The following is a 57,671-nucleotide window of genomic DNA, read 5'->3' as shown; positions in this document are numbered from 1 at the left end:
CAACTGTTGCTCGTTGAATACCCGCAATGCCTCGGCGGTGGTGCCGCCTTTAGAGGTCACTTGCTCACGCAGCGTGGCTAGCGAGATCTCCGGGTTGGCGGCGGCCAAGGCCGCAGCACCAATAGCGGCCTGCTGCACCAGATCGCGTGCGGCCTGGCCGCTGAATCCCATGCGTTCGGCTTCCTGCTGCATGGCATCCATAAACAGGAAGAAATAGGCCGGTGCGCTGCCTGCGGCGGCGATCACGCCGTTAATGCCGTTTTCGTCATCGACCCAGCAGACTTTACCCACCGAGTTCATCAGATCGCGGGTGTAATCACGATCCTGTTGGCTTACCTGGGCGGGAGCATACAGCCCGCTCATCCCTTTACCCACCAATGAAGGTGTATTGGGCATGATGCGTACGATATTCAAGCCTGCGCCGAGCATTTGATAGAAGCGGCTCACCAGAATACCGGCAGCGATCGACAGCACCAGTTTACCGGAGAAATCGACTTGTTCTTGTAAAGGTAAGCAAACCTGCGCCATCATTTGCGGTTTTACCGCCAGAACCACGACATCGGCCTGTTTTGCACAGCTGATGTTGTCTGCGCTGCTGTTGATGCCATATTCGGCGGCCAGGGCGTCACGGTTTTTGGCTGACGGCGCGCAAACGCTGATGGCGGATGCCGGATAACCACCGGCCACCAGGCCAGCAATGATGGCGCGGGCCATATTGCCGGCACCAATAAAGGTAATCTTGCGATGTTGCATCAAATCCTCGTTATACGGTTGTGTGCGAGTAGTCACGGGCGCCAAAAATTGCGGTGCCGATACGAACCATCGTGCTGCCAGCGGTGATGGCAGCCTGCATATCGTCTGTCATGCCCATCGACAGCGTATCCACCTGCGGATAACGCTGCTTGAGAGCCTGGAATGCGTCGTTCATCTGGCCAAAGGTTGCCAGTTGGCGCTGATAATCGTGTTCCGGGGCCGGGATAGCCATCAGCCCACGTAAACGTAGGTTAGGCAATGCGGCGACTGCTTCGGCCAGCGCCGGTAGCTCATCCAATACAATGCCAGATTTGCTCTGCTCGTCACTGATATTTATCTGGATCAACACGTTCAGCGGCGGCATGGCTGCGGGGCGTTGATCGTTCAGGCGTAGGGCGATGCGCAAGCGGTCGATGGTGTGGCACCAGTCAAAATGCTCTGCCACCAGCCGGCTTTTATTGGATTGCAGCGGGCCGATAAAGTGCCATTCCAACTCCGCCCCTTCGGGCTGTTGGGCGAAATGCTGGATCTTGTCTACCCCTTCCTGCACGTAATTTTCGCCGAATGCGTGCTGGCCTGCGGCGATGGCTTGTGCGATCGCCTCCACAGGTTTGGTTTTACTGACTGCAAGCAATGTCACTTCTTCTGGAATGCGTGCGCAACCTTGAGCGGCCGTGGCAATGCGGCTCCTGACACCCTGCAGATTCTGTTGGATAGTGCTCATAGTTAACCTGGGAGATTGATATGGATATCGATGAATTTGTGGCCCTTAGTGTAAAGCATAATGCCTCCGATCTGCACCTTTGTACCGGTCATCTGCCAATGTTACGTATCGATGGTGAACTCCAGGCGGTAGAAAATGGGGAAACGCTGACTGACCAGCAGATGGCTACATGGTGCCAAACGCAGTTGCCGCCGGCGCTGTGGCAGCAACTACAGCGGGTTGGGCAGCTCGATAGGGCATTAACCTTGGTGGAGGATACTCGGTTACGCGCCAATTTCTTTTTACAGCACGGCGGGGTCTCCGTGGCGCTACGTCGGATCGCCAGCCAGTGTCCAACGCTGGTCGAACTGGCCACGCCAGAAATTATCCCGGCGTTGTTACAGCGTGATGATGGCCTGATATTGGTCACCGGGGCTACCGGCAGTGGCAAATCCACCACCTTGGCGGCGATGATCGATTTTATCAATCAACATCAGCGCCGCCATATCCTCACGTTGGAAGATCCGATCGAGTTTATCCATCGTAGCCAGCGTTCCCTGATCCAGCAGCGGGAGCTAGGGCGGGATACCCACAGTTTTGATGATGCGCTGCGGGCCGCGTTGCGTGAGGATCCGGATGTGATCCTGTTAGGGGAACTGCGTGATACCACCACCGTCCGGCTGGCGTTGACTGCGGCAGAAACCGGCCATCTAGTCCTGGCTACCTTGCATACTCGCAGCGCACCTCAGGCGGTAGAACGGTTGGTCGATGTGTTCCCGGCGGAAGAGAAAGCCTATGTTCGGGCCCAGTTGGCCAACAGTCTGCAAGCGGTGATCGCACAAAAACTGCTGAGTAAGCCTGGAGGAGGGCGTGTCGCCATTTATGAGATCCTCACGGCAACGGCGGCAGTGAGCAGTATGATCCGCGAGGGTAAAACCCACCAACTGGTCAGCGTGTTGCAAACCGGAGCGCAGTCGGGCATGCAAACTTTTGCACAGGGTTTGCAGCAGCGTGTTGCGCAGGGAATATTATAATGCCACAATCCATTAACTATTTTTTCTCATCAGGCTTTAATTAAAATCCATCAAGTAGTGATTTTGGGATTGTTCTGGATGTATTTATCATTTTAGAACGGATCATGTTGCGGTAAAAGTAGGTGTCTCGGTGATTTATTACCTACTGGTTTTCTAGGATAGTTCCTTTTCAAGGATGAGGTGTTCTTATGAGTCCCTGGTTGATTGTTGACGATCATCCCGCAATTTGTTTCGCTGTGAAAGCCATTCTCTCCCCATTAGGTAATGACTCGATCCTGACCGCGACGAACGGTCTGGATGCGCTGGCGCGAATAAAGGAAAATACGCCACAACTGGTGATCCTGGACATCATACTGAACAAAATGGATGGGTTGCAGATCCTACAGCATATTCGTCAGGTGGATAGCGATATTAAAGTGGTGGTTTACACCAGTCTGCCCGCAGAAAGCTATGCAGAGAGGGCGCTGCGGGCCGGAGCCAGCGGATTCTTCAGCAAGGATCAGGATATCAGCCAGTTGGCTCCTTTGTGCCAGTTGGTACTGCAAGGTTATGCCTGCTTTCCACAAACTACCCTGCTACCTTTGCTCAACGCCCCCATCCATAATGAGAATATTCTTTCTCGCCTGTCCGATCGTGAATTGACCGTGTTGCGTTATTTGTCTGCGGGCCTGAGTAATAAGGAAATTGCTGACAGACTGATTTTAAGTAATAAAACCATCAGCACTTATAAGACATGTCTGATGGAAAAGTTGAAAGTTAGCCATGTTGAGGAGTTGGTGGATTTGTTCCTCCATCAGGATAAGCACGCTGATGATAAATAAATTTGTTATCATCATCCTGTTTTTTTGCTTTAGCGTTTGCGCCGAGGGAGCTCAGGCATACCGTGAAATTAATTTGCTTAGCCGCAGTCAGGCCCATTTACCCGAGGCTAATTTAACCAACGAGGATTGGCAATGGCTACGCCGTAAACGGGTGTTGGTTTTTGGTATCGCGGCACCGAACTATCCTCCTTTTGATATCACCAGCGGCACACGGGATTACGGCGGTATCAATGCCGATTATCTGGGGATTATCGGCTACAACCTGAACGTGCGGGTCAAAGTACGTTACTACGAGAATGGAGCGACTTTGCGCCAGGATTTGGCCAAAGGGGAAGTCGATGTGATCGGTAATGTGGTTGCCACAAGTCATGCCGATCCCGACCTGCTGCTTTCTACTCCCTACGTGCTTGCCGCTCCGGCGCTGATTATGCGTATCGACAGCCTGCTGCAATCGCATCCGCCCAAACACATTGCCATTGAGCGCCTCTATAGTGGCAACCCGCAGCTGACCGAACGCTTTGCGGCGGCAGAATATCAGATTTATGACGCTCCACGCCGGGCATTGGAGGCATTATCGTTTAACAAGCTGGAGGCTTTTATTGGTGATGCCACGGCGGCGCGTTATTTAATTAACCAGGGCAACCTGAATAACTTACGTATGCAGTTGCTGCCCCAACAAGATATCAAGGGTTTTGCCTTTGGCCTGGCACGGGATAATGTGCGTTTGCAGCGGGTGTTTAATGCGGTGTTGGCTACCATCCCGGAAAGTGCCCATACCGAGATCCAAAGCCGCTGGAATGGGGGGATCCCCATGTCACAAGGGGATGAACATCTGTCACTGACCTCGTTGGAGAGAAAGTGGGTGGAAGAGCATCCCAGAGTGCGGATGGTGGTCAATGGTGATTTCGCTCCGTTGGGGTTCTTCGATGTTCAAGGCGATTTTCGTGGTTTAACGGCCGATGTGATGGCCGCCATCTCCAGCCGTATCGGCCTGAAATTCGATATTATTCGCGCGGCATCGTTACAAGACTCGCTGAATGCCATCAAGGCCGGTAAAGCCGATATTGTCACCGGTGTCACCCTGGATGCGATCTGGCCTAATGGCCTGCTGACGACCCGCTCCTACTTATTCAATTCCTGGGTGCTGGTAGGTATCCCACATCTGGCTAGCCACGATCCACCACGTACGATTGCGTTGATAACCGGGCACCCATTGCAGGCTCAATTACAGGCGCAGTATCCCGCAAGTCAGATTGTCAGCGTCAATTCACCCCAGGCTGGTATTGCGGCATTAAAATCTGGGCAGGCGCAAGTGTTGGTTTTGCCGATGATCAGCGCCGACTACTTCCTGGCCCGGGAGCCCTCGTCAGGGCTGCGTATTCTTAGCGCGCTGGATATCGAACCGGCGCGTTTTGTCATTGGCGTTGCCGGCACTGAATACCCGTTGGCGACCATCCTCGATAAGGCCTTGCTGAACGTTCCCCCAGAGGATATTCATGCGATGACCAGCAATTGGTACAACAATACCTATCTGCTGGAAGACGCACAGACAGATGATAAGCAGCTTGCTCGTTATTTCCCTATGGCGCTGATCTTGATGGCTTTGCTATTGGTATTGCTGCTGGTGGCCTTGCTTATCGGCCGGTTGCGCAGCCAGCGTCAACAGGTTCAGCGCTGTCAGACCGTGTTTGACGTTACCGAACGCGATCGCCTGATCGAGCAGTTGCAGCAGGCGAAAGAACACGCCGATAGCGCCAACCGGGCTAAAACGACGTTTCTTGCTACCATGAGCCATGAGATCCGTACGCCGTTGAATGCCATTATCGGCATGTTGGAGTTGGTACTAAACCGCCAACGTCACGACGTGGAACAGGACCGGGAACTACTGAGTGTGGCCCATGAATCTGCTCACTCCCTGCTGGCACTGATCGGCGATATTCTCGATATTTCGCGGATTGAGTCAGACCGGTTGATTTTGCATCCGCAGCGCGCGGACATACGCCGCCTGATTGAATCCGTAGCAACGCTGTTTGACGGCGTGGCCAGGCAGAAAGGGCTGCTATTCAAGCTGGATATTGATGCCGAAGTTACCGGTGACGTGCTGATCGATCCCATGCGTTTCAAGCAGGTGCTGTCCAATCTGGTGAGTAATGCCATCAAGTTTACCGAACAAGGGCAGGTGGCGTTGAGCGTGGCTGTTGACCAGATCGGCGAGGAACGGCTAGATCTGCGCTTGCGTGTCACCGATACCGGTAAGGGCATTGATGCGCTCACCCAGCAGCGTCTGTTCCAGCCATTCACCCAAGGTCATGGTGAAACAGGGGGGGCCGGGCTTGGCCTGTATATCTGCCGTAAGCTGATGGACATGATGGGGGGCACCATCGTGTTAAGCAGCGAAGTGGGGATTGGCAGTGAAGTCACCGTGCTGCTTTCCGTAGCCCGATTGCTGAAACTCCAGTTCCCGATCCAGCAAGAGACCATTCCCCTCCCAGTGTCAGTCAATCTGCGGATATTGATCGTCGAAGATCACCCGGCAGGCAGAATGTTACTGAACCAGCAACTGTGCTTCCTCGGTCATCGGCCCACCGTGGTTGGCGATGGGGAGCGGGCATTGGCGCAACTGGAGCAGCAGCAATTCGATCTGATGATCACCGATTGCCAGATGCCCAAACTCGACGGCTACAGTCTGAGCCGCCAAATCAGGCGTAATGAGCAGGAGCGGCAGGTCACGCCGCTCATTATCTGGGGGCTGACGGCCAATGCCCAGGAAACTGCTCGTGAGGATTGCTTACAGGCCGGGATGGATGACTGCCTGTTCAAGCCGGTCAATCTGGCCATGCTGAGAAAGAAGCTGGCTACGCTACCGCCGGTTGAGCGGGAACAAAGCGAACTGCTGGCACCGTTTATCATCGCAGATTTACCGCCAGAACTGCGCCAGCCACAGGTATTGCAGGAGTTCATCACCACCTTGATAACCTGTATGGATGAAGATGGCGCGCAACTCCACCAGGAACTCCAGCAGCAGCCTATCGACCCGCTCAGCATCCAGGCGTTGGCGCATAAATTGGCCGGTGCCGCGCGGTTGGTGAAGGCAGAGCAACTAAACCAGGCCTGCCAGACATTGCATGATAATCCCAGCGAGGCAACCGCTACGGAAGTGCTGGATGAAGTGCAATTGCTAGTCAGTGAACTAAGAGAAATCCAACGTACTACAGGCGAATAGTCCTTTCCTACAGCGCGATTAAGCCTTTGGCAGATTTTAAGGTAACCGGGTTCATTTTATTCTTTATCACTAGGAAGGGGGCTCAGTGCTCCCCATTTGTCATAACGTTAAAGGATAACATGATGAAAAAGATCACTAAATTAGCAGTGCTGCCACTGGTTTTGGCTCTGGGTGTAGGCTTTTCTTCACTGGCTAATGCTGCACAAGACTGCAACGCAAAGCGTGCAGCGATCGAATATCAGATCCAGCAAGCTGAAAAATACGGTAACTACAACCGCATCGCTGGCCTGAAGAAAGCGCTGAGCGAAGTGAATGCTCATTGCACTAACGGCAGCGTATTGCAGGATGCTCAGAAGAAAGTCACCAAGCTGGAGCAAAAACTGGCTGAAAAACAGCAAGACGTGCAGGAAATCAAAGCCGATCTGCGCGAAGCCCAGGCCAAAGGTGACGCTAAAAAAGTCGCCAAGTATCAGAAAAAACTGCAGGAAAAGCAGGCTGATGCCAATGAAATCAAACAAGAGCTGAAGCAGGCTCGCGCTGAACTGGCCTCTTTGCAGAAATAAGCCGTCAAGATCTCATTAATCAAGGGGCGCAGATGCGCCTCTTTTTGTGTTGGGTAATTATCCATCCCCCCTCACCCCAACCCTCTTCCAGGTTACAAATAGGGGGTTTCATAAGGACTTGCTTGAGGGAGAGGGAGCCAGTCCAGAGTTGTTGTCAGGGGCGATGGGTAATTATCGTGGTTTGCACTCAGGGAACGAATGAAACCCATTTTTCGCATTGCCATCATGCCGTTGGCCCTGCTGGCTAAAGATGCCTGGGCAGAAGTAAGCAGCGCCTATCTCATCATTAACGACAACTTCAAGGGCGAGGTGGTGGTTAACCTGGGCCCGGATGGCCAGCCTTGTATCAATACGCCGTTGCTGCGTGAATGGGGTATCCGTGAAGCCGCCACCAAGGAGATGGCAACCACCGCCGAGGGCTGTATTTTGCCCAATGTCTTGAGTGCGCGAAGAATTGAGATGTTTTACGAACCCGTTGCGCAACTACTGACGGTGGATATCCCGGCAGCCATGCTCGGGGACAGTTTGCTGGCAGGCCGCTGGGATGACGGTATTAATGCGGCTTTTGTTAACTATCAGCTCAACTACGGCCATTACGCGGGCGAGAACTATCGCAACTCGGATCGGCATGAAAGTCTGTATGCCGATATTACCACCGGGGCCAACGTCGGCCCGTGGCGATTGCGATATCAGCCGGTCTATCAGAAAGAAACCTGGGGCAACCCTACCTGGCATACCGAAAGGGCGTTGGCCTATCGCGATATCAAAGCCTGGCGTGCCACGCTGACCCTGGGCGATAGCGTAACGCCGTCAGCGTTGTTCGAAAACGTGCGTTTCCGTGGTATCAGCCTGGTCTCGGATAGCCGGATGTTACCGGATGGCCTGCGGCAGTTTTCACCTTGGATCCGCGGCTTCGCTCGCAGTAACGCACAGGTGAGGGTGCGCCAGAACGGCGAACTGATCTATCAAACGTTTGTTTCTCCCGGCGCCTTTGTGCTGAAAGATGTCTATCCGCCAGCGCTTGAGGGAGATCTTACCGTTACGATACGGGAAAGCGACAGCACCGAAACCGAGCGTAAAATCCCTTATTCCTCCATGCCCAACCTGGTTTACGTTGGCCAGTGGCGCTATGACGCTTCGGTGGGGAAATACCGGCCCTATTATGGGATGGAAGAGGAGCAGCCGAGTTTTGCCCAAGCGTCGCTCAGCTACGGGTTGCCGGGGAAGGTCACGCTGTATGGTGGCGTTCAGGGAGCGGATATTTATCACAGCGCGGCGATCGGCATTGGCAAGAGCCTTAACCAGTGGGGCGCGATCTCGGCGGATTACACCTTTTCCTCCGCGCGCCAGCCAAGGCGTGCAACGCCAGATACCGGTGGCATGGCGCGTATTCGTTACGCGAAGGCTTTTCCGGCCTGGGAGTCTTCTCTCAGCCTGATGGCTCAATACTATCCGCGGCAGCGTTATCGCACCTTTGGCACGGCGATAGACCAGCAGAGCACCTACTGGTGGGACTGGGAAGACGGCATGTTTGTCGGTGACTTTGATGAGGAAAAAAAATATCGCCTGGAGGCGCGTTATAACCAGTATCTGTCAGATTCAGACAGTCTCTACCTGACGCTGGTGCGGGAGACAACGCGGGGTAATCAAAGAGGTGAGACCAGCGTTGAAGTGGGCTTTAGCGCCAGCATGGGTAAGGTCGACGTTGCGCTATATGCGGAATATAACCGTCCCTCTTATGGCAAAGAACAGGCGCAACTGGGGCTGTCTTTCTCGTTGCCGCTGAATGCGCTGGGGGCACCATGCATGAAGCTGAACTACGATCATTCGCTGGCCAACGATCGGACCGACAGCCGACGGATTGGCGTCAGCGGCACGTTGCTCGACGACTATAGCCTGAGCTACAACGCCAGCACCATCCAGAGCCAACGCTATGGCAGCAGCCAGGATCTGAGCGCCGATTACCAATATAACGCCGGTGAATTGCGAGTGGGGCATTCGCAAGGGAAAGGCTATCGCCAGCAGAGTCTGGAGCTTTCCGGTAGCCTGATGGCGCACCAGGAAGGGCTGACGTTTGGGCAGTCATTAGGGGATACCGTAGCTATCGTCAGCGTACCGGGTACGCCGGGGATTGGGGTTGATAACCAGTATGGTGTCACCACCGACTGGCGGGGCTATGCGCTGGTGGGGAACCTGACGCCGTACCGGATAAACAGTCTCACGCTGGATAGTTTTGAGTTACCCGAAACGCTTGAGTTACCAGAGACTGACCAGGACGTGGTGCCAACTGCCGGGGCTATCATGTTCAGCCGTTTCGCCCCGGCACGCAAAGTCAGCCCGGATGTTGCTCAAACCAACTCTCCAGAATAACCACGGCGGAAGCGGAATCGACGCTGCCTTTATCCAGGGCGCGGAATCCCCCATGGTCAAACAGATTGGCACGTGCTTCAACGGTGCTCAGGCGCTCATCGTGCAACGCAATCTGCACGCCAAAGCGGCCATGCAGCCGGTTGGCAAATTTACGCGCTCGTTCGGTCAGCGGTTGTTCGGTGCCGTCCATATTCAACGGTAAGCCAACCACCACCAGGTCTGGCTGCCACTCTTTCAGCAGGCGCTCGATCTTCTGCCAGTCTGGTACGCCATCCTGCGCTTTAAAGGCCGCCAGTGCCCGAGCGGTACCGGTAATTTCCTGGCCGATAGCCGCGCCGATGCTTTTGGTGCCGAAGTCGAAGGCGATAATAGTACGGTTGCTCATCAGGCGTGTCCTGCGTGGCTGGCAATGCTGCGAATATCGATGCCAAGGCGGTTGGCTGCCTCGCGCCAGCGGTTGGCGATCGGCGTGTGGAACAGAATATCGGTATCGGCCTCGGCGGTTAGCCAGGCGTTGTCTAACAGTTCCTGCTCCAACTGGCCCTTTTCCCAGCCCGCATAGCCAAGCGCCACCAGCACATCGGCGGGTTGATCCGGCGTGCCGAGCGTTTCCAATACGTCTTTTGAGGTGGTGATCATGGTGGCTGGTGAGATCTGAATGCTGGAGCCAAAGCCTTTGCGCGGGGTATGCAGAATAAAGCCGCGATCGTCCGCCAGCGGGCCACCGGCGAATACCGGCTTATCCAGGTCGATCGCCGGATCGCGCGGTGTAGGCTTGATGTCGAGTTTATCCAGCACCGTCTCCACAGTGAAATGTTCCACGGGTTTATTGATCACTAATCCCATGGCGCCGTCGTCATTATGCTCACAAACGTAAATCACCGAACGTTTGAAGCGCGGATCTTGCATTGCGGGCATGGCAATCAGGAAGTGGTGCTGTAAATTCATGTCGTTAATTCGATTGGGAAGTCAAATACATGCCCTCTCCCGATGAGAGAGGGCGCGTCGTCGGCCTACTTCGCGGCCAGACGTTTTTCAATGGCGTCCATCAGCATGCCGGTGACGGAAACCGGGAACGCGGCTTCGATTTCACGGGCGCAGGTTGGGCTGGTGACGTTGATCTCCGTCAGGCGATCGCCAATCACGTCCAGGCCAACAAAGATCAGCCCTTTCTCTTTTAACGTCGGGGCTACTGCACGGGCAATTTTCCAGTCGCTTTCGCTCAGGGGGCGCGCTTCGCCACGGCCACCGGCGGCCAGGTTACCACGGGTTTCGCCCTGGGCCGGGATACGTGCCAGGCAGTAAGGCACCGGTTCGCCATCCACCACCAGAATGCGTTTGTCGCCATCCTTGATGGCAGGCAGGAAGTTTTGCGCCATACAGAAACGGCTGCCGTGTTCGGTCAGGGTTTCTATAATCACCGACAGGTTAGGATCATCCTGCTTCACGCGGAAGATCGAAGCTCCGCCCATGCCGTCCAGCGGTTTGAGAATGATGTCACCGTGCTGCTGGTGGAATTTGCGAATATGGGCAGCGCTGCGGCTGACCAGCGTATCTGGCGTCAGCTCCGGGAACCAGGCGGTGAACAGCTTTTCGTTACAGTCACGCAGGCTCTGTGGCTTGTTGACCACCAGCGTACCTTTCACTTCGGCCCGTTCCAGGATGTAGGTCGCATAGATGTATTCGGTGTCGAACGGCGGATCTTTGCGCATCAGGATCACGTCCAGATCCTGCAACGCCAAATCCTGCTCGCTGCCAAAGCTGAACCAGCTCTCTTTATCTTCTTTCACGCTCAGCAGGCGAGTGCGGGCGCGGCCATCACCGGCATGCAGATAGAGATCGTTCATCTCCATGTAATGCAGTTCCCAGCCGCGGCGCTGCGCTTCGAGCAGCATGGCAAAGCTGGTGTCTTTTTTGATATTGATGGAGGTAATAGGATCCATCACGATGCCGAGCTTGATCATTTCTTCTCCTTACGAACCTGTCAGACAGGCTCTTAGCCCAGGTCGCCGAAACGGACCTGCAAAGCGGTAATTGCGGTGAGCGCGGTAGTTTCTGTACGCAAAACGCGTGGCCCCAGCAGGATATCAGTAAATCCATAGCCTGTGGTCATGGCAATTTCGTCGGCGGATAATCCGCCCTCCGGCCCAATCAGCAGGCGCACGTGATCGACTGGCAGGGGTAGGGTATTGATGCTTTGGCTGGCGCGCGGGTGCAGGTTCAGCTTAAGGCTATCGTCTTGCTCGGCGCACCAGTTTTCCAGCGACATCGCTGCGCGGATTTCCGGAATGCGATTGCGGCCGCATTGCTCGCAGGCCGCGATGGCGATTTTTTGCCACTGCTGGAGTTTTTTCTCCAGGCGTTCGCCGTCGAGTTTAACGCCACAGCGTTCGGAAAATAGCGGGGTGATCACGTTCACGCCCAACTCAATGGATTTCTGGATGGTGAATTCCATCTTTTCGCCACGGGAGATCACCTGGCCAAGATGCAGGTTGAGCGGTGATTCACGATCTTCCTGTTGCCCGGCGCTGACCTGAACCAGCACGTTCTTTTTATCCACCCGGGTGATTTCTGCCTCAAACACCTGATTGCTGCCGTCGAACAGTTGCAGCGCCTGCCCGGCGCTCATCCGCAGCACGCGACCGACATGATTGGCAGCATCCTCGCTCAATGCAATTTCTGCACTGGCGCTCAAGGGTTCTGGATGGTAAATGCGGGGTTTACGCATAATGATTGTCAGATCCTGGCTCAATGAAACGGCGCTGCCGGGGGCAACGCGAAAGCTCTATAGTAGGTCAGCCTTTTCGTTGCTGACAAGCTTGTTGAATATAAGGGTTATGAGCCCCTTGTACTATGGCGATGCGTGCTTCCCGCTGACATTCCCAGGCGCTGACCGGATACAGCCGGTCCCAGGCCTCAAACAGCTGGGTTTGCTGGCGTGAAAGCGGTAGCTGGTAACGATCGCGCATATAGAAGTAGGTTCGCGCTATCGCACCGCGAGCACGGGCTGGTGGCTCGGCCTGTTTGTTCTTGAAGTCCACCTTCATCTCGCACTGTCCGTATTGCCCTTCGCCACCCCGCCATTGGCTGTACATGAAGTTATTGCGATCTCCGTTCACTTCACCGATGGCGGGTTGCAGGTTATGCAGATCGATCTCGATCTGGCGATAAACCGGATCCTTGTTGCAGTTTTTACGCCCGCCCTGTTGCCAGCACTGTAACTGATGGCCGAACTGCCAGGCCGGAACCACATGTTCCCACTCGATACGTTCGGCGCGTTGGGCATTTTTACGTACCTGATAGCCGCAACTATTGAGGTCGGGAATGCCTTTCTTACCTTGCCAGTCGATCTTGCAGCCACAATAAAAGCTGCCGGGGGCGTCCTGGTTGATTTTAGCGGCGGCAGCCTTGGCCTGGGTAAAGTTATTAATCCCCTTTGCCAGTGCGCCGCTGGAGGCCGTCAGTACGACCAAAAGTAAAATTTTGCGATGCATATTCCAAAACAACTCAAAATTGGAAAGGCAGGCAGGGTAACGGAAGTCACCGGCAGGTGCAAATGCAGATAATGGATTGTTTTAACTTGTAAATATTTTTGTTAACGGTTTCGACTAACCGGAAAAGGTCAGCTTGTCACCGCACTGGCGGCAGCGGTATTCGCTCTCACCGCGCATCACCCGATTATGGCGGCGCAGGGTCAGTTGATGCTGCTGGCAATTGCAGCGGTAGGGGAAGGTTTTGCTCTGTACCGAGTGGGTCTCAAACTGGTGGGTGCGGCTGGCGGGCACCTGCAAGACGCTCTCCATCATCCAGCGCCATTCCCGGCCATGTGGCGGCACGCGGCCAAACTGGCGGAAGACCAGCAGATGAGCCAATTCATGGGGCACCACTTCGTCGATAAACGGCTGTTGATTTTCCATCAGCAGTACCGGATTAAGGCGGATTTCCCAGGCCTGCAGCCAAGCGGTGCCCGCGCTGGTGCCGCGTTGCTGATACAGGATCTTGGGTTCAGGGAACTCAATGGCAAAATGCTGCTGCGCCAGCAGCAACTTGTCTCTCAGGCAACGCATTACCGCCTGTTGCAGTGCAATGGGGATTCTTACTCTGTTCATGGGGCGTTAGCTTAAGCAATGACGCAGTGACTGGCAACGGGGCAGTAAGGAAAAGTATATGGGCAACCAAGGCTTGTATGTACGAGGCTTGTGTCTACAATAGCAGCGATTTTCACCCTTACCCTAACGGCGATAACCATGCTTTTATCTAATCAGATTGAATTGCTCAGCCCCGCCCGCGATGCAGGTATCGCCCGTGAGGCTATTTTGCACGGAGCCGATGCGATCTATATCGGTGGCCCAGGTTTTGGCGCCCGCCACAATGCTGGCAACAGCCTGAGCGATATCGCCGGACTGGTTGAATTTGCCCGCCGCTACCGGGCCAAAGTGTTTATCGCCCTCAACACTATTTTGCATGACAACGAGCTGGAGCCGGCACGTCGCCTGATCCATCAGCTGTATGATGCCGGTGTCGATGCGCTGATCGTGCAGGATATGGGGATCCTGGAGCTGGATATTCCGCCATTTGAGCTGCATGCCAGTACTCAGACCGACATCCGTAGCGTAGAGAAGGCGCGTTTCCTGTCCGATGCCGGTTTTTCCCAGTTGGTATTGGCGCGTGAGCTGGATCTCCGTCAGATAAAAGCTATCAGTGACAACGTTGACGCCGCCGTGGAGTTTTTCATCCATGGCGCGTTGTGCGTGGCCTTCTCCGGCCAGTGCAACATTTCCCACGCCCAGACCGGGCGCAGTGCCAACCGTGGTGACTGCTCGCAGGCGTGCCGACTTCCCTACACGCTGAAAGATGAGCAGGGGCGGGTCGTGGCGTATGAAAAGCATCTGCTGTCGATGAAAGATAACGATCAAAGCCGCAACCTGACGGCGCTGATCGATGCCGGTGTTCGCTCATTCAAGATTGAGGGGCGGTATAAGGATATGAGCTATGTGAAAAATATCACTGCTTACTATCGTCAACTCCTGGATGCCATTCTCAACGATCGTTCCGATCTGACGCCAGCATCGTCAGGCCGCACGGAACACTTTTTTATTCCGTCGCCGGATAAAACCTTCCACCGTGGCAGTACCGATTACTTCGTTAACCAACGCCAGCTGGATATTGGTGCCTTCGACTCACCCAAGTTCATTGGCCTGCCGATAGGCGAAGTGCTAAAGGTGGGTAAAGATCATCTGGACGTGGAAGTCACAGCACCGCTGACTAACGGCGATGGGCTTAACGTACTGATCAAACGTGATATCGTCGGTTTCCGCACCAATAAGGCGGATAAAATTGCCGAAGGGCGCTACCGGATTTGGCCTAACGAAATGCCGGCAGGTCTGGATAAGCTGCGTCCAAGCCATCCACTGAATCGCAACCTCGATCACAACTGGCAACAGGCGCTGCTAAAAACCTCATCGGAACGCCGCATAGCCGTCGATGTTTTGCTGACACAAACCAGCGACGGAGTGACGCTGACCCTGATCAGCGAAGAGGGCATCAGCGCCAGCCATACGCTGCAAGGCGAGTTCGGTACCGCCAACCAGCCGGAAAAAGCGCTTGCCACACTGCGTGACGGGTTGAGCAAACTGGGGCAAAGCCTTTATTACCCGCGTGACGTTCATATTGATCTGCCGACGGTGTGCTTCATGCCCAACAGCCAGGTCAACCAACTGCGCCGAGATGCGGTGGAAGCACTGGATGCCGCACGCCTGGCGGTAAACGAACGCGGCGGCCGCAAACCGGTTTCCGTCCCGCCGCCGATTTATCCGGATACGCACCTGACGTTTCTTGCCAATGTTTATAACCAGCAGGCGCGAAAATTCTACCAGCGTTATGGGGTCACGCTGATTGATGCCGCCTTCGAGGCGCACGAAGAAAAAGGGGATGTGCCGGTGATGATCACCAAGCACTGCCTGCGCTTCGCCTTCAACCTCTGCCCTAAACAGGCCAAGGGTGTGCAGGGTGTGAAGGGGAGGGCATCGCCGATGCAGTTGGTACATCAGGGTGAGACGTTGACGCTGAAGTTTGACTGCAAGCCGTGTGAGATGCATGTGATTGGCAAGATCAAAAATCATATTTTGCGGATGCCAGTGCCGGGGAGTGTGGCAGGAGGGATCTCGGTAGAGGAGCTCAAGGCGACGCTACCAGGGAAGAAAAAATAGCCGTAACGTTATTTTCCCACAATGATAAGCCGATCGACTCACATAGATTGTAATCAATGTGTTAACTGCGGGATAATAGACTGTGCATGATGAGTCTGTACCCGCAGTTCTCACCGGATGAGGTCAGAAAAACACCACCAGCGTTAACCCCTGCGTTAATAGCGGTTATTTTGCGATTTGGCGCAATAACTGACTACCTAAAAATACGTAAGGTGTGGGGAGTTTTTTTGACGCAGCGTACCCCGAGCACGCTGAGTAAGTGTGAATTTAACGCAGCTGATGTTGCAAGTGAGAGATCAATGTCGAATAAACCGTTCCATTATCAAGATCCGTTCCCGCTGAAGAAAGACGATACCGAATACTATCTGCTAAGCCGCGACCATGTTTCCGTCGCTGAATTTGCCGGCCAGGAAGTCCTCAAGGTCGATCCGCAAGCCCTGACCCTACTCGCCCAGCACGCTTTCCACGACGCCTCGTTCATGTTGCGCCCTGCACATCAACAGCAGGTGGCCGATATCCTCAACGACCCAGACGCCAGTGAGAACGACAAGTACGTTGCGCTGCAATTTTTGCGTAACTCAGAAATCGCCGCCAAGGGTATTTTGCCAACCTGCCAGGACACCGGCACGGCGATCATCATGGGTAAAAAAGGTCAGCGCGTCTGGACCGGCGGCGGAGACGAAGAAGCCCTGTCGCGCGGGGTGTACAACACCTTTATCGAAGACAACCTGCGCTATTCGCAAAACGCCGCGCTGGATATGTACCAGGAGGTCAATACCGGCAGCAACCTGCCTGCGCAGATCGATCTCTACAGCGTGGATGGTGACGAGTATAAGTTCCTGTGCATCGCCAAGGGCGGTGGCTCGGCCAACAAAACCTACCTGTATCAGGAAACCAAGGCGCTGCTGTCGCCGGGTAAGCTGAAGGACTATCTGGTCGACAAGATGCGTACTCTGGGCACCGCAGCTTGCCCTCCGTACCACGTGGCCTTTGTGATTGGTGGTACTTCGGCAGAAGCTACGCTGAAAACCGTCAAGCTGGCTTCAACCAAATATTATGATGCGCTGCCAACCGAAGGCAACGAGCACGGCCAGGCGTTCCGCGATGTAGCGCTGGAAGAAGAACTGTTGAAAGAAGCCCAGAACCTGGGCCTGGGCGCGCAGTTTGGTGGCAAATACTTTGCCCACGATGTGCGCGTGGTGCGTCTGCCGCGTCACGGCGCTTCTTGCCCGGTGGGGATGGGGGTTTCCTGCTCTGCTGACCGTAATATCAAAGGCAAGATCAACCGCGAAGGGATCTGGCTGGAGAAACTGGAGCATAACCCAGGCAAGTTTATTCCACAGGAACTGCGTCGTGCAGGGGAAGGGGAAGCGATCAAGGTCGATCTGAACCGTCCGATGGCCGAGATCCTCAAGCAACTGTCGCAATACCCGGTGTCTACCCGTCTGTCACTGAGCGGCACCATTATCGTTGGCCGTGATATTGCCCACGCCAAGCTGAAAGAACGCCTGGATCGTGGCGAAGGTTTGCCGCAGTACGTGAAAGATCATCCGATCTATTATGCTGGCCCGGCCAAAACGCCGGAAGGCTATGCTTCAGGTTCCCTGGGGCCAACCACCGCAGGGCGTATGGACTCCTATGTCGATCTGTTGCAGTCGCACGGCGGTAGCATGATCATGCTGGCCAAAGGCAACCGCAGCCAGCAGGTGACGGATGCCTGCCACAAGCACGGCGGGTTCTATCTTGGCAGCATCGGTGGCCCGGCAGCGGTACTGGCACAACAGAGCATCAAGAGTCTGGAGTGCGTGGAATATCCTGAACTGGGGATGGAAGCGATCTGGAAAATCGAAGTGGAAGATTTCCCGGCGTTTATTCTGGTGGATGACAAAGGTAATGACTTCTTCCAGAAGATCCAGGAATCACAATGTACGCGCTGTGTGAAGTAATCTGACGGATAGCCGCCCCTGGCGGGCGGCTTTTACCCTACGTAACAAGATGTGATTTTCGTAACCTATTCGTCAGTCTTTGTAAAATAGTGTCGTCGCTTTGGACGCTATAAATAAATCTGTATACCATTGCCGTGGACATTTTTAGCCAGGAACAACCATGGTGACGCAGGCAACGCATATCAAAGAATTACTGGTCTGGATAGAAAACAATCTACGCAATCCACTTTCACTGGATATTGTTAGTGAAAAATCCGGCTATTCAAAATGGTATTTGCAGCGCATGTTCCGGCGACAGACCAACCAGTCTCTTGCCACTTATATTCGCGCCCGTCGCCTCTATCTGGCTGCCTTCTCATTACGTTTTACGCAGAAAAGCATCCTGGATATTTCGTTGGAATATCAGTTTGATTCCCAGCAGACATTCTCACGCTGTTTCAAAAAACATTTTTCCCAAACGCCCAGTACCTATCGCAAGGCTCAGAACTGTGATTTCAGCAATTTGATGCTGTCGCTGTCGCTAAACCAACCCAGCGATATCTCTATTGATTATGTTGAGGTTAAACCAGACTGCTATTCACTGGTCGGTCAATATTATTCTTACCATATCGCTATTGAACAGTTGGATAAATCCCATGCCGACATTCGTAATCAAATAAAAGAACGTTTTTGCGACGAATTTAACCTGCGCCCTGATCGGTTATATGCACTGACTAAATTTATCCCGGACGGTGAGCAGGTGAGGGTCGATTACTTTGTCGCGGTAGATAAAGAGATTGCCAAAGATAAAGCGTTGCCGGAACTGCCGCAGATCAGCGGCGGTTTTTGCCGGTTTTGCTATGCAGGTAAACCGATAGTCTTTAATGAATACATCATCAGCGTTTATACCAAACTCCTGCCGCAGTTTAACCTGGTGCGCCGGGAAGGCTTCGACATTGCACAGCATAGCTACTCCTTAGACAGTGCTGGAGAGCTACATCTGGAATTGGAGTATCTGATCCCGATCGTGCCAGATAAGGCATTCGCCGCAAAAACGTCCCCTCACCTTAACCCTCTCCCAAAAGGAGAGGGGATTTAAAGCCACAATTTTACTCCCGCGTCTGACCTTAACACGGGCGCAGCATGCAGCGCCCCTACGCAGTGCCACATTAGCTGTCAACGAGTGGGAGAGGGGTGATTCTTCTGCTGCACGATATCGGCCATCACGGCCAGCGCGATCTCCGCCGGGGTTTTACTACCCAGCGGCAGGCCGATCGGAGCATGGATGCGGCCAAGTTCCTGCGGGCTGAATTCGGCGATCTGTTGCAGCCGCTCGCGGCGGCGATCGCTGTTCTGTTGAGACCCCATCGCGCCAATGTAAAATGCCGGAGTATGGATCGCCTCCATCAGAGTCAAGTCATCCATGCGCGGATCGTGGGTTAGTGCCACAATTGCGGTATTGGCGTGACAGCCGCCTTCCTCAATGAATTTTGCCGGGAACTGGCGCAGCAAAGTGATATGAGGCTTGAGTTGCGTGGCAAAGTTCTCCAACGCTTCCGGGCGGCTCTCGCAGACCAACACTTCAAAGCCGAGTGCGCTGGCAAAGTCGGCGCAATACAGCGCTACGCTGGAAAGCCCGGCAATCAGCAATCGGGGAGCGGCGGCGATGTGCAGCTGGATCTCTTGCTGGTTGCGTACCACCTGGGTGGCGCTGGCAAAGCTGGTGGTTTCCAGCGCGTGACAGGCATTAGGCAGGGTCAGGTGTTTGACCAGAGCGTGATGGCCAGCCAACGCCTCGGCGATACTGCGCAGGTAGTCAATGCTGGCAGGGCCTGCGGGCAAATGTTCAATCAGCACGTCCAGCACGCCGCCACAGGGCAGCGCTACGTTGGGGGTTAGCCCACCAGCACCGTAGCGGATCACCTGACTGGCGGCCTGATATTCCCCCTCCGCCAGACGGTGCAAAAAGTCCTCTTCCACACAGCCACCGGATAACGATCCGCAATAGTGCCCGTCGCGGGTCGCTACCATCAACGCGCCCGGAGAACGGGGTGATGAGCCATAGGTATTCAATACGGTACACAGCCACACCGGCTGCTGCTCCAGCCAGTTGATGGCCTGGCTGACTACGGTGATATCAAGGTGTTGCATTAATTCATGGACTCGTTTGCCACTAGCTGAGAAGGGAGATCGATATCTTGCACGATGGCTGGTTGAAATACAGGGATCAGATGAACCTGTCCGTGACTGCGTAGCAGTTCCCGCGCACCATTATCGCCACGCAACGCACACAGTTGTTTGCGCAAAAGGGCGGTAAATCCCACCGGGTGCCCAGGTTGCTGCTGGAAGCTGGGGCGGACGATGCTGTGCTGGCTCAGGGCCGCGGCAACTAGCACAAAGATCTGCGGTGAGACGAACGGCATATCCGCCAAATGGATCAGCCAGCCGTCCCAGCTTGCGGTTGCGGCAACGCCAGCGGCAATAGACTCACCGAGCCCACCGCTAGCCAGCAATATGCAGGGAACCTGATGTGCAGCACACACCTGTTGTACCCGCAGGTTTTCCGGACGAGTGACGACCTGCACCGGTAAACCGGAGGCCAGCGCCTGTTGCAGGGTATGTTCAAACACCGTCTTGTCCTGCAATAGGGCGTTAAGCTTGTTGCCACTGCCACCGGCCTGAATGAAACGTTCACCCCGCCCGGCGGCGGTAATCACGATACCTGTTGTCATCTTACCCGCCCGTGTTTGCGCAAATCAGCCACACCATAAAGGCAATAAATGTTTCAATGTGTGTTTAATTGTGAAAACAAAATGTTAATGCTCACATATTTTTTGTTATAAGCATATGATTATAACGTCTACGGCAAGGTTACCAGCGCTTGCGCAACAAAACCGATAAAAAAAACGACTCACCTTCAGTTCTCCGAGTGCCCGCATCTGGAGCCTGAGGGTAGATAAAAGCGTAAAGGAAATTTTATGAGCAATTTCAACCCGTCACGACGCCGCTTTATCAAGGGTGCCGTGATTGCGGGGGTCTCCGTGTACCTCGCTCCCCTCTACAGCCGTGCCTATGCCGCGCTGTTTGAACACAAGATCCTGCAATCACCCAATTGGGATGCGCAGACGAAACGCATCCGTTACCGCATCGATGGCCGTTCCAAAGTGATGGGGCAGAAAGTGTTTGCCCGCGACATTCGCGCCGTGGATATGCCGCACTGGCCGCAACAGCAGGCTCACGCCTTTATTCTGCGCGCCACCAAGGCTGACCGGTTGTTTACCGGTATCGATCTCTCCTTACTGGGTGACGATCTGCAACCGGATCGTCTAGTAACGGCAGAGGATCTTGAGCGGGATGGTTTGGCCTTCCCCGCATTTTATGGCGATGACATGCTGTTGCCGACAGGCAAAACACCGGCCTATCTCGGCCATGCGGTGGCGATCCTGATCTATCATGATTTTGCTCGTTTCCGCTTTGCCAAAGACAAGCTGAAATTCCATGATGAAGTGATCCAGTATGGTAGTGAAACCGGTCCGTTACAGCGCGATCCGTGGGGCAGTTTCCGCTACGTGCGCGTTGGCGGAGAGAAGCCATCCGATGACGACCGCTTCTCCAGTCTGAAAGACACGCCGATCTTCCCACTATCGATGCGTAGACACCTGCCGGTATGGCCAGAAGGGCGTGAAGGCGGCAAGCTGGATCAGGAAGGTATGTATTACGCCGGGATGATCGCCGATCAGCTGCAAACTCCGCCGCAGGACTGGCTGGTGTTGACGCGCAGCTATACCACGCAATCCATTGATACTTCGGCCCTGGAGCCGGACAATGCCAACGGCTGGTTTGATACCGCCAGCCAGACCCTGCATCTGGTGATCCCAACCCAGTCTCCGCAGGAAGTGGCGGACGAGATGCCACGCATGTTGGCCAAACGTCATCAGCCGGTCAAACAGCTGATCCTGCACCCTTGTTACACCGTGGGCTACGGCTCAAAAGATCACTATAACTTCCCGTATTACGGTGCAGTCGCGGCGCTGTATGGCGATGGGCTGCCGGTGCGGTTGGCCAATGATCGTTATGAGCAGTTCCAGACCTCGATCAAACGCCACGCTTTCGATATGGATTACCGCATTGCGGTAGACAAAAAAACCGGCGTGTTGCAGGCCTTCCAAGGCGCCATGACCGCTGACGGCGGCGGGCGCTGTAACTTTACGCCATCGGTGGTGATGGTTGGCGCTACCGCGGCCCAGTCGATTTACTACTTCCCGAAAAGCGATCTTTCCTCGGTAGGGTTGGCTTCTCGCGCCATCGATGCGGGTTCCGCGCGCGGTTACGGTACGCTGCAAAGCATGGCCGCGACCGAGATGATGATGGACGAATTGGCACAAGAGCTGAAACTCGATCCGATCGAGTTTCGTTTGCGCAACGTGCTTAAGTCCGGCATGAAAAACACCCAGGGGGCGATCCCGGCAGGAGCGATCCGCGCCGATGAAGTGCTGGTGAAAGCCTCTCAACATGAGATGTGGCGCAAGCGTGCCGAACGCAAAATCGCGTTTGAGAGCCAAAACCCAGGCAAACGCTATGGCGTGGGCTTTGGTTGCGTGCAGAAAGACTTTGGCACCGGGGCCGAAACCTCCTTTGCTCGCGTGGAGTTCAGCGAGGACGGGCGTATCTCGCTGTATCACAGCGGGGCCGAAATGGGCACCGGCATGTCGACTTCACAGTCGGTACTGTGTGCGCAATGGCTGGGCAAACCGGCGGATGAGGCGCATTTCTCGGTGACCGATTGGGCGCTGTTGCCGATGGAAACCAGCGGCGATCCCTACATGATGTCGCAGGAAGAGCAGGACAAACTGCAAACCAATCCGAACTGGACGCCAAGCTACTGTTCACCGTCCAGCGCCAGTAACTCTGCTTTCTATTTCTCGCACAGTACCCGTGAAGCGGCCCGGTTGGTGTTTGAACAGGGACTGTGGCCTGCCGCGTTATCTATCTGGCAGTCCGGCATTGGTGGTGGCCAGGCGGCACCGCTGGTGGTGCGTAAAGAAGATGCGCGCTGGGTCGAAGGTGGCCTGACGGCGGCCGGTATGCAGATCTTGCCGTTTGAGCTGTTAGCGAAAAAAGCCTATCAGATGGGCAACCTTACTGGCGCGGTGGTGCATGTCTTCAACCGCTGGCAGTGGGCCGAAGCCGACTTCAAGCTGAATAATCACAGCGAACGCCTGCCGGTTGACGGTTTGTCGGTGCGCATTGGCAACGGTGAGTTCAGCACCCTGGCGCGTGAGCAGGTTTTCTACCCGCCAACCCAACGCAATAACGCCGCGGTGACCTATTACAGCGCCGTTGGCACGCTGACGGAAGTGGCGGTGGATATCGCCACCGGCAAGGTTGAGCTGTTGAACCATCACTCGATTATGGAGTGCGGCAACCTGATTGTACCTGAGCTGGTTTCCGGCCAGTTGCAGGGCGGGTTGGCGATGGGGATCGGCCATGCACTGCATGAGTATTTACCGTTGTACGAAGATGGGCCGGGTAACGGGACCTGGAACTTTAACCGTTACCATTTACCGCGCGCCAGTGATGTGGCGGTCTGGAAACAGACCGGCGATATCCTGCCTGCGCTGTCGGAAACCGATCCGCCGAAGGGAATGGCGGAAGTCGTGATGATCCCGGTAGTTGCCGCATTGGTGAACGCCATCGCCCACGCTACCGGTCACCGTTTCCGTGATTTGCCTGTCCGTGCCGAAAATATTCTTGAGGTCCTACCATGAGCATTAAAACCCAACCTATAACCCTGACCGTTAACGGCAAACAATACGGCCCCGTCGAGGTACCGGAAGGGCTGATGATGATCGATTTTCTGCATGAATATCTCGATCTGACCGGCTCACGCCTCGGCTGCGGCCAGGGCATCTGTCACGCCTGCGTGGCGATCCTCGACCATCCAAGCGGTACCAGCGAAGAAATCCGTACTTGCATCACCGGTGCCCACTTCTTCAATGGTAAACAGGTGCGCACCATCGAAGGCCATGCGCAGGTGGATAACCAAGGTGAAGTGGTTGAGCTCTCGCCAATCCAGCAGTCGTTCCTCGATCATTACAGCTTCCAGTGCGGCTATTGCACGCCGGGCTTCGTCAATGCGGCCACTATTTTTGTCGAGAAGCTCAAGCGTGAGCCGATCCAGCGCGATCAGTTGGAAGGTGCGATTGAGCAGGCATTGGAGAACCATATCTGCCGCTGCACCGGCTATGTTCGTTATTACGAAGCGGTGCGTGACGTGGTGTTGAAAACCCCAGGCCTGCTGAAGGAGACGGCGTAATGAAAAAACGTCTCGCATTGTTGATTGTGCTGATTGCGGCGATCGTGATCGCCGTACTGTGGTGGCGGGAAAACCGCAGCTACGACGGCCCGATCCAGCAGGTTACCGCCAGCAGCGAACAGATTGCCCGTGGCCGCTACCTGACCCAGGCTGCCGACTGTGCCGCCTGCCATACTGCCGCTGGTGGAGCACCGCTGGCGGGAGGTTATCCGCTGGATACGCCGTTTGGCACCATTTTTGGCAGCAACTTGACGCCTTCCGCCGATCATGGGATTGGCCGCTGGAATAAAGACGACTTCTTCCTGGCGCTAACTCAGGGGGTTGCTCCGGGTGGCCGTCATCTGTATCCGGCGATGCCTTATACCTCTTACAAAGGCATCACGCGCGAGGATGCGGATGCCATCTATGCCTATCTGATGTCACGCCCGGCGGTAGACGTCGCCATTCCGGCCAACGATATGCCGTTCCCGTTCAATCAGCGGATGGAGTTGATCGGCTGGAATTTACTGTTCCGTAACAGCGATCCGATGCCTGTCAGCTCACAGGGGAACTCTGCCGAATGGCAGCGTGGCCGCTATCTGTCTGACGTACTTGGGCACTGTGGTGAATGCCATACGCCACGGGGTATGCTGGGGCAGATGGAGTTGAGCAAGCCGATGCAGGGTGGCGATCTGGGGCGGTTTATTGCGCCGGATATTACCCCGCAGGCCTTGGCCCAGCGAGGCTGGACGCCAGAGGATCTGAGCCGTTTCCTCAGCACTGGGTTAGCGCCGCAAGGCTCGGCGTTTAGCGAAATGCATATGGTGGTGGATCTCAGCACTCGCCATTTGACGCCGGAAGATCATCAGGCGCTGGTCACCTACCTGATGGGCGACAAACCACCGCAGCCGGTGGCAGCTAAAATCGGCCAGGGCAGCGATGCCGGGCGTCTCACCTATCTCGATCAGTGTTCCGCTTGCCATGAGCGTGATGGCGCTGGCAAGCCGCACGTAGCGGTGGCGATGCGTGATAACGCCACGCTGCGCCAACCGGACGGCAAGAACCTGATCGTATCGGTGTTGGATGGACTACCGGCGCAGCAGTTCCCCGGCAACGAAAGTATGCAGAGCATGCCGGGCTTTGCCGATCGTCTGGACGATGCGAAAATTGCTGAACTGGTCAATTATCTCCGCGTGACCTGGGGTGGATTGCCGGCGAATATCACCGCCGAGCAGGTGAAGGCTTTACGCAACGCCCATTAAATCAGAACTGATGTCCTCCTCACCCCAACCCTCTCCCACAGGGCGAGGGAGCTGTACAGTGTCGTGGGTAGGTATTGCGTAGGGGCGCCGCATGCTGCGCCCGTTAGCGATTATCCGCTGGGGGAACGCCAAACAGCGGCATTCCCTCGGCATCCCACTCCAGAGGTTTAATTCGCGTATGGCGATTCGGGTCGTATAACGGATCGCCTTCAATTTCGGTGTAATTACGGGCATGGTAGACCAGCACGTCATTACCTTGTTCATCCACGGTAAAACTGTTGTGGCCAGGGCCATATTGGCGATTGGCATAGCTGGTGCGAAACACTGGTTCGCTAGCCTTATGCCACTGTGCCGGGTCGAGGAGATCGGCATCGATGTCTGCCCACAGCAGGCCGATGCAATAATTTTCGTCGGTGGCGCTGGCAGAATAGCTGATGAAAACGCGCTTACCGTGTTTGATCACCGCCGGACCTTCGTTTACCCAAAAACCCACAGTTTCCCAAGCCAGTTCCGGTTTACTTAGCATCACCGGCGTCCCCTTCAACGTCCAGGGGTTGGCCATTTCTGCCAGATACAGGTTGGAGTTCCCCCGGATCTGCGGGTCTTGCTGTGCCCACAGATAATAGTGCTTACCTTGGTGCTCAAAATGTGTGGCATCGAGCGAGAAGCTGTCGATTGGCGTCTCAATGCGCCCCTTCTCTAGCCATTCTCCTTCCAGCGGATTGGCAGCGCTGCATTCCAGCGCGAACATGCGATGCTGGAACAGACCGTCGGCAATCTCTGGGCTATGGGCCGCCGCAAAGTAGACATACCATTTACCGTCGATAACGTGCAGTTCCGGTGCCCAGATCAGGTTACTCATTGGCCCAGACGCGGGTTTGCGCCAGATGACCTTGGCTGGAGCCTGCGCCAGCTCCGTCAGACGGCGGGCACGGCGCAGTTCCAGGCGATCGTACTCCGGCACCGAGGCGATAAAATAGTAATAGCCATCGCTATGGCGATAAATAAAGGGATCGGCACGCTGTTCAATCAGTGGGTTAGGATAAATAGACATCAGTTCCTCTCAAGAGTGTTTGGCTTCAAGCTGCTGTTTGCGGTATTCCGCCAGTTCCTGATAATTGACGCGGCGTTTTTCCAGATCGCTCTGGATCTGTGACATCAGGTTACGGTCTACTTTCAACAAACGGACCACGCCAGCGGTGATCAGGTAACCTACGCCCGGGATCACGGTAAACAACAAGACAATACTTTGCAGTGCCCCAGCGCTTTGGCTACCCGCATCGGCCTGATAGCCGGAGTAAGACATCACGAAACCTACCATCGCCCCGGCGACCGCCAGCCCAACCTTCAGGAAGAACAGGTTACCGGAGAAGCTGATGCCGGTGATGCGCTTGCCGGTTTTCCATTCGCCGTAGTCGTCCACATCGGCCATCAACGACCAGTGCAGCGGTGAAGGGATCTGATGCAGGATATTCAACAGGAAGTAGGCCACTACAATCAGCGAGGTGAACTGCGGATTGAGGAAGTAGAAACCGCTGGAGAAGATGGCCAGCACGATATTGGTCCAGAAGAACACTTTCAGCTTGCAGAAGCGGTCGGTCAGGGGCTTGGCCAGGGCGCTGCCGATCATCATGCCGACCACGCCCAGGCCGATAAACAGGCTGGCGAATGAGGTGGACTGCTGCATGACGTAGGTGACGTAATACATGGTGGCAGCCATGCGGATAAAGCCGGGGCAAACGTTGCAGAAGGTCAGCAGCAGAATGCGCACCCACTGATCGTTTTTCCACACGTCTTTCAGATCGGCCTTCAGCGCATCGTGTGTAGGGACCGCCGGGCGAATACGCTCTTTCACCGTCGCAAAGCAGAACAGGAACATAGCCAACGCAATCAACGCCATCACGCCCATCGACATCTGGTAGCCCTTGGCCTTGTCGGCTCCGCCAAACCATTCCGCCATCGGTAACAAGGTCAGCGACAGGATTAGCGTTGCGATGCCGACCATGATGAAACGGTACGACTGGCAGGAAACTCGCTCTTGCGGATCGGCGGTGATCACGCCTCCCAGTGAACAGTAAGGAATATTGATAGCGGTGTAGGTCAGCGACATCAGGAAGTAAGTGACAAAGGCGTAAATCACTTTGCTGTTATAGCTCCACTCCGGGGTGGTAAACATCATCACGCTAAACAGCACGTAAGGCAGGGAAATCCATAACAGCCACGGACGGAAACGGCCGAAGCGGCTCTGGGTTCGGTCGGCAATCGCGCCCATGATGGGATCGGTCACGGCGTCGAGTACGCGCACGGACAGCAGCAAAATGCCGACCAGTGCCGGTGTAAGGCCAAAGATATCGGTATAGAAGTAGTTGAGGAACAGCATGATTGCGCCGCCGATCATGTTGCAACCGGCATCTCCCATGCCGTAGCCGATCTTTTCTTTTATCGATAGGGCATTGCTCTTCATGGACATTTTCTCCGCGATGACAGGATCGGACAGTTGGATAACGATTATTGCCCTGTGTGGCGGCGAACTATCAGAAGTTAATGGTTGTAGAGATGGACAAATCAGTCACTGCGGAAGAAGTGTGAGCCAGTTGGCAAAAATGCTCAGAGTAAAAAAAGGCCCGCAGTGGCGGGCCTGAGAAAAAATTTAAAAATTAACGGCTTGCGGCACTAGCCGGTTGCTGGCCGCGCTGCTTGATAAAGTAGCCGATGCCAAGAATGGCGATCCACACTGGGATTAACAGCACGGAAATCTGGATCCCCGGCGTCAGATACATAATCACCAGAATGGCGGCCATAAAGGCCAGGCACAGATAGTTGCTGAACGGATACCAGAACGCCTTGAACTTCGGCTCAACGCCTTCACGGTTTTTAGCCTTGCGGAATTTCAGGTGCGCCAGGCTGATCATCGCCCAGTTGATCACCAGAGCAGACACCACCAGCGCCATCAATAGCTCAAAGGCACGGCCAGGGATCAGGTAGTTAATCAGTACGCACAGTGCGGTTGCCAACGCAGAGAAACCGATGGCAATCACCGGCACGCCACGGCTATCCACTTTCAGCAGAGCTTTCGGGCCATTACCCTGTTTTGCCAAGCCGTACAGCATACGGCTGTTGCAATAGACGCAGCTGTTGTAGACCGACAGCGCAGCCGTCAGGACCACGATATTCAACACCGTTGCCACCATATTGCTGTTCAGCGCATGGAAAATCAGCACGAACGGGCTGCCGCCTTCGACCACTTTGCCCCACGGATAGAGTGACAGCAGGATCGTCAGTGAGCCGATATAGAACAGCAGGATGCGATAGATCACCTGGTTAGTGGCTTTCGGGATGCTTTTTTCCGGGTTATCGGCTTCGGCGGCGGTAATGCCCACCAGTTCCAGGCCGCCGAAGGAGAACATGATCACCGCCATTGCCATCAGCAGCCCCATGGTGCCATTCGGGAAGAATCCGCCCTGGGCCCACAGGTTGGTGACGCTGGCTTCCGGGCCGCCCAGGCCGCTGAACAGCAGGTAGGCACCAAAGCCGATCATGCCAATGATGGCGACCACTTTGATGATGGCGAACCAGAACTCCATTTCACCATAGACCTTCACACTCGACAGGTTGATGGCGTTGATGGCCAGGAAGAACACGGCGGCGGAGATCCAGGTTGGAATTTCCGGCCACCAGTACTGCACGTAAATGCCCACCGCGGTCAGTTCCGCCATGGCTACCAGCACATACAGCACCCAGTAGTTCCAGCCGGAGGCGAAACCGGCAAAATTTCCCCAGTATTTATAGGCGAAGTGGCTGAAGGAACCTGCGACCGGCTCTTCGACCACCATTTCACCCAGTTGACGCATGATCAGGAAGGCAATAAAACCGCCAATTGCATAACCCAGGATGACCGACGGGCCGGCCATTTTGATTGTCTGGGCGATACCGAGAAACAGGCCGGTACCTATTGCGCCACCTAAGGCGATTAGCTGGATATGGCGGTTTTTAAGGCCGCGCTTCAGCTGGTCGCCATGCTGTTGACCATCCATCAATGAAACCCTCTGTGGTGACAAAATGCTCATTACCGTAAAGTAATGATTACGATGTGTGTTGTTTTTTGTTTACGACGTTATAACTATAAATTCCACGGCGTCGCTACCGTTTGGCAGAGAATAATGGTATGTGCGAAAGTTTGCACCTGCTTTGTGGTTCGAATGGTGAAGATTGCAGCAGTTTAGGCAACAAAATGCGGGTTGTGTGACGAGCGGGGGGATTGTGTGCGCGAAGTAAGCAATAAATTACAGAATACGAAAAATAATCACCATTATTGTTTTTTTTTTGTTAATGGGACGAGACCCGAACAGTGCCTGCAAAGTGAAAATCCCCCTTAATCTCCTTGCCATATAACACCGGCACTCTAGCCAACCAGAGGTTTCAAAAAAGTTAAAACAGCTGGCTACCTCGTAAATGGTATTACCAACGCTGAGTTACTGGTTTGCAAAGGCTTATGGATTGAAGTGTTAAAATGTGCGGCTTTCATGATTTCGATCAAGCCCCATATGGACAGGAGGTGAATACTTTGTTACTTTACCGTCACGTTTTTGAAATTGGTATTACCAATTGACTCCGGGCACTTCGCAGAGAAGAAATCACCCATGGCCTACAGCAAAATCCGCCAACCCAAGTTGTCAGATGTCATCGAGCAGCAGCTCGAATACCTGATCCTCGAGGGTACGCTACGTCCAGGCGAAAAGCTGCCTCCAGAGCGAGAGCTGGCGAAACAGTTTGATGTTTCCCGTCCTTCTCTGAGAGAAGCTATCCAGCGCCTGGAAGCTAAAGGGCTGCTCCTGCGTCGCCAGGGAGGCGGCACCTTTGTACAAACTAATCTGTGGCAGAGCTTCAGCGACCCGCTGGCTGAACTGCTGGCCGATCATCCTGAATCACAATTCGATCTGCTCGAGACCCGTCATGCGCTTGAAGGCATCGCTGCCTATTATGCCGCGTTGCGTGGCACTGACGAAGATCTGGCGCGCATCCGCGATTGCCATCATGTGATCCAGCAGGCCCAGGACAGCGGCGATCTGGACGCTGAAGCCGACGCGGTCATGCAATACCAAATTGCCGTGACCGAGGCTGCCCACAACGTTGTGTTACTCCATCTGCTGCGCTGTATGGGCCCGATGCTGGAACAGAACGTTCGTCAGAACTTTGAATTGCTCTACTCGCGCCGTGAGATGTTGGCAACAGTGAGTAGCCATCGCGCCGGGATTTTCGAGGCGATTGTGGCACGCGAACCTGAAAAGGCCCGTGAAGCCTCGCACCGCCATTTGGCGTTTATCGAGGAAATTTTGCTGGATCTCAGCAGGGAACACACCCGGCGTGATCGATCGCTGCGGCGTCTCCAGCAACGCAAGGATTAAGAGTGGTTCTCCTCAAGGCACACCAGCTTGTTGAGATGAAGCTCGGAGTGCTTAGTTAAGTACTTAAGCGGCAACCAAACTGATGAGCCTGTCTTCGTGCATTTTGCGCAGAGTGCAGGAAGACAGGCTCCAAACAAACCATTAGACAGATAAGGAATACCACCATGTCAGAACGTTTAAACAATGACGTGGATCCGATCGAAACCCGCGACTGGCTGCAGGCGATCGAATCGGTCATCCGTGAAGAGGGTGTTGAACGCGCTCAGTTCCTGATTGATCAGGTTTTGGGCGAAGCCCGCAAGGGCGGTGTTAGCGTTGCAGCAGGTGCTGCGGCTAACAACTACGTCAACACCATCGCGGTAGAAGACGAACCGGCATACCCGGGCAACCTGGATCTGGAGCGTCGTATTCGTTCTGCCATCCGTTGGAACGCCGTGATGACCGTGTTGCGTGCTTCGAAAAAAGATCTGGATCTGGGCGGCCACATGGCTTCCTTCCAATCTTCCGCGACCTTCTATGAAGTCTGCTTTAACCACTTCTTCCGTGCTCGCAACGAGAAAGACGGCGGCGATCTGGTTTACTTCCAGGGCCACATCTCTCCGGGCGTTTATGCACGTGCCTTCCTTGAAGGCCGCCTGACCGAAGATCAAATGAACAACTTCCGTCAGGAAGTGCACGGTAAAGGCCTGTCCTCTTACCCGCATCCAAAACTGATGCCTGAATTCTGGCAGTTCCCGACCGTCTCCATGGGTCTGGGCCCAATCAGCGCCATCTACCAGGCCAAGTTCCTCAAATATCTGGAGCACCGTGGTCTGAAAGACACCTCTGGCCAGACCGTTTATGCCTTCCTGGGCGACGGCGAGATGGACGAACCGGAATCCAAAGGCGCGATCACCATCGCGACCCGTGAGAAGCTGGACAACCTGGTATTCGTCATCAACTGTAACCTGCAACGTCTGGATGGCCCGGTTACCGGCAACGGCAAGATCATCAACGAGCTGGAAGGCATCTTCGCAGGTGCTGGCTGGCAGGTGCTGAAAGTGATCTGGGGTGGTCGTTGGGATGAACTGCTGCGTAAAGACACCAGCGGCAAGCTGATCCAACTGATGAACGAAACTCTGGACGGCGACTACCAGACCTTCAAATCCAAAGACGGCGCTTACGTGCGTGAGCACTTCTTCGGCCGCTTCCCAGAAACCGCCGCGCTGGTCAAAGATATGACCGACGACGAGATCTGGGCGCTGAACCGTGGTGGTCACGATCCGAAGAAAGTCTTTGCTGCACTGAAAAAAGCGCAGGATACCCAAGGCAAACCAACCGTGATCCTGGCCCATACCATCAAAGGTTACGGCATGGGTGAGACTGCGGAAGGTAAAAACATCGCTCACCAGGTGAAGAAAATGAACATGGAAGGGGTTCACCACTTCCGCGATCGTTTCAATGTGCCAGTTGCCGATGCCGACATCGAAAAACTGCCATACATCACCTTCGAGAAAGAGTCCGAAGAGTACAAATATCTGCACGAACGTCGTCAGGCGCTGGCAGGCTATGTGCCAACCCGCATGCCGAAGTTCACCGAGAAGCTGGAAATGCCAGCTCTGGCAGACTTCAGCTCACTGCTGGAAGAGCAGAACAAAGAGATCTCTACCACCATCGCCTTTGTGCGTGCCCTGAACGTGATGTTGAAGAACAAGTCGATCAAAGATCGCCTGGTGCCAATCATCGCCGACGAAGCGCGTACCTTCGGTATGGAAGGTCTGTTCCGTCAGATCGGTATCTACAGCCCGAACGGCCAGCAATATACTCCGCAGGACCGTGAGCAGGTTGCTTACTACAAAGAAGACGAGAAAGGCCAGATCCTGCAGGAAGGTATCAACGAACTGGGCGCAGCCTCTTCCTGGTTGGCCGCAGCGACTTCCTACAGCACCAACGATCTGCCAATGATCCCGTTCTACATCTACTACTCCATGTTCGGTTTCCAACGTATCGGCGACCTGTGCTGGGCAGCGGGTGACCAACAGGCACGTGGCTTCCTGATCGGCGGGACTTCAGGTCGTACTACCCTGAACGGCGAAGGTCTGCAGCACGAAGATGGCCACAGCCACATTCAGTCTCTGACCATCCCTAACTGCATCTCCTACGATCCGGCTTACGCGTATGAAGTGGCAGTGATCATGCATGACGGTCTGGTTCGTATGTACGGTGACGCGCAAGAAAACGTCTACTACTACCTGACCACGCTGAACGAAAACTACCACATGCCAGCCATGCCACAGGGCGCAGAAGAAGGTATCCGTAAAGGTATCTATAAACTGGAAACCCTGGAAGGCAAGAAAGGCAAAGTACAGCTGCTGGGTTCCGGTTCGATCCTGCGTCACGTGCGTGAAGCTGCGCAGATCCTGGCGAACGACTACGGCGTGGGTTCCGACACCTACAGCGTAACCTCCTTCACCGAACTGGCGCGCGACGGTCAGGACTGTGAGCGTTGGAACATGCTGCACCCAACCGAAACCCCACGCGTGCCTTACATCGCTCAGGTGATGAACGAAGCGCCAGCGGTAGCGTCTACCGACTACATGAAACTGTTCGCCGAGCAGGTTCGTACTTTCGTGCCAGCCAGCGATTATCGCGTACTGGGTACTGACGGCTTCGGTCGTTCAGACAGCCGCGAAAACCTGCGTCACCACTTCGAAGTTGATGCTTCTTACGTGGTGGTTGCTGCTCTGGGTGAACTGGCTAAACGCGGTGAAATTGAAGCTTCTGTGGTCGCTGATGCGATTAAGAAATTCGACATCAACCCAGAAAAAGTTAACCCGCGTCTGGCCTAAGAGGTACTGAATAATGTCTATCGAAATCAAAGTACCGGACATCGGTGCAGATGAAGTTGAAATCACCGAGATCCTGGTGAAGGTTGGCGATAAGGTTGAAGTTGAACAATCGCTGATCACCGTGGAAGGCGACAAGGCCTCCATGGAAGTGCCTTCGCCACAGGCAGGCGTAGTGAAAGAGATCAAAGTGGCCGTCGGTGATAAAACCGAGACGGGCAAACTGCTGATGATCTTTGAAGCAGAAGGTGCGGCAGCCGCTGCACCAGCCGCCAAGGCAGAAGAAAAACCGGCCGCAGCTCCGGCCGCTGCCGCAGCCAAAGACGTTGCAGTACCGGACATCGGGGCTGACGAAGTTGAAGTCACCGAGATCCTGGTGAAGGTTGGCGATACCGTGACTGCCGAGCAGTCTCTGATCACCGTTGAAGGCGACAAGGCTTCAATGGAAGTGCCTGCACCGTTCGCCGGTACCGTCAAAGAGATCAAAATCAACACCGGCGATAAAGTGAAAACCGGTTCCCTGATTATGGTCTTCGAAGTGGCTGGCGCGGCTTCTGCTGCCCCTGCTGCTGCGGCTACCCAGGCGGCTCCGGCTGCTGCTCCTGCGGCAAGCGCGGCGAAAAACGTCGAAGTGCCAGACATTGGCGGCGACGAAGTAGAAGTGACCGAAGTGATGGTGAAAGTGGGCGATAAAGTTGCCGCTGAGCAGTCACTGATCACCGTTGAAGGTGACAAGGCTTCTATGGAAGTTCCGGCTCCGTTCGCGGGCACCGTGAAAGAGATCAAAATCGCTACCGGCGATAAAGTGAAAACCGGTTCTCTGATCATGGTCTTCGAAGTGGAAGGTGCTGCACCAGCCGCTGTGCCAGCTCAGAAAGCAGAAGCTGCCCCGGCTCCGGCCAAGCAAGAAGCCAAAGCTGCAGCTCCTGCTGCTGCCGCAGGTAAAGGCGAGTTTGCCGAGAACGACGCCTACGTGCACGCCACCCCGGTCATCCGCCGTCTGGCGCGTGAGTTCGGTGTAAACCTGGCGAAAGTGAAGGGCACGGGCCGTAAAGGCCGTATCCTGCGCGAAGACGTACAGACTTACGTGAAAGACGCGGTCAAACGCGCCGAAGCTGCCCCTGCCGCAACCGGTGGTGGTCTGCCAGGCATGCTGCCATGGCCGAAAGTGGACTTCAGCAAGTTTGGTGAGATCGAAGAAGTTGAACTGGGCCGCATCCAGAAAATCTCTGGTGCCAACCTGAGCCGCAACTGGGTGATGATCCCGCACGTGACTCACTTCGACAAAACCGATATCACCGATCTGGAAGCGTTCCGTAAGCTGCAGAACGACGAAGCTGCCAAGCGTAAGCTGGACGTGAAGTTCACCCCGGTAGTGTTCATCATGAAAGCCGTTGCTGCTGCTCTTGAGCAGATGCCACGCTTCAACAGCTCACTGTCCGAAGATGGCCAGAAGCTGACGCTGAAAAAGTACATCAACATCGGTGTGGCGGTAGATACGCCAAATGGTCTGGTGGTTCCGGTCTTCAAGGATGTGAACAAGAAGAGCATCACTGAACTGTCCCGTGAACTGATGGCGATCTCCAAGAAAGCTCGTGACGGCAAGCTGACCGCTGGCGAAATGCAGGGCGGTTGCTTCACCATCTCCAGCTTGGGTGGTATCGGGACAACTCACTTCGCGCCGATTGTTAACGCGCCGGAAGTGGCTATCCTCGGTGTCTCCAAGTCGGCGATTGAGCCAGTCTGGAACGGCAAAGAGTTCCTGCCGCGTCTGATGATGCCAATGTCGCTCTCCTTCGACCACCGTGTGATTGACGGTGCTGATGGTGCGCGCTTCATCACCATCATCAACAACATGCTGGCCGACATTCGCCGTCTGGTGATGTAATGAAAAAGGGCGCAGCATGCTGCGCCCTTAGTAATTCAGTAGCAGTTTTGTCGGGTTTTGCATGACTCGACAGAATTGTTGGGACACGGGTCACTCGAACACGCTTTGCAGATTATTAACAATTCTGTAAACTGCTCGCGGTGTATGCGTCCCGGTGGATGAAGGGCGTTATGAGATCGATTAGCAATAAAAATGACGTCTGACCCGCCGGACAAACAATTAAGAGGTCATGATGAGTACTGAAATTAAAACTCAGGTCGTGGTACTTGGGGCGGGCCCTGCAGGTTACTCTGCTGCTTTTCGTTGCGCTGACTTAGGTCTTGAAACCATTCTGGTTGAGCGTTACTCCACTCTGGGTGGTGTTTGCCTGAACGTAGGCTGTATCCCTTCCAAAGCGCTGTTGCACGTTGCCAAAGTGATCGAAGAAGCCAAAGCGTTGGCCGAACACGGCATCGTTTTCGGCGAGCCGAAAACCGACATCGACAAAGTGCGCGTCTGGAAAGAGAAAGTCATCAATCAGCTGACCGGTGGTCTGGCTGGCATGGCTAAAGGCCGTAAAGTTAAAGTCGTTAACGGTCTGGGCAAATTCACCGGTGCCAACACGCTGGTCGTTGAAGGCGAGAATGGTGCCACCACCATCAACTTCGACAATGCCATCATCGCCGCAGGTTCCCGTCCGATCCAACTGCCATTTATTCCTCATGAAGATCCACGCGTGTGGGATTCCACCGATGCACTGGCGCTGAAAACCGTTCCAGAGCGTTTGCTGGTTATGGGCGGTGGTATCATCGGCCTGGAAATGGGCACCGTATACCATGCTCTGGGTTCAAAAATCGACGTGGTTGAAATGTTTGACCAGGTGATCCCGGCAGCAGACAAAGACGTGGTGAAAGTCTTTACCAAGCGTATCAGCAAGCAGTTCAACCTGATGCTGGAAACCAAAGTGACCGCGGTAGAAGCCAAAGAAGACGGCATCTACGTTACGATGGAAGGTAAAAAAGCCCCTGCGGAACCACAGCGTTACGACGCGGTGCTGGTGGCGATCGGCCGTGTACCTAACGGTAAACTGCTGGACGCTGGCCAAGCCGGTGTTGAGGTTGACGATCGTGGCTTTATCCACGTCGACAAACAGCTGCGTACCAACGTGCCGCACATCTTCGCGATTGGTGACATCGTCGGTCAACCGATGCTGGCGCACAAAGGCGTGCATGAAGGCCACGTAGCCGCTGAAGTTATCGCCGGTATGAAGCACTACTTCGACCCGAAAGTGATCCCATCTATCGCTTACACCGAGCCAGAAGTCGCATGGGTAGGTTTGACCGAGAAAGAAGCCAAAGAGAAAGGCATCAGCTATGAAACTTCCACCTTCCCGTGGGCAGCTTCAGGCCGTGCTATCGCTTCTGACTGTGCAGACGGTATGACCAAACTGATCTTCGACAAAGAAACTCACCGTATCATCGGTGGTGCTATTGTCGGCACCAACGGCGGCGAGCTGCTGGGTGAGATCGGTCTGGCTATCGAGATGGGTTGTGACGCAGAAGATATCGCGCTGACCATCCACGCTCACCCGACCTTGCACGAATCCGTAGGCCTGGCAGCAGAGATCTACGAAGGTAGCATCACCGATCTGCCAAACCCGAAAGCCAAGAAGAAGTAATTTCTGCGGTTTGAAGGTCGATAAGCGGCTCCTGTAAAGGGGCCGTTTTTATTGGCGGCTGCGCCCGTTACGCCGCATCCCAATGGTGGATTTTTTAACCAAATTTACGCACAATGGCTTTGTTCATCAGCGCTTGTATCGTTCTTTAACGATATAAGAAATCCGTTCGGTGCCTGCTAACACCGCCCGGATACAAAAGAACCGTCTTTATGGCGGTTTTTTTGTGCCTGGCGTTCACCAATTTTCCCCAATTCCATCGATAACCATTGTAAAAGTATGGACGTTATGTTGTGCTCATCTGGCTGATTATGCGTTTGTGCCGTCACCAACCCGAGCCCGTCCCGTCTGCTTTGCAGCCGATTACGCTGCGGTCAACGATTCAGCAAAGATTTAATGTTGCTTTTATGTGAACGAATTAACAACCGATTCAAATCCTGATATGCTGGCTGGGCGGAACCGGGCACTGTACCTTACTTACAGTCCAGGATATCGACAGCAGTGCCCCGTCAAATATCGCCGTGCGCTAAACCCGGTTTGAATATAAAACGCCAGGCACAATAAATGACAATGAGAGCGAGGAGAAAGTCGTGCTAGAAGAATACCGTAAGCACGTGGCCGAGCGTGCTGCAGAGGGCATCGTCCCTAAGCCATTAGATGCGACACAAATGGCAGCGCTGGTTGAATCATTAAAAAATCCGCCAAAAGGCGAAGAAGAATTTCTGTTAGACCTGCTGATTAACCGTGTACCACCGGGCGTCGACGAAGCCGCCTATGTCAAAGCAGGTTTTCTGGCAGCCGTCGCCAAAGGCGAAGCCACTTCCCCCCTGGTTACCCCCGAAAAAGCTATTGAATTGCTAGGCACCATGCAGGGCGGTTACAACATTCATCCGCTGATCGATGCGTTGGATAACGAAAAGCTGGCACCGATCGCTGCCAAGGCGCTTTCCCATACGCTGCTGATGTTTGATAACTTCTACGACGTAGAAGAAAAAGCCAAAGCCGGTAACCCGCACGCCAAGCAGATCATGCAGTCCTGGGCCGATGCCGAATGGTATCTGTCACGTTCACCGTTGGCGGAAAAGATCACCGTAACCGTGTTCAAAGTGACTGGTGAAACCAACACCGACGATCTGTCACCGGCGCCGGATGCCTGGTCACGTCCAGATATCCCACTGCATGCTTTGGCCATGCTCAAGAGCGAACGTGAAGGCATCTTCCCGGATCAGCCGGGTAGTGTTGGCCCGATCAAGCAGATTGAAGAACTGAACAAGAAAGGTTTCCCGCTGGCCTACGTCGGTGACGTAGTCGGTACCGGTTCTTCCCGTAAGTCCGCCACCAACTCGGTGCTGTGGTTTATGGGCGACGACATCCCTTACGTGCCGAACAAGCGCGGTGGCGGTGTGGTGCTGGGCGGCAAGATTGCGCCAATCTTCTTCAACACGATGGAAGATGCCGGTGCATTGCCGATCGAAGTGGACGTCTCCGACCTGAATATGGGCGATGTGATCGACATCTTCCCGTACAAAGGCGAAGTGCGTAATCATGAAACCGGTGAACTGGTTGCCAATTTCGAGCTGAAAACCGATGTGCTGTTGGATGAAGTACGTGCCGGTGGCCGTATTCCTCTGATTATCGGCCGTGGCCTGACTACCAAGGCGCGTGAAGCGCTGGGCCTGCCGCACAGCGAAGTGTTCCGTATTGCCAAGCCGATTGCGGCTAGCAACAAGGGCTTCTCACTGGCACAGAAAATGGTTGGTCGTGCCTGTGGCGTTGCCGGTGTTCGCCCTGGCGAATATTGCGAACCTAAGATGACCTCGGTCGGTTCACAAGATACCACCGGCCCGATGACCCGTGACGAGCTGAAAGATCTGGCTTGCCTGGGCTTCTCTGCCGATCTGGTGATGCAGTCGTTCTGTCATACTGCCGCGTACCCGAAACCGGTGGATGTGACGACTCACCATACGCTGCCGGATTTCATCATGAACCGTGGTGGTGTTTCGCTACGCCCTGGCGATGGAGTGATCCACTCCTGGCTGAACCGCATGCTGCTGCCGGATACCGTCGGTACCGGTGGTGACTCCCACACCCGCTTCCCGATCGGCATTTCCTTCCCGGCCGGTTCTGGTTTGGTGGCTTTTGCTGCTGCGACCGGCGTGATGCCGCTGGATATGCCTGAGTCAGTGTTGGTGCGTTTCAAGGGCAAAATGCAGCCTGGTATCACCCTGCGTGACCTAGTGCATGCCATCCCTTACTACGCGATCCAACAGGGTCTGTTGACCGTAGAGAAGAAGGGCAAGAAGAACATCTTCTCTGGCCGCATTCTGGAGATCGAAGGTCTGCCGGAACTGAAAGTCGAGCAGGCGTTTGAACTGACCGATGCTTCGGCAGAACGTTCCGCCGCCGGTTGCACCATCAAACTGGATCAGGCACCGATCGGCGAATATCTCAGCTCTAATATCGTGCTGCTGAAGTGGATGATCTCCGAAGGTTATGGCGATCGCCGTACCTTGGAACGTCGTATTCAGGGCATGGAAAAATGGCTGGCGGATCCACAGTTGCTGGAAGGCGATGCGGATGCAGAATATGCCGCCGTGATCGAAATCGATCTGGCCGATATCAAGGAACCTATCCTGTGTGCGCCGAACGATCCAGATGACGCGCGCCTGCTGTCCGATGTGGCTAACAGCAAGATCGATGAAGTATTTATCGGTTCCTGCATGACCAACATCGGTCACTTCCGTGCGGCGGGTAAACTGTTGGATCAGCATAAAGGCCAACTGCCAACTCGCCTGTGGGTGGCTCCGCCAACCAAAATGGATGCAGCCCAGTTGACCGAAGAAGGCTACTACAGCGTCTTTGGCAAGAGCGGGGCACGTATCGAAATTCCTGGTTGTTCACTGTGTATGGGTAACCAGGCACGCGTGGCGGATGGTGCGACCGTGGTATCCACGTCAACCCGTAACTTCCCGAACCGTCTGGGTACCGGTGCCAACGTTTATCTGGCGTCCGCAGAGCTGGCGGCGGTAGCTTCCCTGCTGGGTCGCCTGCCAACCCCAGATGAATACCAGACCTATATGGCGCAGGTCGACAAGACGGCGGCGGATACCTATCGCTACCTGAACTTCGACCAGTTGACCCAGTACACGGAAAAAGCCGACGGTGTGATTTTCCAGACCGCAGTGTAATTCGTTACTGAGTTGGCATCATCACGGGGAGCCTTTGGGTTCCCCGTTTTTTTGTGATCGCATCCCACTTCTGGCGAAATTAACCGATTGATTAATATTAACTAAATAGAATTGTTACTCTCAGGCTAACAAACCCGCTGCCTGCTTGATTGATGGTCCTCTCCTAGACTCTTACTCTACCCCTACTGAACAGAACCAAGTAAACCCAGGAGGTTGAGGTATGTCGCTTCATCAAAGCCCCACACGCGTTTGGGATACCCGGCGGCAGGAAAAAAAACGCCGCATCGCAAGTGTGCAAGGGCAGTCGCAGGGCAAAGTGATCCCCACTGCCGATCTGACCAGCGTGTTGGAAAAGCTGCTGGTTTCTGGCGATCGGGTGGTGCTTGAAGGCAATAACCAGAAGCAGGCCGATTTTCTCTCTCGTATGCTCGCCGAGGTCAACCCAGCCAAGGTCCACGATCTGCATATGATCATGCCAAGCGTTGGCCGTGCCGAGCATCTGGATATTTTTGAGAAGGGCATCGCCCGCAAGCTGGACTTTGCCTTCTCAGGCACCCAAAGCTTACGTATTTCTCAATTGCTGGAAGATGGGCAGCTAGAAATCGGCGCCATCCACACCTATATCGAACTCTATTCCCGCCTGTATGTCGATCTGGTGCCGAACGTGGCGTTAGTGGCCGGGTTCAAGGCTGACCGCCACGGCAATCTGTACACCGGGCCAAGCACCGAGGATACCCCGGCACTGGTGGAAGCCGCTGCGTTCAAAGACGGTATCGTCATCGCACAGGTTAACGAGCTGGTCGATGATGAAACCGACCTGCCAAGGGTCGATATCCCCGGTTCCTGGATCGACTTTGTGGTCGTCGCTGACAAGCCGTTCTTCATTGAGCCGCTGTTTACCCGCGACCCGCGCCTGATCAAGCCGGTGCATGTGTTGATGGGGATGATGGCGATTAAAGGCATCTACGCCAAACACCAGGTGCAATCGCTGAACCACGGCATCGGTTTTAACACCGCCGCCATCGAGTTGCTGTTACCTACCTACGGTGAGCAACTAGGCCTGAAAGGCAAAATCTGTAAGCACTGGACCCTGAACCCACATCCGACCCTGATCCCGGCAATCGAAAGCGGTTGGGTAGAAACCGTGCACTGCTTTGGGGGTGAGCTGGGGATGGAAAACTACATCGCAGCTCGCCCGGATATCTTCTTCACCGGTAGCGATGGCTCCATGCGTTCTAACCGGGCGTTCTGTCAGATGGCTGGCCAGTACGCCGTCGATATGTTTATCGGCTCCACCTTGCAGATCGATGGAATGGCTCATTCCTCGACCGTGACGCGTGGTCGTCTCTCTGGTTTTGGCGGTGCGCCGAACATGGGGCATGACCCACATGGTCGTCGTCATGCGACACCGGCCTGGCTGGATATGATCGAAGAGCCGGATCCATTGGCCCGTGGCCGCAAGCTGGTGGTGCAGATGGTGGAAACCTTTCAGGCTGGAGCCAAACCGACCTTCGTTGAAAAACTTGATGCCGTCGATGTGGCGCAAGAGTCGAGTATGCCGTTGGCACCGGTGATGATTTACGGCGATGACGTGACCCACGTTCTGACCGAAGAGGGGATCGCTTATCTGTATCGAGCACGCTCTCTGGAAGAACGCCGTGCGATGGTGGCGGCGGTAGCGGGTATTACCGATATCGGGCTGGGCGTGGACGCTAAACGTGTGGCTGAGCTGCGCCGTGAAGGCAAAGTGGTGTTCCCGGAAGATCTCGATATTCGCCGCACCGATGCTTCGCGTTCTTTATTGGCCGCAGGCAGCGTCGCGGATCTGGTCGAGTGGTCCGACGGTCTGTACAACCCGCCAGCTAAATTCCGGAGCTGGTAATGAAACTTTCCCGCTGTTTGAACGCCTCTGATGCGGATGTTGTTGCCGCACGGCTGGCAGAGTTTGCCACGCAGGCGCTGGTGGATGAGGCTCGCCTTAGCCCGAAACCGGGGCTGGTGGATGCCCGAGGTTCTGGTGCACATCAGGATCTGACGCTGGCGTTGATGGAGCGTTCAGCCAACAGCCTGAAGCCCGTCTTCCACCGTTTGGCGATTGCCGGTTGGCAGCGCCCGGCAGACAGCGCGTTACGCCAGGAAGTGGGCCGGATTGGCCGAGAAGGCGAACAGGTGATGATGGCTGCCACCGCCGGTGTTAATACGCATCGTGGCGCGATCTGGGCGCTGGGCCTGCTGGTGACGGCGGTGGCGATGCAAGGTGGTCACGCAACGCCATCCGGCAGTTGCGCATTGGCCGCCCAGTTGGCGCAGTTAGCGGATCACGCCAGCCCTAAGGTGTTCAGCAAGGGCTTGCGCGCCACTCAACGCTATCAGGTCCCCGGCGCGCGGGAAGAGGCTCAACAGGGTTTTCCACATGTGATGCAACGGGCGCTGCCACAACTGTGGCGCAGCAGGAGCCTGGGGGCGAGCGAACCCGCCGCACAGATTGATGCCTTGATGGCCATCATGACCACCCTGAGCGATACCTGTGTGTTGTCGCGCGGTGGCTTAACGGCGCTGAACGCGATGCAGCAGGGGGCCGCCGAGGTACTGCATGCCGGAGGATATCAGCATCCGGCAGGGCAGGCGGCGTTGGCCAAACTGGAACAACGGCTATTGGCGAGTAACGCTTCACCCGGTGGCGCGGCCGATTTGCTGGCTGCGGCGCTGTTCCTCGATCGGGCTACGGCCCGCTGAATAATCAATCCAGAGGATGTTATGGAACATATCGATTTGAGTTATCCGGCCAGCATGACGCTGCCGGGTAAGGCACTAACCGGCGTCGTTGGCTCCGGTGACATGGAGGCGCTGTTTGAGCCTGCGACTGATGGCACTCTGACAGTAACGATCAAAACTTCCGTAGACGGTAGCCGGCAGCGTTGGCAGCACCTGTTTGAACGCCTGGCTTCATTGCGTGATTTACCTGCCGGGCGCTTGGAGATTAACGACTTCGGCGCTACGCCTGGGGTGGCTCGGCTGCGTATCGAACAGGTATTTGAGGAGGCCGCTCATGCGTGATGACATCAGCTTTATCGAACTTAGTGCCCGTGAACGTGCCCGCAATCTGCTGGACAGCGGCAGCTTCCGTGAACTGTTGGGGCCATTTGAGCGCATTACTTCACCTTGGTTGGAACCACAGGGTATCGTCACCCAGGCCGATGACGGCATGGTGGTCGCCAAAGGCACCATTGACGGTAGACCGGCGGTGGTCGTGGCGGTAGAAGGGGCGTTTCAGGGTGGCAGCATGGGGGAAGTCTCCGGTGCCAAGATGGCCGCAGCCCTGGAACTGGCGGCAGAAGATAACCGCAACGGTATTGCGACCCAAGCCGTATTGCTGCTGGAAACTGGCGGCGTGCGCCTGCAAGAAGCCAACCTGGGGCTGGCGGCGATTGCGGATATTCATGCGGCGATTGTCGATCTGCGCCGTTATACCCCGGTGGTAGGCATTATTGCCGGTACCGTCGGCTGCTTTGGCGGGATGTCGATTGCGGCAGCATTATGCAGCTATCTGATCGTCACCCGTGAAGCGCGGCTGGGATTGAATGGCCCACAGGTGATTGAGCAAGAAGCCGGTATCGAAGAATACGATTCCCGCGATCGGCCTTTCATCTGGAGCATGACCGGTGGTGACGTGCGTTATCGCAGCGGCTTTGTCGATGAAGAAGTGCCAGATGCGCTGCATGCGGTTAAAACGGCGATGACAGACTGCCTGCAACGTGGCGTACCTGCTCAGCACCGTTCCGATAATTATCAATATTACTTGCCGAAACTGTCGCAGTTTGACACCCGCCAACAGGCGGATGCGGCAGTCATTGCTCAACTGTTTGCTGCGGAGGGTCGGGTATGAGTGCGTCATCATCAAGCCGTGGAGAGTATTGGTTCTCTTTACTGACGGCGGGTGCCGAACAGCGCCAAGGACAGTGTGCCTCGATCCGGGTCGCCGACGGGGAACTTGAAGGCCAACCGGCGCGTTTTATCGCCGTGGTGCCGGATGCGAATAACCATTATCCACGGGCCGCACGCGGTGAGGTGGGTTTGCTGGAAGGCTGGACGTTGGCTCAGGTCGTCAGTGAAGCCGTAGCGGCTGACGTTGGTAAAGCGCAAAAGCGTGCCATCGTAGCGGTGATCGATGTGCCAAGCCAGGCCTATGGCCGCCGGGAAGAAGCCTTTGGTATTCATCAGGCGCTGGCCGGTGCGGCCGGGGCTTATGCCAAGGCTCGGCTGGCTGGCCATCCGGTGATTGGTCTCATCGTCGGTAAGGCCATGTCGGGTGCCTTCCTGGCACACGGCTATCAGGCCAATCGTTTGATCGCTTTCAACGATGCTGGCGTGATGATCCATGCGATGGGTAAAGAGTCTGCCGCTCGCATCACGCTGCGTTCTGTGGAGGCGTTAGAGAAGCTGGCAGCAACCATTCCACCGATGGCCTATGACATTGAGCATTACAGCTCGCTGGGTCTGCTGGAACAACTGCTGGATATCCGCGACCCGCTGCATGCCACTGAGCAGGAGCTTCATCTGGTACGCCACGCGGTGATCCAGGCGATCGCTAAAACCCGCAGTGAAGGGGTAGGTTTAACTAACCGCCTGGGGGCAGACAACCGCCACAGTTCTGCACTGGTGCGTGAACGTATGCGCGCAGAGTGGTAATGCCACGCCAGCCATTTTTACGTCAGAGTTCAGGATATTAACAACACCCGCCGGGCTATGCGTTCCAGCCCGGCACATAGCAACACCTGCAAATAAAAATATAACTAATACCATCGCACCTGATCTGACTGATTTTTTCTTTTTAACAGGTGATTTATGACATACGTAATTATTCATGCTTTGGCACCGATTTTCGTCATTATGCTGCTGGGCTTTTTTGCCGGTAAGGCAAAAATGGTCGATAACCAGAACGTCTCGTTACTCAACATCTTCGTGATGGATTTTGCCCTGCCTGCGGCCCTGTTTGGTGCCACCGTACAAACGCCTTGGGCGGGGATCGTGGAGCAGTCGCCGCTGATCGTGGTGTTAGTGCTGGCGATGTGGATCACCTATGCGGCGATCTATTTCATCTGTACCAAGATCTTCCATAAGTCTCCGCAGGATGCTGCGGTACTGACGCTCACCGTTGCGCTACCCAACTATGCCGCGCTAGGCCTTCCGATCCTCGGCAGCGTGTTGGGGGAAACACCGGGAACCTCGTTGTCCGTGGCGGTTGCTATCGCCTGCGGTTCGGTACTGATGACGCCGTTCTGCCTGCTGATCCTCGAGCGCGAAAAGGCTCGTGCAGCCGGTGCGGCTCAAGGTTCTTCCCTCGGCATGTTGCCAGTGCTGATGTGGCGTTCGGTGAAAAAACCTATCGTCTGGGGGCCGCTGCTTGGGGTGGTGCTGTCGGCCATAGGTATCCATATGCCTGAAATGGTGCTGGCGGCAATCAAACCGCTTGGCCTGTCAGCCACGGCGACGGCGCTGTTCCTGACCGGGGTGATCCTGTCCGCCCGTAAGCTACAGATCAACGGCTCGGTGATCCTGTCGAGCGTGACCAAACTGTTGATCCAACCGTTTATTGCCTGGGGGCTGGTGTTGGCACTGGGCCTGCACGGTAGTGTGGCTATCACCGCTATTTTGATGATTGCGCTTTCCGCCGGTTTCTTCGGGATCGTCTTCGGTAACCGTTTTGGCGTGCAGTCGCCGGATGCCGAAGCCACGTTACTGATCAGTTCCGTGTTGTGTATCATTACCTTACCGCTGTTTATCACCCTGACCTCAGGGATGTAACTGGAGAAGCCGATGATTCGCCCGCATGACCTGATTTGGATTAATGACCGTGCTGCCCTTGGCGCCAACGAGGCGTTGCCGGAATGGGTTAGCCAACAGTGGCGTACCTCGTTACCGTTGGTGGTACGGCGGGATCTGCAAGAGGGCGGGCGAATACCGGTTGGTATCCGAGGTATGAAACGCAGCCAGCGCGCTGCGGCCTGGGTGAGCGAAGAGGCTATCCGGCGCATCGTGACGCCGGAGTCTTTAGTGAGTGAACCCGTTGCGTTGCTGCACTCGACTTTTGTTTCCCAACAGCCGGTGCAGGCGCTCATTATGCTGGCTCAGCGGCCTTGGCCGTGGGCCTGGGGCGTAACCGGCAGCTGTGGTTATGCGCTGGCGACCGAAATTCCGGTAATGCACGCCGACAGCGATCTGGATCTGGTGGTTCGCTGTCCGCAGCCAGCCATCCTAGATGATTTGCAGCGGCTGGCAATGTGGTTGCAGGCTCTGCCTTGTCGAGCCGATGCCCAGATAGAGACGCCGTTGGGCGGGTTTGCCCTGAGTGAATGGCTACGGGATGGCCGAGCGATGCTGAAAACCGCCGCTGGCCCGCGATTAACGAGGGAGCCGTGGGCCAGTTCTCAGGAGGACTGATGAAGATTTTATTTACCTTTCCCGGGCAAGGGCCGCAGGTGCCGCAAATGCTGCACCAACTGCCGGCCAACGAAACGACCCGGCAGCTGTTAAGCGCAGCCAGCGCCGTGCTGGGGCAGGATGTCCTGACACTGGATAACGCCGCAGCTTTAGAGAAAACCCGTGCGGTACAGCTATGTTTGCTGATCGCCGGTGTCGCCTACGCGCGGGAACTACAGCAGCAGGGGATCGCGGCAGATTTTGTCAGTGGATTATCCATCGGCGCTTTTCCGGCTGCGGTGATCGCCGGGGCGTTGACATTTTCTGATGCCGTGCGGCTGGTGGCGTTGCGTGGTCAGCTAATGGAAGAGGCTTATCCGGCAGGATACGGGTTGGCGGCGATTGTCGGTTTGCCGTTGCGCCGGGTAGAAATGCTGATCGCGCAGGTGAACAGCAATGAGTCGCCGGTCTATCTGGCCAATATCAATGCCGAAGACCAACTGGTGATTGCGGGGAGCGAAGCCGCGATGGCGCAGGTCATGGCGCTGGCAAAAGCCGCAGGGGCGGCCAAGACGCAGCGATTGGCGGTAAGCGTCCCTTCCCACTGCGCCCTGCTGGTACAACCGGCTGAGAAGCTGGCACAGGCCATGAAACAGGTCAGCCTCAACCGGCCCAAGATTGCTTATCTCAGTGGCAGCACTGGGCGCGTGTTGTGGCAGCCAGAACGGATTGCCGACGATTTGGCCTTTAATATGGCGCGCACCGTACGCTGGCATGAGGCGATGGTGGCGGCCTATGAACGGGAAGTCCGTCTGGCGATCGAGATGCCACCGGGCGCGGTATTGACGGGATTGACCAAAAAAGTGATGGAACAGGGGGAAGCGCTGTCCCGCTGTCAGCTAGGTCTGAAAGCGGTATGCGGCATAGTCGCCAAGTATCAGCGCGATTGATGCCCCTCACCCCAACCCTCTCCCCAAAAAGGAGAGGGGGCCAGTTCAACGTCATTGGCAGCTAATGTGGCAGTACGTAGGGGCGCTGCATGCTGCGCTCGAAAGTGGCACGTTCAGTCCCCCAGTGGGAGAGGGTTAGGGTGAGGGGAGGCGGCTAGCTTTAACCGCGAGCATACATCCGCCCTTCCGCCGTCAATGCCAATAGATTCGGATCCTGCTGCTGATTGCGGTTGAACACCAGCGCGATGGTCTGGCGCATCTGGTACTGTTCGCACAGTGGCAGTAATTGCAGCGTGTGCTCATACATCTTCTTCATCCGCCCTGGCACCAGCGTATAGCCTACACCGGCCTGTACCAGGCTGAGCATAGAGAAAATATCGTTCACCCGGGTGACGATTTCCGGCTCAAAACCGGCGATCTGAAACGCTTCGCTAAAACCGTGGTAAGTGGCAAAACCTTCGGTCAAGGAAACAAACTTCTGGCTGCGGAAGTCTTGCAGATCTGCCGTGCCATTGCTGTTTAGCGCCGATGCTGCCGGTGCGGCAAGATAGATATCATCCTCGAATAGCGGCAGGATCTCAAAGCGCAGTGGATCGATCTGGCTGTCCGAAACCGAAATCAGAATGGCATCCAGCAGTTGATTCTCCAACTGGGCCAGCAGATCCTCATTCGATCCCATTGTCAGGCTGATCTCCATGGCAGGGCGACGTACCTTCAGCCCCATGATCAACCGTGGAATGGTTTCCAGCGTGAGGGAGTAGAGCGTGCCGATGCGCATGCGTTGCTGGCCAAATCCCGCCTTCAGCCGAGTTTCTTCGATGCCTTTGTAAGTCAGATCCACAATATCGCGAGCGTATTCTGCCAGCGTTTGCGCTGCGGGCAGCGGCAGCAGGTTACGCCCTTTATGGATAAACAGCGGACAGCGGAAACCCTCTTCCAGGGTATGCAGCGCCCGATGCACGCTAACGCTGCTCAAACCCAGCTGTTCTGCGGCCCGGGCAATATTTTCCTTCTCCATAAACGCCAGAAAGATTTCCAATTTTTTCAGGGTGATTTCGCTGTCGATCATCGGCTCAGGCTTGGTTGCGGGGAAATGAAGCTCATGATAGCAAGGATCCCGCACCGATAGCAGGCCATGAGAGCCTTCCCAAGCCCAGGGGTAAACCGTTATATTGCGCCGCAGTTTATTTGGCCCAATCGATCAACTTTGCGAGCGCCCGCTGAGATAGTGGCGAATTAAGGGTTACACTTATAAAAAAGCTCAGGAGGGCATGCTATGGATTACGAATTTCTGCGTGACGTAACCGGTCAGGTGGTGGTCAGATTTTCGATGGGGCATGAGGCCATCGGCCATTGGATCAATGAAGAGCTCAAGGGTGATTTTAATCTGCTGGATCGCATCGAAGCCGGTGCGGCAGGGGTTAAGGGCAGTGAGCGCCAGTGGCAGTTGGAAGGCCACGAATACACGTTGCTGATGGACGGAGAAGAGGTGATGATCCGCGCCAACCAGTTAGAGTTTGAAGGCGACGAAATGGAAGAGGGGATGAACTACTATGACGAAGAGAGTCTCTCTTTCTGCGGTATCGAAGATTTCCTGACGGTACTGAAGGCCTATCGCACCTTTATGCTGAACTACTGATTTTCCAACGGGCGCGGCATGCAGCGCCCCTGCATAGTGAGTCTCAGGCGGTCGATTTCCGGCCGCCTCCCTCCCTGCTGTAATGACCAAATAAAATAATCATGTTACTGATTTTTTAATCTGCGACACAGCGCGCATTTGTTATATTTTTGATTTAATATAGTCATTTTGATTAAAATAAATCAAAGCGACGAGGGTAGGATGAAAATTAAGGCGGCAATAGAGAAAATCCCTGGGGGGATGATGGTCGTCCCACTGGTGCTTGGCGCAATGATCAACACCTTTGCTCCACAGGCGCTGGAGGTGGGGGGCTTTACCACAGCATTGTTCAAAAACGGCGCGGCTCCGTTGATCGGGGCCTTCCTACTGTGCATGGGGGCCGGGATCCATATCAAGGCTGCGCCTAAATCGCTGCTGATTGGCGGCGGGATCACTTTTACCAAATTTGTTGTGGCAGTGGCTCTAGGATTTGGCGTCGAGAAAATGTTTGGCGCCGATGGTATCTGGGGGCTTTCCTCTGTGGCGATTATTGCCGCAATGAGCAACACCAACGGCGGATTATATGCTGCACTAGCCGGGGAGTTTGGTACGGAGAATGAAGTAGGTGCAACTCCTCTGATGTCGCTGAGTGACGGCCCGATCCTGACGATGATCGCGCTGGGTGCGGCAGGTATGGCAAACATTCCGGTGATGTCGATTGTGGTGGTGTTGATCCCAATGCTGATTGGCATGCTGTTGGGTAATCTGGACCCTCAGATGCGTGAGTTCCTCACCAAGGGCGGCCCACTGTTGATCCCATTCTTTGCGTTTGCACTGGGGGCCAACATTGATTTGGCCATGCTGCTCAAAGGCGGCTTGGCAGGCATTCTGTTAGGAGTGCTGACTACCCTGTTCGGCGGTTTCTTCAATATCAAGGCCGATCGTTTACTGGGCGGTACGGGTATCGCCGGTGCGGCTGCTTCCAGTACGGCAGGTAACGCGGTGGCGACACCGTTGGCGATTTCTCAGGCCGATCCCGCCTTGGCCGAAGTGGTGGCGGTGGCTACGCCACTGGTCGCGACATCGGTCATTGTGACCGCACTATTGACGCCGATGCTGACCTCATGGGTAGCAAAACGCAATCAGCAACGAACCAAGGCTGTGGTTGGGGAGGAACTGCCATGAAGATGATCGTGATTGCCGATGACTTTACCGGTGCCAATGATACCGGTGTGCAACTGGCGAAAAAGGGAGCACGTACCGATGTGGTGCTCAACGAGCTGCCGCACTCTACCCGGCGCACGGATGTGTTGGTGCTCAACACTGAGAGCCGGGCATTATCTCCAGAAATGGCAAAGGAAAAGGTGAGCGAAGCCCTGAAGCCTTACTGTCAAAGCGAGACGCCGCCTCTGGTGTATAAAAAGATCGACTCGACCTTTCGCGGCAACGTGGGGACGGAGGTCGAGGCGGCGATTGTCGCCAGCTGTGCGCAATTGGCTATCGTTGCCGCCGCCATCCCCGCAGCGGGTCGGGTAACGCTCAATGGCGAATGCCGGGTTCACGGCATACCGTTGGTGGAAACTGAGTTTGCCAGCGATCCGAAAACGCCGATCGTCTCTTCTCATATCAAGACGTTGATTGGCTTGCAGACCGCCTATCCGATCCACGAGCTGGATTTGCAGATAGTACGCAGCGGTAAGCTAGGCAGCGAATTATCTCACCTGAGTCAGGCCAGGCCAGCGATCGTGGTCGTGGATGCCGAAACCGATGGTGATTTGGCACAGTTGGCGCAGGCAATCCAGCAACTCAACTGCCGTTATTTGCTGGTGGGCGCGGCGGGGTTGGCAAATGCACTGCCAGCCAGCAGCTATCTGGCGGCTCGCCAGCGTCTGCCTGTGCTGGTGGTGGCCGGTTCGATGAGTGAGGCTACTCGGCAGCAGATTGTGTTTGCCGCAGAAGAAAAGTCGCTCGGCATTCTGGATATTGATGTCGAAGGCTTGTTACAGCCTGACAGCCAGCCTGCGGTAGATGACATTATCCGCCAGGCGGCCTGCGTGCTACGCGATCGGCAACACTGCGTGTTACGCACCTGTCGGGATGCCGATGCCCGCCAGATGATCGATACGCTGTGTGAAAAGTATGATCTCTCGCGCCAGCAGTTAGGCGACAAAATCAGCCAGACGCTGGGTACGATCACCTTATCGATCATCAATCAGGCCCAGATTGGCGGTTTGTTCCTGACCGGAGGCGATATCGCCATTGCCGTCGCCAGAGCGTTAGGCGCGGAAGGCTATCGGATCACCAGTGAAGTGGTGCCTTGTGTACCTTGCGGAACGTTCGTCAACAGTGAGATCGACGATCTGCCGGTGATCACCAAGGCCGGCGGATTTGGCAGCGCGTCAACGCTGCGGGATGCACTTTATTATATTGAGGAGATGTACAGTGGCAAATAACACGATTGCGGTCACCATGGGCGATCCGGCAGGCATCGGGCCAGAGATTATCATCAAGGCGCTGTCTGAAGGCGAGCTGGCGGGAACGCCGGCGGTCGTGGTGGGCTGTCTGCAAACGTTGCAACGTATACAGGCATTGGGGATCGTGCCAAAAGTGGAGTTGAGGCCGATCCAGCAAGTTTCGGAGGCACGCTTTACGCCCGGTATTATCAACGTCATTGATGAACCGCTGGAGGACCCCGCAGCGCTGACACCAGGGAAAGTGCAGGCACAGGCGGGCGATCTGGCTTACCGATGCGTAAAGCGTGCCACCGAACTGGCCATGGCAGGTGAGGTCATGGCCATTGCTACCGCGCCGTTGAACAAGGAGGCGCTGCATCTGGCCGGGCATCTGTACCCAGGCCATACGGAGCTGCTGGCAACGCTGACCAACAGCCGCGATTACGCCATGGTGCTTTATACCGACAAGCTGAAGGTGATCCATGTCTCTACCCACATCGCTTTGCGTAAATTCCTCGACACGCTGAGTGCCGAACGGATTGAAACTGTGGTGACGATGGCGGACACTTTCCTCAAACGCGTTGGTTTTAAACAGCCAAGGATCGCGGTGGCCGGGGTTAACCCCCATGCGGGTGAAAATGGCCTGTTTGGCGACGAAGAGATCAACATCGTCAGCCCGGCGATTGCGGCAGTGAAACAACGTGGTATTGATGTGACTGGCCCATGCCCACCGGATACCGTGTTCTTGCAGGCCTACGAGGGGCATTACGATATGGTGGTCGCCATGTATCACGATCAGGGGCATATCCCGCTCAAGCTGCTGGGCTTCTATGATGGGGTTAACATCACGGCAGGCCTGCCGTTTATCCGGACTTCTGCCGACCATGGCACCGCGTTTGATATTGCCTGGACAGGTAAAGCCAAGTCTGAGAGCATGGCTATCTCGATTCAATTAGCCACTCAGTTGGCGTGATAGCGCGGACGTCATGAAGCCACAAACTCGCCAGGATCAGATTCTGGAATACCTCAAAGCCCATAATCTGGTCACTGTTGAGCAATTGGTCAGCGCTATCGATGCTTCTCCTGCTACCATCCGGCGTGATTTGATCAAGCTGGATGAGCAGGGGATCATTAACCGCAGCCATGGCGGCGTGGCCCTCAACCGTTTTATCCCCGCACAACCCACCACCAATGAAAAGCAGCTGCGAAACCCGCAGGAGAAACGCGCGATCGCCCAGTATGCTGCCACTATGGTTAAAGCCGGGGATGCAGTCGTGCTGGATGCAGGCACCACCATGCTGGAATTGGCGCGGCACTTGACCCATCTCCCGCTGCGGGTGATCACCGCCGATCTGCATATCGCTCTGTTTCTCTCAGGTTTTAAACAGATCGAAGTGACCATCATCGGTGGCCGGATTGATGATAGCAGCCAGTCCTGTGTCGGCGATCATGGGCGCAGATTACTACGTGGAATTTACCCGGATATTGCGTTTGTCAGCTGCAACTCGTGGAGTATTGAGAAAGGCATTACCACCCCAACCGAAGAGAAGGCGGGCTTGAAGCAGGATCTGATGGCCAATGCCCGCCAGCGGGTGCTGCTGGCAGACAGCAGCAAATATGAGGCTTACTCGTTATTCTGCGTGACCCCGCTAGGCAGCCTGACGGATATCGTCACCGATAAGGCGCTGCCTGCCATCGCTCAACGGCAACTGGCCGATCTACCTGGTGGCCTGCATTTGGTATAACGTCCAGCGCAAGGTGTTAAATCTGTTGGGGCGCAGCATGCAGCGCCCGCCCGCGATCACAGGTGCGGAATATTGCGCCCGTAGTAGATCTCCTGCATCTCTTTCCACAGCAGATCGGTGATCCTTTTACGCTCTGTCACGCTCAGCTCATCCGGCTTGGCATTGAACAGGTAGTGTTTCAGATCGAAATCCTTCAGCAACATCTTGGTGTGGAAGATGTTCTCCTGGTACACGTTGACATCCATCATGTGGTACAGCGCCTTCATATCCTCAGACATAAAGTTCTGAATCGAATTGATCTCATGATCGATGTAATGCTTCACGCCATTCACATCGCGGGTAAAACCACGCACCCGATAGTCCATGGTGACGATATCGGATTCCAACTGATGGATCAGATAGTTCAGCGCCTTGAGCGGTGAAATCACGCCGCAGGTAGAGACCTCGATATCGGCACGGAAGGTGCACAGGCCGCCTTCTGGGTGGCTTTCCGGGTAGGTGTGGACGCAGATATGGCTTTTATCCAGGTGAGCGACCACGGTCTTGGGTAGCGGCCCAGGGTGTTCGGAAGTATCCACGTCTTTGGGATCGACCGGCTCTTCGCTCATCAGAATGGTCACGCTGGCGCCTTGTGGATCGTAATCCTGGCGGGCGACGTTGAGAATATTGGCACCAATGATCGAGCAGGTTTCACTGAGGATCTCGGTCAGGCGGTTGGCGTTGTACTGTTCGTCAATGTAGGCGATATAGCCATCGCGATCGTCTGCGGTTTTGGCGTAACAAATATCGTAAATACAAAAACTCAGGCTCTTGGTCAGGTTATTGAAGCCGTGCAGTTTTAGCTTTTGCAATTGAGCTCACCTCCTTATCTTCTCGCTTAACGTGGAACGTTCAGTGCGTTGAGCAAATACTGCGGCAGAGCAAAGCTGCCCGCGTGAATCGCTGGATTGTAGTAGCGGCAGTCTAAGCCACTTTGATGAAAGCGGTGTTGCAGCGTGGCGCTATCCAACTGGCGCAGGGCCGGGTTCTGGCTGGCCCAGGCAAAGGTCATGATGCCGCCGTAATAGGTCGGGATCGCCGCCTGATAGAAGCTGACGTCGTTAAAATATTGGCTGAGTTTGCTATGGCTGTTGACCGCCTCGTCCTGCTGCAGGAAGCAGACGCCGTTCTGGGCCACAAAGATGCCACCTTCGTTGAGGCAGCGTGCGCAACCTTCATAGAACGCTGAGGTAAACAGGCTTTCACCGGGGCCGATCGGATCGGTACAGTCAGAGATAATCACGTCGAATTTTTCGTCGCTGTGGCTGACGAAATCGACGCCATCGGCGATCACCAGTTTGAAGCGGGGATCGTCATAGGCACCGGCATTGTGATTAGGTAAGTATTGGCGGCAAAACTCCACCACGCCCGCGTCGATCTCAACCATGGTGATCTGCTCAACGCCCTGATGACGGCAAACTTCACGCAGCATCGCGCCGTCGCCACCGCCGATAATCAGTACCTTCCTGGCATCGCCATGGGCCAGCAGTGGAACGTGGGTCATCATCTCGTGATAGATAAACTCATCGCGTTCGGTGGTCTGCACCACGCCATCGAGAGCCATGACGCGGCCCAGCACCGGATTTTCGAAGATCACCAGATCCTGATGCTCGGTTTGCTCACGAAACAGCACCTGCTCCACCGAGAAGTACTGGCCAAAGTTGGCATGCAGCGTTTCATACCAAATCTCTTTCTGGGTCATGTGCGGGTGACTCCGTAATAACAACCATGAAAAATGAGCGCAACATCATAAACCCTCTGTGCTGCAAATTACAGCAAGATCGGCAGGCGATAGCCAACCCTGCCGGCTATCGCTGGCAGAGTGGGGAAAGCAGAGGGGATTAGTTGGCGTAGGCCAGCAGGCTCAAGGAGTCGCGCGCCAGGGACTTGCACTTATTGGGGGTAGGGATGGCAATGCCGCTGAGATCGCGATAACTGTCTTCACCCAGAGACTTCATATTAAAGCTATTATAGTTAGTCAGATCCCAACGGTTCTGTTGGGCGAAGTAGACGATGGCACGTTTGATTTGCGCGTTAGGCAAATCGTTGTAGCCACAGTCGTTTTTCAGATAGACAAACACTGCGGTCAGATCGGCCAGATCTTCCGCTTCGGATTCATTCAGCGCCAGGCTGGCATTGGAAAAGCCCAGCATAGTCAGCAATAGCAGCAACAACGTTGTTTTTTTCATCATGAAAATAGACCTGTTCAATATTCGCTGACGTTACCACACTTGGCTGGAAAGGCACCAAATTAATTATGCGGGCTTAACACTCCTTAATAGTAGCACTTGACCTTCCACTAGGGTGAGGGTTTAGGCTGCGGCCCTTAAGCTATCGATCACTGAGAAAAGGAACCAGCGATGTTACGCCGTGATTTTATCAAATTGACCGCCGCTTTAGGTGCGGCAAGTGCCTTGCCATTATGGAGCCGTGCCGCCTGGGCCGCCGATCGTCCAGCCTTGCCGATCCCACCGATCTTGACGCCAGATGCACAGGGAAAGATCGCGCTGGCGCTGCAAACCGGCGAGATGAACTGGTTGCCCAACGTCGCCACCCGCACCTGGGGGATTAACGGTGCGTTGCTTGGCCCGGCGGTCCGTTTACAGCGGGGCAAAGAGGTAACGGTGGATATCAGCAATAAACTGCCGGAGGCCAGCACGGTGCACTGGCACGGCTTGGAGATCCCCGGTGATGTCGACGGTGGCCCACAAGCCTTGATCCACCCGGGAACCACCCGCACGGTAACCTTCACTGCCGATCAACCGGCATCTACCTGCTGGTTCCATCCCCACACGCATGGTAAAACCGGCCAGCAGGTGATGATGGGATTGGGTGGATTAGTGCTGCTGGAAGATGACGAAAGCAGCAAATTGCCGTTACCGAAAACCTGGGGTTCCGACGATATTCCGGTGATCCTGCAAGACAAACGCCTGGGCAAAGACGGCCAGATCGAATATCAGTTGGACGTCATGAGTGCGGCCGTGGGCTGGTTTGGCGATCGCATGTTCACCAACGGTGCCAGCTATCCGCAACACATCGCGCCACGCGGCTGGCTGCGTCTGCGTTTCCTCAATGGCTGTAACGCCCGCTCGCTCAACCTGTCTACCAGCGATAACCGGCCTTTATACGTGATTGCCAGTGACGGTGGTTTCCTGGGCGAACCGGTCAAGCTGACCGAACTGCCGATGCTGATGGGCGAGCGCTTTGAAGTGTTAGTTGATGCCTCCGATGGCAAGCCGTTCGATATCGTTACCCTGCCGGTGAAGCAGATGGGCATGACGCTGGCACCGTTCGACCAGCCGCTGCCGGTACTGCATATTCAGCCCTCGTTGGCGCTGGGTGTGAAATCCATGCCGGACAGCCTGGTGAAATTGCCTGCGCTGCCATCGCTGGCCGGTGTGCAGGAACGTTGGCTGCAACTGATGATGGATCCCAAACTCGATATGCTGGGGATGCAGGCTCTGATGGATCGCTATGGTCACCAGGCAATGGCCGGGATGAGCATGGATCACGGTAATGCTGCTGACAGCGCGGCCGGTATGGATCATGGCAAGATGCAAGGCATGGACCATGGCAACATGGCGGGAATGGACCACGGCAAGATGGATCATGGCAGCCCGGCGTTTGATTTCAGCCATGCCAACACCATCAATGGCAAAGCCTTCGATATGACCAAGCCCGCGTTTGAGGCCAAGCGTGGTAAATACGAGAAATGGACCATCTCTGGCGAAGGCGACATGATGCTGCACCCGTTCCATATCCATGGCACCCAGTTCCGCATTCTGTCGGAAAACGGCAAGCCACCGGCGGCCCACCGTGCAGGCTGGAAGGATACGGTGCTGGTGGAAGGCTGGCGCAGTGAAGTGCTGGTGCGTTTTAATCATCTGGCCAGTGCCGGTCAGGCTTATATGGCCCACTGCCACCTGCTGGAACATGAAGATACCGGCATGATGCTGGGCTTTACCGTCGCTGATTAACTTCAACCACGCTGCAGTGGGGCACACCGCAGCGTGTAACTTAGTCTAAGCCAGATCAATCCCTGAAGGTATAAGGCCATGGTTCAAAGCGTTTAAACAAAAATCGATTAAAACCTGGCTGCTTCTTGGTGAAGAACGGACTCGTACCGCAGGATCAATACTCGCCATGCAGAAATAAGTACAGAAGGTATAGTTACGGCGGTATCATCTTGATGGTGTTTAAACCAGTATAAGCGGTAGCTGGTTTCAGGTTATGTAGCCGATAATAGTGTTTTTAGGCAATTATCCCTGATAAGTGTCGAAATGGCGTTGTCGCTCACTGCGAAAAATGGGTCATGTATTCAATGTGTA

Annotated in this window: 47 protein-coding genes (1 of these 47 running past the window's edge); 30 read left to right on the top strand and 17 right to left on the bottom strand. The window is 55.2% G+C overall.

What is annotated here, in order from left to right:
• Positions 1-753: the 5' portion of a pyrroline-5-carboxylate reductase gene (gene proC, locus U869_RS0125960; protein WP_025120084.1), read on the bottom strand. It extends 69 nt beyond the left edge of the window; the window shows 753 of its 822 coding nt (coding positions 1-753); the start codon lies at positions 751-753; its stop codon lies off the left edge, out of view.
• A gap of 10 nt (positions 754-763) precedes the next feature.
• Positions 764-1,477 (bottom strand): YggS family pyridoxal phosphate-dependent enzyme, encoded by a 714-nt coding sequence (locus U869_RS0125955; RefSeq protein ID WP_025120083.1) that lies wholly within the window; start codon positions 1,475-1,477, stop codon positions 764-766.
• Positions 1,478-1,497: 20 nt separating this feature from the next.
• Here U869_RS0125955 and U869_RS0125950 point away from each other — a divergent pair, with 20 nt between their 5' ends.
• From U869_RS0125950 to U869_RS0125930, 5 genes are all read left to right on the top strand, one after another.
• Positions 1,498-2,490: a type IV pilus twitching motility protein PilT gene (locus U869_RS0125950; RefSeq protein ID WP_025120082.1), complete on the top strand. Its 993-nt coding sequence runs from the start codon at positions 1,498-1,500 to the stop codon at positions 2,488-2,490.
• Between the two features lie 188 nt (positions 2,491-2,678).
• Positions 2,679-3,311: a response regulator transcription factor gene (locus U869_RS0125945; RefSeq protein ID WP_025120081.1), complete on the top strand. Its 633-nt coding sequence runs from the start codon at positions 2,679-2,681 to the stop codon at positions 3,309-3,311.
• Positions 3,301-6,534 carry a transporter substrate-binding domain-containing protein gene (locus U869_RS0125940; RefSeq protein WP_025120080.1) on the top strand — a complete coding sequence of 1,078 codons (3,234 nt, stop codon included), beginning with the start codon at positions 3,301-3,303 and terminating at the stop codon, positions 6,532-6,534. The genes U869_RS0125945 and U869_RS0125940 overlap by 11 nt, the downstream gene beginning before the upstream one ends.
• A gap of 122 nt (positions 6,535-6,656) precedes the next feature.
• A complete protein-coding gene (locus tag U869_RS0125935) occupies positions 6,657-7,097 on the top strand; it encodes a DUF1090 domain-containing protein (RefSeq protein WP_025120079.1) in 441 nt (146 codons plus the stop codon).
• Between the two features lie 198 nt (positions 7,098-7,295).
• A complete protein-coding gene (locus tag U869_RS0125930) occupies positions 7,296-9,467 on the top strand; it encodes a fimbria/pilus outer membrane usher protein (RefSeq protein WP_025120078.1) in 2,172 nt (723 codons plus the stop codon).
• Here U869_RS0125930 and ruvX read toward each other — a convergent pair.
• From ruvX to U869_RS0125900, 6 genes are all read right to left on the bottom strand, one after another.
• The gene (ruvX, locus tag U869_RS0125925) at positions 9,430-9,852 is read right to left on the bottom strand and encodes a Holliday junction resolvase RuvX (RefSeq protein WP_025120077.1); all 423 of its coding nucleotides are present in this window, start codon (positions 9,850-9,852) and stop codon (positions 9,430-9,432) included. The two genes, U869_RS0125930 and ruvX, sit on opposite strands and share 38 nt — an antisense overlap.
• On the bottom strand, positions 9,852-10,415 hold the full coding sequence (locus U869_RS0125920) for a YqgE/AlgH family protein (protein ID WP_025120076.1): 564 nt from the start codon (positions 10,413-10,415) through the stop codon (positions 9,852-9,854). The genes ruvX and U869_RS0125920 overlap by 1 nt, the downstream gene beginning before the upstream one ends.
• Positions 10,416-10,480: 65 nt before the next feature.
• A complete protein-coding gene (gshB, locus tag U869_RS0125915; protein WP_025120075.1) occupies positions 10,481-11,431 on the bottom strand; it encodes a glutathione synthase in 951 nt (316 codons plus the stop codon).
• A 32-nt stretch (positions 11,432-11,463) separates the two neighbouring features.
• Positions 11,464-12,195, bottom strand: coding sequence for a 16S rRNA (uracil(1498)-N(3))-methyltransferase (gene rsmE / locus U869_RS0125910; RefSeq protein ID WP_025120074.1), 732 nt, complete (start codon positions 12,193-12,195; stop codon positions 11,464-11,466).
• A 67-nt stretch (positions 12,196-12,262) separates the two neighbouring features.
• Entirely contained in the window at positions 12,263-12,961 is a 699-nt protein-coding gene (gene endA / locus U869_RS0125905) for a deoxyribonuclease I (RefSeq protein WP_025120073.1), read from the bottom strand.
• Between the two features lie 114 nt (positions 12,962-13,075).
• Positions 13,076-13,576, bottom strand: coding sequence for a SprT family zinc-dependent metalloprotease (locus tag U869_RS0125900; protein WP_029987347.1), 501 nt, complete (start codon positions 13,574-13,576; stop codon positions 13,076-13,078).
• A gap of 138 nt (positions 13,577-13,714) precedes the next feature.
• On the opposite strand from U869_RS0125900, the gene U869_RS0125895 reads away from it, so the two are divergent.
• The 3 genes from U869_RS0125895 (at position 13,715) to U869_RS0125885 (ending at position 18,700) form a co-directional block, all read left to right on the top strand.
• Entirely contained in the window at positions 13,715-15,676 is a 1,962-nt protein-coding gene (locus tag U869_RS0125895; RefSeq protein WP_025120072.1) for a U32 family peptidase, read from the top strand.
• Between the two features lie 299 nt (positions 15,677-15,975).
• Positions 15,976-17,622, top strand: a complete 1,647-nt coding sequence (gene fumA / locus U869_RS0125890; RefSeq protein WP_025120071.1) for a class I fumarate hydratase FumA — start codon at positions 15,976-15,978, stop codon at positions 17,620-17,622.
• A 160-nt stretch (positions 17,623-17,782) separates the two neighbouring features.
• Positions 17,783-18,700, top strand: coding sequence for a helix-turn-helix domain-containing protein (locus tag U869_RS0125885; protein ID WP_025120070.1), 918 nt, complete (start codon positions 17,783-17,785; stop codon positions 18,698-18,700).
• Positions 18,701-18,777: 77 nt separating this feature from the next.
• On the opposite strand, the gene U869_RS0125880 is transcribed toward U869_RS0125885, so the two are convergent.
• Together U869_RS0125880 and U869_RS0125875 are read right to left on the bottom strand one after the other, a co-directional pair.
• Positions 18,778-19,752: an XdhC family protein gene (locus tag U869_RS0125880; RefSeq protein WP_025120069.1), complete on the bottom strand. Its 975-nt coding sequence runs from the start codon at positions 19,750-19,752 to the stop codon at positions 18,778-18,780.
• Entirely contained in the window at positions 19,752-20,333 is a 582-nt protein-coding gene (locus U869_RS0125875; RefSeq protein ID WP_025120068.1) for an NTP transferase domain-containing protein, read from the bottom strand. Before U869_RS0125875 ends, U869_RS0125880 begins: the two co-directional genes overlap by 1 nt.
• Before the next feature lie 246 nt (positions 20,334-20,579).
• Between U869_RS0125875 and U869_RS0125870 the strand changes: the two genes are divergently transcribed.
• From U869_RS0125870 to U869_RS0125860, 3 genes are read left to right on the top strand one after another with little or no spacing between them, the layout of a single operon-like run.
• A complete protein-coding gene (locus U869_RS0125870) occupies positions 20,580-23,369 on the top strand; it encodes a xanthine dehydrogenase family protein molybdopterin-binding subunit (RefSeq protein ID WP_025120067.1) in 2,790 nt (929 codons plus the stop codon).
• The gene (locus U869_RS0125865; RefSeq protein ID WP_025120066.1) at positions 23,366-23,917 is read left to right on the top strand and encodes a (2Fe-2S)-binding protein; all 552 of its coding nucleotides are present in this window, start codon (positions 23,366-23,368) and stop codon (positions 23,915-23,917) included. Before U869_RS0125870 ends, U869_RS0125865 begins: the two co-directional genes overlap by 4 nt.
• Complete coding sequence (locus tag U869_RS0125860) at positions 23,917-25,158, top strand: cytochrome c (RefSeq protein WP_025120065.1); 1,242 nt, start codon at positions 23,917-23,919, stop codon at positions 25,156-25,158. Before U869_RS0125865 ends, U869_RS0125860 begins: the two co-directional genes overlap by 1 nt.
• 103 nt (positions 25,159-25,261) lie before the next feature.
• On the opposite strand, the gene U869_RS0125855 is transcribed toward U869_RS0125860, so the two are convergent.
• The 3 genes from U869_RS0125855 to U869_RS0125845 all read right to left on the bottom strand — a co-directional run bounded on the left by U869_RS0125855 (position 25,262) and on the right by U869_RS0125845 (position 29,192).
• Positions 25,262-26,212 carry a family 43 glycosylhydrolase gene (locus tag U869_RS0125855; RefSeq protein ID WP_025120064.1) on the bottom strand — a complete coding sequence of 317 codons (951 nt, stop codon included), beginning with the start codon at positions 26,210-26,212 and terminating at the stop codon, positions 25,262-25,264.
• A 9-nt stretch (positions 26,213-26,221) separates the two neighbouring features.
• Entirely contained in the window at positions 26,222-27,622 is a 1,401-nt protein-coding gene (locus U869_RS0125850) for a glycoside-pentoside-hexuronide (GPH):cation symporter (protein WP_025120063.1), read from the bottom strand.
• A gap of 193 nt (positions 27,623-27,815) precedes the next feature.
• On the bottom strand, positions 27,816-29,192 hold the full coding sequence (locus U869_RS0125845) for an amino acid permease (RefSeq protein WP_025120062.1): 1,377 nt from the start codon (positions 29,190-29,192) through the stop codon (positions 27,816-27,818).
• 606 nt (positions 29,193-29,798) lie between these two features.
• Between U869_RS0125845 and pdhR the strand changes: the two genes are divergently transcribed.
• From pdhR to mdcH, 13 genes are all read left to right on the top strand, one after another.
• Positions 29,799-30,563, top strand: coding sequence for a pyruvate dehydrogenase complex transcriptional repressor PdhR (gene pdhR, locus U869_RS0125840; RefSeq protein WP_021179689.1), 765 nt, complete (start codon positions 29,799-29,801; stop codon positions 30,561-30,563).
• A gap of 164 nt (positions 30,564-30,727) precedes the next feature.
• Complete coding sequence (aceE, locus tag U869_RS0125835) at positions 30,728-33,391, top strand: pyruvate dehydrogenase (acetyl-transferring), homodimeric type (RefSeq protein ID WP_025120061.1); 2,664 nt, start codon at positions 30,728-30,730, stop codon at positions 33,389-33,391.
• A 13-nt stretch (positions 33,392-33,404) separates the two neighbouring features.
• Positions 33,405-35,276, top strand: coding sequence for a pyruvate dehydrogenase complex dihydrolipoyllysine-residue acetyltransferase (gene aceF, locus U869_RS0125830; RefSeq protein WP_025120060.1), 1,872 nt, complete (start codon positions 33,405-33,407; stop codon positions 35,274-35,276).
• Positions 35,277-35,508: 232 nt separating this feature from the next.
• Positions 35,509-36,933, top strand: a complete 1,425-nt coding sequence (gene lpdA, locus U869_RS0125825) for a dihydrolipoyl dehydrogenase (RefSeq protein WP_025120059.1) — start codon at positions 35,509-35,511, stop codon at positions 36,931-36,933.
• 587 nt (positions 36,934-37,520) lie between these two features.
• Complete coding sequence (acnB, locus tag U869_RS0125820) at positions 37,521-40,118, top strand: bifunctional aconitate hydratase 2/2-methylisocitrate dehydratase (protein WP_025120058.1); 2,598 nt, start codon at positions 37,521-37,523, stop codon at positions 40,116-40,118.
• A 220-nt stretch (positions 40,119-40,338) separates the two neighbouring features.
• Entirely contained in the window at positions 40,339-42,000 is a 1,662-nt protein-coding gene (gene mdcA, locus U869_RS0125815; protein ID WP_025120057.1) for a malonate decarboxylase subunit alpha, read from the top strand.
• A complete protein-coding gene (locus U869_RS0125810; RefSeq protein ID WP_025120056.1) occupies positions 42,000-42,854 on the top strand; it encodes a triphosphoribosyl-dephospho-CoA synthase in 855 nt (284 codons plus the stop codon). Before mdcA ends, U869_RS0125810 begins: the two co-directional genes overlap by 1 nt.
• Before the next feature lie 21 nt (positions 42,855-42,875).
• Positions 42,876-43,175, top strand: coding sequence for a malonate decarboxylase subunit delta (locus U869_RS0125805; protein ID WP_025120055.1), 300 nt, complete (start codon positions 42,876-42,878; stop codon positions 43,173-43,175).
• Entirely contained in the window at positions 43,168-44,004 is an 837-nt protein-coding gene (locus tag U869_RS0125800) for a biotin-independent malonate decarboxylase subunit beta (RefSeq protein ID WP_025120054.1), read from the top strand. Before U869_RS0125805 ends, U869_RS0125800 begins: the two co-directional genes overlap by 8 nt.
• Positions 44,001-44,807, top strand: a complete 807-nt coding sequence (mdcE, locus tag U869_RS0125795) for a biotin-independent malonate decarboxylase subunit gamma (protein ID WP_025120053.1) — start codon at positions 44,001-44,003, stop codon at positions 44,805-44,807. Before U869_RS0125800 ends, mdcE begins: the two co-directional genes overlap by 4 nt.
• A gap of 156 nt (positions 44,808-44,963) precedes the next feature.
• Positions 44,964-45,923, top strand: coding sequence for an AEC family transporter (locus tag U869_RS0125790; RefSeq protein ID WP_025120052.1), 960 nt, complete (start codon positions 44,964-44,966; stop codon positions 45,921-45,923).
• A gap of 12 nt (positions 45,924-45,935) precedes the next feature.
• Positions 45,936-46,559, top strand: coding sequence for a malonate decarboxylase holo-ACP synthase (locus tag U869_RS0125785; RefSeq protein WP_025120051.1), 624 nt, complete (start codon positions 45,936-45,938; stop codon positions 46,557-46,559).
• Entirely contained in the window at positions 46,559-47,488 is a 930-nt protein-coding gene (mdcH, locus tag U869_RS0125780) for a malonate decarboxylase subunit epsilon (protein ID WP_025120050.1), read from the top strand. Before U869_RS0125785 ends, mdcH begins: the two co-directional genes overlap by 1 nt.
• A 160-nt stretch (positions 47,489-47,648) precedes the next feature.
• Here mdcH and U869_RS0125775 read toward each other — a convergent pair whose 3' ends face one another.
• Complete coding sequence (locus tag U869_RS0125775; RefSeq protein WP_025120049.1) at positions 47,649-48,557, bottom strand: LysR family transcriptional regulator; 909 nt, start codon at positions 48,555-48,557, stop codon at positions 47,649-47,651.
• A gap of 207 nt (positions 48,558-48,764) precedes the next feature.
• Here U869_RS0125775 and yacL point away from each other — a divergent pair, with 207 nt between their 5' ends.
• The 5 genes from yacL (at position 48,765) to U869_RS0125750 (ending at position 53,304) form a co-directional block, all read left to right on the top strand.
• Positions 48,765-49,127 (top strand): protein YacL, encoded by a 363-nt coding sequence (gene yacL / locus U869_RS0125770; RefSeq protein WP_025120048.1) that lies wholly within the window; start codon positions 48,765-48,767, stop codon positions 49,125-49,127.
• A gap of 201 nt (positions 49,128-49,328) precedes the next feature.
• A complete protein-coding gene (locus U869_RS0125765; protein WP_025120047.1) occupies positions 49,329-50,291 on the top strand; it encodes a 2-keto-3-deoxygluconate permease in 963 nt (320 codons plus the stop codon).
• Positions 50,288-51,559 carry a four-carbon acid sugar kinase family protein gene (locus tag U869_RS0125760; RefSeq protein ID WP_025120046.1) on the top strand — a complete coding sequence of 424 codons (1,272 nt, stop codon included), beginning with the start codon at positions 50,288-50,290 and terminating at the stop codon, positions 51,557-51,559. The genes U869_RS0125765 and U869_RS0125760 overlap by 4 nt, the downstream gene beginning before the upstream one ends.
• Positions 51,519-52,532 (top strand): D-threonate 4-phosphate dehydrogenase, encoded by a 1,014-nt coding sequence (locus U869_RS0125755; protein ID WP_051588645.1) that lies wholly within the window; start codon positions 51,519-51,521, stop codon positions 52,530-52,532. Before U869_RS0125760 ends, U869_RS0125755 begins: the two co-directional genes overlap by 41 nt.
• Before the next feature lie 13 nt (positions 52,533-52,545).
• The gene (locus tag U869_RS0125750; protein ID WP_025120044.1) at positions 52,546-53,304 is read left to right on the top strand and encodes a DeoR/GlpR family DNA-binding transcription regulator; all 759 of its coding nucleotides are present in this window, start codon (positions 52,546-52,548) and stop codon (positions 53,302-53,304) included.
• 56 nt (positions 53,305-53,360) lie between these two features.
• Here the strand turns inward: U869_RS0125750 and speD are convergent, their stop codons facing one another.
• The 3 genes from speD to U869_RS0125735 all read right to left on the bottom strand — a co-directional run bounded on the left by speD (position 53,361) and on the right by U869_RS0125735 (position 55,532).
• Entirely contained in the window at positions 53,361-54,155 is a 795-nt protein-coding gene (gene speD, locus U869_RS0125745) for an adenosylmethionine decarboxylase (RefSeq protein WP_025120043.1), read from the bottom strand.
• A gap of 26 nt (positions 54,156-54,181) precedes the next feature.
• On the bottom strand, positions 54,182-55,045 hold the full coding sequence (gene speE / locus U869_RS0125740; protein ID WP_025120042.1) for a polyamine aminopropyltransferase: 864 nt from the start codon (positions 55,043-55,045) through the stop codon (positions 54,182-54,184).
• A gap of 139 nt (positions 55,046-55,184) precedes the next feature.
• A complete protein-coding gene (locus tag U869_RS0125735) occupies positions 55,185-55,532 on the bottom strand; it encodes a YacC family pilotin-like protein (protein ID WP_037408396.1) in 348 nt (115 codons plus the stop codon).
• Positions 55,533-55,703: 171 nt separating this feature from the next.
• Here U869_RS0125735 and cueO point away from each other — a divergent pair, with 171 nt between their 5' ends.
• Positions 55,704-57,320, top strand: coding sequence for a multicopper oxidase CueO (gene cueO / locus U869_RS0125730; protein ID WP_025120041.1), 1,617 nt, complete (start codon positions 55,704-55,706; stop codon positions 57,318-57,320).
• Positions 57,321-57,671: the final 351 nt, after the last annotated feature.

The organism is Serratia sp. H1w, assembly GCF_000633355.1.
In the GTDB taxonomy this organism is placed as follows: domain Bacteria; phylum Pseudomonadota; class Gammaproteobacteria; order Enterobacterales; family Enterobacteriaceae; genus Chania.
This window is presented reverse-complemented; position numbering and strand designations above follow the sequence as displayed.

Bases quoted from the DNA above. Each gene is read 5' to 3' on its own strand.
- rsmE (WP_025120074.1), bottom strand. From the start codon at position 12,195: ATGCGTAAACCCCGCATTTACCATCCAGAACCCTTGAGCGCCAGTGCA.
- endA (WP_025120073.1), bottom strand. From the start codon at position 12,961: ATGCATCGCAAAATTTTACTTTTGGTCGTACTGACGGCCTCCAGCGGC.
- U869_RS0125950 (WP_025120082.1), top strand. From the start codon at position 1,498: ATGGATATCGATGAATTTGTGGCCCTTAGTGTAAAGCATAATGCCTCC.
- yacL (WP_025120048.1), top strand. From the start codon at position 48,765: ATGGATTACGAATTTCTGCGTGACGTAACCGGTCAGGTGGTGGTCAGA.
- pdhR (WP_021179689.1), top strand. From the start codon at position 29,799: ATGGCCTACAGCAAAATCCGCCAACCCAAGTTGTCAGATGTCATCGAG.
- cueO (WP_025120041.1), top strand. From the start codon at position 55,704: ATGTTACGCCGTGATTTTATCAAATTGACCGCCGCTTTAGGTGCGGCA.
- U869_RS0125810 (WP_025120056.1), top strand. From the start codon at position 42,000: ATGAAACTTTCCCGCTGTTTGAACGCCTCTGATGCGGATGTTGTTGCC.
- U869_RS0125900 (WP_029987347.1), bottom strand. From the start codon at position 13,576: ATGAACAGAGTAAGAATCCCCATTGCACTGCAACAGGCGGTAATGCGT.
- U869_RS0125875 (WP_025120068.1), bottom strand. From the start codon at position 20,333: ATGACAACAGGTATCGTGATTACCGCCGCCGGGCGGGGTGAACGTTTC.
- U869_RS0125805 (WP_025120055.1), top strand. From the start codon at position 42,876: ATGGAACATATCGATTTGAGTTATCCGGCCAGCATGACGCTGCCGGGT.
- U869_RS0125800 (WP_025120054.1), top strand. From the start codon at position 43,168: ATGCGTGATGACATCAGCTTTATCGAACTTAGTGCCCGTGAACGTGCC.
- U869_RS0125760 (WP_025120046.1), top strand. From the start codon at position 50,288: ATGAAGATGATCGTGATTGCCGATGACTTTACCGGTGCCAATGATACC.
- U869_RS0125920 (WP_025120076.1), bottom strand. From the start codon at position 10,415: ATGAATTTACAGCACCACTTCCTGATTGCCATGCCCGCAATGCAAGAT.
- U869_RS0125860 (WP_025120065.1), top strand. From the start codon at position 23,917: ATGAAAAAACGTCTCGCATTGTTGATTGTGCTGATTGCGGCGATCGTG.
- aceE (WP_025120061.1), top strand. From the start codon at position 30,728: ATGTCAGAACGTTTAAACAATGACGTGGATCCGATCGAAACCCGCGAC.
- U869_RS0125885 (WP_025120070.1), top strand. From the start codon at position 17,783: ATGGTGACGCAGGCAACGCATATCAAAGAATTACTGGTCTGGATAGAA.
- U869_RS0125750 (WP_025120044.1), top strand. From the start codon at position 52,546: ATGAAGCCACAAACTCGCCAGGATCAGATTCTGGAATACCTCAAAGCC.
- U869_RS0125765 (WP_025120047.1), top strand. From the start codon at position 49,329: ATGAAAATTAAGGCGGCAATAGAGAAAATCCCTGGGGGGATGATGGTC.
- mdcH (WP_025120050.1), top strand. From the start codon at position 46,559: ATGAAGATTTTATTTACCTTTCCCGGGCAAGGGCCGCAGGTGCCGCAA.
- U869_RS0125930 (WP_025120078.1), top strand. From the start codon at position 7,296: ATGAAACCCATTTTTCGCATTGCCATCATGCCGTTGGCCCTGCTGGCT.
- U869_RS0125895 (WP_025120072.1), top strand. From the start codon at position 13,715: ATGCTTTTATCTAATCAGATTGAATTGCTCAGCCCCGCCCGCGATGCA.
- U869_RS0125735 (WP_037408396.1), bottom strand. From the start codon at position 55,532: ATGAAAAAAACAACGTTGTTGCTGCTATTGCTGACTATGCTGGGCTTT.
- U869_RS0125755 (WP_051588645.1), top strand. From the start codon at position 51,519: ATGCACTTTATTATATTGAGGAGATGTACAGTGGCAAATAACACGATT.
- U869_RS0125865 (WP_025120066.1), top strand. From the start codon at position 23,366: ATGAGCATTAAAACCCAACCTATAACCCTGACCGTTAACGGCAAACAA.
- U869_RS0125935 (WP_025120079.1), top strand. From the start codon at position 6,657: ATGAAAAAGATCACTAAATTAGCAGTGCTGCCACTGGTTTTGGCTCTG.
- U869_RS0125775 (WP_025120049.1), bottom strand. From the start codon at position 48,557: ATGATCGACAGCGAAATCACCCTGAAAAAATTGGAAATCTTTCTGGCG.
- mdcE (WP_025120053.1), top strand. From the start codon at position 44,001: ATGAGTGCGTCATCATCAAGCCGTGGAGAGTATTGGTTCTCTTTACTG.
- lpdA (WP_025120059.1), top strand. From the start codon at position 35,509: ATGAGTACTGAAATTAAAACTCAGGTCGTGGTACTTGGGGCGGGCCCT.
- aceF (WP_025120060.1), top strand. From the start codon at position 33,405: ATGTCTATCGAAATCAAAGTACCGGACATCGGTGCAGATGAAGTTGAA.
- U869_RS0125845 (WP_025120062.1), bottom strand. From the start codon at position 29,192: ATGGATGGTCAACAGCATGGCGACCAGCTGAAGCGCGGCCTTAAAAAC.
- U869_RS0125850 (WP_025120063.1), bottom strand. From the start codon at position 27,622: ATGAAGAGCAATGCCCTATCGATAAAAGAAAAGATCGGCTACGGCATG.
- U869_RS0125955 (WP_025120083.1), bottom strand. From the start codon at position 1,477: ATGAGCACTATCCAACAGAATCTGCAGGGTGTCAGGAGCCGCATTGCC.
- fumA (WP_025120071.1), top strand. From the start codon at position 15,976: ATGTCGAATAAACCGTTCCATTATCAAGATCCGTTCCCGCTGAAGAAA.
- mdcA (WP_025120057.1), top strand. From the start codon at position 40,339: ATGTCGCTTCATCAAAGCCCCACACGCGTTTGGGATACCCGGCGGCAG.
- U869_RS0125870 (WP_025120067.1), top strand. From the start codon at position 20,580: ATGAGCAATTTCAACCCGTCACGACGCCGCTTTATCAAGGGTGCCGTG.
- U869_RS0125785 (WP_025120051.1), top strand. From the start codon at position 45,936: ATGATTCGCCCGCATGACCTGATTTGGATTAATGACCGTGCTGCCCTT.
- U869_RS0125880 (WP_025120069.1), bottom strand. From the start codon at position 19,752: ATGCAACACCTTGATATCACCGTAGTCAGCCAGGCCATCAACTGGCTG.
- gshB (WP_025120075.1), bottom strand. From the start codon at position 11,431: ATGATCAAGCTCGGCATCGTGATGGATCCTATTACCTCCATCAATATC.
- speE (WP_025120042.1), bottom strand. From the start codon at position 55,045: ATGACCCAGAAAGAGATTTGGTATGAAACGCTGCATGCCAACTTTGGC.
- U869_RS0125940 (WP_025120080.1), top strand. From the start codon at position 3,301: ATGATAAATAAATTTGTTATCATCATCCTGTTTTTTTGCTTTAGCGTT.
- ruvX (WP_025120077.1), bottom strand. From the start codon at position 9,852: ATGAGCAACCGTACTATTATCGCCTTCGACTTCGGCACCAAAAGCATC.
- U869_RS0125855 (WP_025120064.1), bottom strand. From the start codon at position 26,212: ATGTCTATTTATCCTAACCCACTGATTGAACAGCGTGCCGATCCCTTT.
- U869_RS0125945 (WP_025120081.1), top strand. From the start codon at position 2,679: ATGAGTCCCTGGTTGATTGTTGACGATCATCCCGCAATTTGTTTCGCT.
- U869_RS0125790 (WP_025120052.1), top strand. From the start codon at position 44,964: ATGACATACGTAATTATTCATGCTTTGGCACCGATTTTCGTCATTATG.